This is a genomic window from Mesorhizobium sp. BR1-1-6 (assembly GCF_020165355.1).
GTDB lineage: Bacteria > Pseudomonadota > Alphaproteobacteria > Rhizobiales > Rhizobiaceae > Mesorhizobium.
In genome coordinates, this window is sequence record NZ_JAIUHZ010000002.1 from 1 (window position 1) to 57671 (window position 57671).

48 protein-coding genes and 2 pseudogenes (1 of these 50 running past the window's edge) are annotated in these 57671 nt (G+C 64.2%); 21 read left to right on the top strand and 29 right to left on the bottom strand.

Annotated features, from left to right (window positions below; all coding sequences use genetic code 11):
- Nucleotides 1–72 (top strand): annotated as a pseudogene (locus tag LB545_RS30955) (molecular chaperone); the annotation flags it as partial.
- A gap of 24 nt (nt 73–96) precedes the next feature.
- On the opposite strand, the gene LB545_RS05225 reads toward LB545_RS30955, so the two are convergent.
- Entirely contained in the window at nt 97–1149 is a 1053-nt protein-coding gene (locus tag LB545_RS05225) for a threonine aldolase family protein (protein WP_140513688.1), read from the bottom strand.
- 473 nt (nt 1150–1622) lie between these two features.
- Between LB545_RS05225 and gltB the strand changes: the two genes are divergently transcribed.
- A complete protein-coding gene (gene gltB, locus LB545_RS05230; RefSeq protein ID WP_140560303.1) occupies nt 1623–6347 on the top strand; it encodes a glutamate synthase large subunit in 4725 nt (1574 codons plus the stop codon).
- A gap of 142 nt (nt 6348–6489) precedes the next feature.
- Nucleotides 6490–7944 carry a glutamate synthase subunit beta gene (locus LB545_RS05235; RefSeq protein WP_140879568.1) on the top strand — a complete coding sequence of 485 codons (1455 nt, stop codon included), beginning with the start codon at nt 6490–6492 and terminating at the stop codon, nt 7942–7944.
- A 157-nt stretch (nt 7945–8101) separates the two neighbouring features.
- Here LB545_RS05235 and LB545_RS05240 read toward each other — a convergent pair whose 3' ends face one another.
- Both LB545_RS05240 and LB545_RS05245 read right to left on the bottom strand, forming a co-directional pair.
- The gene (locus tag LB545_RS05240) at nt 8102–9331 is read right to left on the bottom strand and encodes a DUF459 domain-containing protein (protein WP_140560304.1); all 1230 of its coding nucleotides are present in this window, start codon (nt 9329–9331) and stop codon (nt 8102–8104) included.
- Between the two features lie 27 nt (nt 9332–9358).
- A complete protein-coding gene (locus LB545_RS05245) occupies nt 9359–10582 on the bottom strand; it encodes a lytic murein transglycosylase (RefSeq protein ID WP_140496283.1) in 1224 nt (407 codons plus the stop codon).
- 201 nt (nt 10583–10783) lie between these two features.
- Here LB545_RS05245 and galU point away from each other — a divergent pair, with 201 nt between their 5' ends.
- A complete protein-coding gene (gene galU / locus LB545_RS05250) occupies nt 10784–11698 on the top strand; it encodes a UTP--glucose-1-phosphate uridylyltransferase GalU (protein ID WP_181165245.1) in 915 nt (304 codons plus the stop codon).
- 56 nt (nt 11699–11754) lie between these two features.
- Here the strand turns inward: galU and LB545_RS05255 are convergent, their stop codons facing one another.
- Nucleotides 11755–13536, bottom strand: coding sequence for an outer membrane beta-barrel protein (locus tag LB545_RS05255; protein ID WP_181165244.1), 1782 nt, complete (start codon nt 13534–13536; stop codon nt 11755–11757).
- Nucleotides 13537–13763: 227 nt separating this feature from the next.
- Here LB545_RS05255 and LB545_RS05260 point away from each other — a divergent pair, with 227 nt between their 5' ends.
- Nucleotides 13764–14765: an SIS domain-containing protein gene (locus LB545_RS05260; RefSeq protein WP_140686034.1), complete on the top strand. Its 1002-nt coding sequence runs from the start codon at nt 13764–13766 to the stop codon at nt 14763–14765.
- Between the two features lie 114 nt (nt 14766–14879).
- Here the strand turns inward: LB545_RS05260 and LB545_RS05265 are convergent, their stop codons facing one another.
- The 12 genes from LB545_RS05265 to LB545_RS05320 form a co-directional block, all read right to left on the bottom strand.
- On the bottom strand, nt 14880–15344 hold the full coding sequence (locus LB545_RS05265; RefSeq protein ID WP_140686033.1) for an NfeD family protein: 465 nt from the start codon (nt 15342–15344) through the stop codon (nt 14880–14882).
- A gap of 24 nt (nt 15345–15368) precedes the next feature.
- Nucleotides 15369–16319 carry an SPFH domain-containing protein gene (locus LB545_RS05270; protein ID WP_140624323.1) on the bottom strand — a complete coding sequence of 317 codons (951 nt, stop codon included), beginning with the start codon at nt 16317–16319 and terminating at the stop codon, nt 15369–15371.
- An 89-nt stretch (nt 16320–16408) separates the two neighbouring features.
- Entirely contained in the window at nt 16409–17653 is a 1245-nt protein-coding gene (locus tag LB545_RS05275; protein WP_140879569.1) for an NAD(P)/FAD-dependent oxidoreductase, read from the bottom strand.
- A 55-nt stretch (nt 17654–17708) separates the two neighbouring features.
- Entirely contained in the window at nt 17709–18773 is a 1065-nt protein-coding gene (gene hemH, locus LB545_RS05280) for a ferrochelatase (protein ID WP_140624318.1), read from the bottom strand.
- Between the two features lie 133 nt (nt 18774–18906).
- Entirely contained in the window at nt 18907–20925 is a 2019-nt protein-coding gene (locus tag LB545_RS05285) for a bifunctional metallophosphatase/5'-nucleotidase (protein ID WP_140761387.1), read from the bottom strand.
- A gap of 202 nt (nt 20926–21127) precedes the next feature.
- Complete coding sequence (locus LB545_RS05290; RefSeq protein WP_140560307.1) at nt 21128–21505, bottom strand: hypothetical protein; 378 nt, start codon at nt 21503–21505, stop codon at nt 21128–21130.
- Between the two features lie 186 nt (nt 21506–21691).
- Nucleotides 21692–23137 carry a homospermidine synthase gene (locus LB545_RS05295; protein WP_224704588.1) on the bottom strand — a complete coding sequence of 482 codons (1446 nt, stop codon included), beginning with the start codon at nt 23135–23137 and terminating at the stop codon, nt 21692–21694.
- Between the two features lie 109 nt (nt 23138–23246).
- Complete coding sequence (locus tag LB545_RS05300) at nt 23247–24170, bottom strand: heme-dependent oxidative N-demethylase family protein (protein ID WP_140556565.1); 924 nt, start codon at nt 24168–24170, stop codon at nt 23247–23249.
- A gap of 3 nt (nt 24171–24173) precedes the next feature.
- Nucleotides 24174–24836 carry an aminotransferase class IV family protein gene (locus tag LB545_RS05305; protein WP_140556567.1) on the bottom strand — a complete coding sequence of 221 codons (663 nt, stop codon included), beginning with the start codon at nt 24834–24836 and terminating at the stop codon, nt 24174–24176.
- Entirely contained in the window at nt 24785–25948 is a 1164-nt protein-coding gene (locus LB545_RS05310; protein ID WP_411971066.1) for an aminodeoxychorismate synthase component I, read from the bottom strand. Before LB545_RS05310 ends, LB545_RS05305 begins: the two co-directional genes overlap by 52 nt.
- Before the next feature lie 187 nt (nt 25949–26135).
- Nucleotides 26136–26861 carry a proton-conducting membrane transporter gene (locus LB545_RS05315; RefSeq protein WP_224704590.1) on the bottom strand — a complete coding sequence of 242 codons (726 nt, stop codon included), beginning with the start codon at nt 26859–26861 and terminating at the stop codon, nt 26136–26138.
- Between the two features lie 376 nt (nt 26862–27237).
- Nucleotides 27238–29076, bottom strand: a complete 1839-nt coding sequence (locus LB545_RS05320; protein ID WP_181169627.1) for a M3 family oligoendopeptidase — start codon at nt 29074–29076, stop codon at nt 27238–27240.
- 169 nt (nt 29077–29245) lie between these two features.
- Here LB545_RS05320 and LB545_RS05325 point away from each other — a divergent pair, with 169 nt between their 5' ends.
- The 3 genes from LB545_RS05325 to LB545_RS05335 all read left to right on the top strand — a co-directional run bounded on the left by LB545_RS05325 (nt 29246) and on the right by LB545_RS05335 (nt 33428).
- Nucleotides 29246–30775, top strand: coding sequence for a sigma-54-dependent transcriptional regulator (locus tag LB545_RS05325; protein ID WP_224704592.1), 1530 nt, complete (start codon nt 29246–29248; stop codon nt 30773–30775).
- Nucleotides 30776–31244: 469 nt separating this feature from the next.
- The gene (locus LB545_RS05330; RefSeq protein WP_224704594.1) at nt 31245–33056 is read left to right on the top strand and encodes a DUF882 domain-containing protein; all 1812 of its coding nucleotides are present in this window, start codon (nt 31245–31247) and stop codon (nt 33054–33056) included.
- A 195-nt stretch (nt 33057–33251) separates the two neighbouring features.
- Entirely contained in the window at nt 33252–33428 is a 177-nt protein-coding gene (locus LB545_RS05335) for a hypothetical protein (RefSeq protein ID WP_224704596.1), read from the top strand.
- A gap of 86 nt (nt 33429–33514) precedes the next feature.
- On the opposite strand, the gene LB545_RS05340 is transcribed toward LB545_RS05335, so the two are convergent.
- On the bottom strand, nt 33515–34408 hold the full coding sequence (locus LB545_RS05340; RefSeq protein ID WP_140650200.1) for an AraC family transcriptional regulator: 894 nt from the start codon (nt 34406–34408) through the stop codon (nt 33515–33517).
- 219 nt (nt 34409–34627) lie between these two features.
- Here LB545_RS05340 and LB545_RS05345 point away from each other — a divergent pair, with 219 nt between their 5' ends.
- Nucleotides 34628–35386: an SDR family NAD(P)-dependent oxidoreductase gene (locus LB545_RS05345; protein ID WP_140650202.1), complete on the top strand. Its 759-nt coding sequence runs from the start codon at nt 34628–34630 to the stop codon at nt 35384–35386.
- Nucleotides 35387–35398: 12 nt separating this feature from the next.
- Here LB545_RS05345 and LB545_RS05350 read toward each other — a convergent pair whose 3' ends face one another.
- Nucleotides 35399–36037, bottom strand: a complete 639-nt coding sequence (locus LB545_RS05350; RefSeq protein WP_140496266.1) for a 2-dehydro-3-deoxy-phosphogluconate aldolase — start codon at nt 36035–36037, stop codon at nt 35399–35401.
- A 187-nt stretch (nt 36038–36224) separates the two neighbouring features.
- On the opposite strand from LB545_RS05350, the gene LB545_RS05355 reads away from it, so the two are divergent.
- The 3 genes from LB545_RS05355 (at nt 36225) to LB545_RS05365 (ending at nt 39248) form a co-directional block, all read left to right on the top strand.
- Nucleotides 36225–37154, top strand: a complete 930-nt coding sequence (locus LB545_RS05355) for a rhodanese-related sulfurtransferase (RefSeq protein WP_140816724.1) — start codon at nt 36225–36227, stop codon at nt 37152–37154.
- 116 nt (nt 37155–37270) lie between these two features.
- Nucleotides 37271–38011 carry a tellurite resistance TerB family protein gene (locus tag LB545_RS05360; RefSeq protein ID WP_140513669.1) on the top strand — a complete coding sequence of 247 codons (741 nt, stop codon included), beginning with the start codon at nt 37271–37273 and terminating at the stop codon, nt 38009–38011.
- 484 nt (nt 38012–38495) lie between these two features.
- Nucleotides 38496–39248: an SDR family oxidoreductase gene (locus LB545_RS05365; protein ID WP_140513668.1), complete on the top strand. Its 753-nt coding sequence runs from the start codon at nt 38496–38498 to the stop codon at nt 39246–39248.
- 87 nt (nt 39249–39335) lie between these two features.
- Here the strand turns inward: LB545_RS05365 and LB545_RS05370 are convergent, their stop codons facing one another.
- Together LB545_RS05370 and LB545_RS05375 are read right to left on the bottom strand one after the other, a co-directional pair.
- Complete coding sequence (locus LB545_RS05370; RefSeq protein WP_140496262.1) at nt 39336–39710, bottom strand: YciI family protein; 375 nt, start codon at nt 39708–39710, stop codon at nt 39336–39338.
- Nucleotides 39711–39858: 148 nt separating this feature from the next.
- Nucleotides 39859–41043 (bottom strand): pyridoxal phosphate-dependent aminotransferase, encoded by a 1185-nt coding sequence (locus LB545_RS05375; RefSeq protein WP_140513667.1) that lies wholly within the window; start codon nt 41041–41043, stop codon nt 39859–39861.
- An 83-nt stretch (nt 41044–41126) separates the two neighbouring features.
- Here LB545_RS05375 and LB545_RS05380 point away from each other — a divergent pair, with 83 nt between their 5' ends.
- The 4 genes from LB545_RS05380 to denD are packed head-to-tail and all read left to right on the top strand — an operon-like array spanning nt 41127 to nt 44129.
- Entirely contained in the window at nt 41127–41813 is a 687-nt protein-coding gene (locus LB545_RS05380; RefSeq protein WP_140513666.1) for a GNAT family N-acetyltransferase, read from the top strand.
- A 27-nt stretch (nt 41814–41840) separates the two neighbouring features.
- On the top strand, nt 41841–42869 hold the full coding sequence (locus tag LB545_RS05385; protein ID WP_140556580.1) for a cation diffusion facilitator family transporter: 1029 nt from the start codon (nt 41841–41843) through the stop codon (nt 42867–42869).
- Nucleotides 42870–42929: 60 nt separating this feature from the next.
- On the top strand, nt 42930–43142 hold the full coding sequence (locus tag LB545_RS05390; protein ID WP_140513664.1) for a hypothetical protein: 213 nt from the start codon (nt 42930–42932) through the stop codon (nt 43140–43142).
- 12 nt (nt 43143–43154) lie between these two features.
- Entirely contained in the window at nt 43155–44129 is a 975-nt protein-coding gene (gene denD / locus LB545_RS05395) for a D-erythronate dehydrogenase (RefSeq protein ID WP_140513663.1), read from the top strand.
- Between the two features lie 149 nt (nt 44130–44278).
- On the opposite strand, the gene LB545_RS05400 is transcribed toward denD, so the two are convergent.
- The 3 genes from LB545_RS05400 to LB545_RS05410 all read right to left on the bottom strand — a co-directional run bounded on the left by LB545_RS05400 (nt 44279) and on the right by LB545_RS05410 (nt 47128).
- Nucleotides 44279–45475, bottom strand: a complete 1197-nt coding sequence (locus LB545_RS05400; RefSeq protein ID WP_140556582.1) for a nickel/cobalt transporter — start codon at nt 45473–45475, stop codon at nt 44279–44281.
- Nucleotides 45472–46140, bottom strand: a complete 669-nt coding sequence (locus tag LB545_RS05405) for a DUF1007 family protein (protein ID WP_140556584.1) — start codon at nt 46138–46140, stop codon at nt 45472–45474. Before LB545_RS05405 ends, LB545_RS05400 begins: the two co-directional genes overlap by 4 nt.
- 88 nt (nt 46141–46228) lie before the next feature.
- On the bottom strand, nt 46229–47128 hold the full coding sequence (locus LB545_RS05410; RefSeq protein ID WP_140496254.1) for a LysR family transcriptional regulator: 900 nt from the start codon (nt 47126–47128) through the stop codon (nt 46229–46231).
- A gap of 685 nt (nt 47129–47813) precedes the next feature.
- Here LB545_RS05410 and odc2 point away from each other — a divergent pair.
- Nucleotides 47814–48947: an ornithine/lysine decarboxylase gene (gene odc2 / locus LB545_RS05415; RefSeq protein WP_140513661.1), complete on the top strand. Its 1134-nt coding sequence runs from the start codon at nt 47814–47816 to the stop codon at nt 48945–48947.
- A 159-nt stretch (nt 48948–49106) separates the two neighbouring features.
- Nucleotides 49107–49766, top strand: a complete 660-nt coding sequence (locus LB545_RS05420) for a GNAT family N-acetyltransferase (RefSeq protein ID WP_411971067.1) — start codon at nt 49107–49109, stop codon at nt 49764–49766.
- Nucleotides 49767–49849: 83 nt separating this feature from the next.
- Here LB545_RS05420 and LB545_RS05425 read toward each other — a convergent pair whose 3' ends face one another.
- The 5 genes from LB545_RS05425 to LB545_RS05445 all read right to left on the bottom strand — a co-directional run bounded on the left by LB545_RS05425 (nt 49850) and on the right by LB545_RS05445 (nt 54107).
- Entirely contained in the window at nt 49850–50134 is a 285-nt protein-coding gene (locus LB545_RS05425) for an SCP2 sterol-binding domain-containing protein (protein ID WP_140556586.1), read from the bottom strand.
- 236 nt (nt 50135–50370) lie between these two features.
- The gene (locus LB545_RS05430) at nt 50371–50892 is read right to left on the bottom strand and encodes a hypothetical protein (RefSeq protein WP_140496251.1); all 522 of its coding nucleotides are present in this window, start codon (nt 50890–50892) and stop codon (nt 50371–50373) included.
- Nucleotides 50893–50922: 30 nt separating this feature from the next.
- The gene (locus LB545_RS05435) at nt 50923–51348 is read right to left on the bottom strand and encodes a hypothetical protein (RefSeq protein WP_140496250.1); all 426 of its coding nucleotides are present in this window, start codon (nt 51346–51348) and stop codon (nt 50923–50925) included.
- Between the two features lie 13 nt (nt 51349–51361).
- Nucleotides 51362–51922 (bottom strand): rod-binding protein, encoded by a 561-nt coding sequence (locus LB545_RS05440; RefSeq protein ID WP_224704598.1) that lies wholly within the window; start codon nt 51920–51922, stop codon nt 51362–51364.
- A gap of 211 nt (nt 51923–52133) precedes the next feature.
- On the bottom strand, nt 52134–54107 hold the full coding sequence (locus LB545_RS05445) for a BTAD domain-containing putative transcriptional regulator (RefSeq protein ID WP_224704600.1): 1974 nt from the start codon (nt 54105–54107) through the stop codon (nt 52134–52136).
- A gap of 151 nt (nt 54108–54258) precedes the next feature.
- Here LB545_RS05445 and LB545_RS05450 point away from each other — a divergent pair, with 151 nt between their 5' ends.
- From LB545_RS05450 to LB545_RS05460, 3 genes are all read left to right on the top strand, one after another.
- Complete coding sequence (locus tag LB545_RS05450; protein ID WP_140896386.1) at nt 54259–55257, top strand: DMT family transporter; 999 nt, start codon at nt 54259–54261, stop codon at nt 55255–55257.
- Between the two features lie 111 nt (nt 55258–55368).
- Nucleotides 55369–56010 carry a hypothetical protein gene (locus tag LB545_RS05455; RefSeq protein ID WP_224704602.1) on the top strand — a complete coding sequence of 214 codons (642 nt, stop codon included), beginning with the start codon at nt 55369–55371 and terminating at the stop codon, nt 56008–56010.
- A complete protein-coding gene (locus tag LB545_RS05460; RefSeq protein WP_318012525.1) occupies nt 56004–56939 on the top strand; it encodes a DUF1194 domain-containing protein in 936 nt (311 codons plus the stop codon). Before LB545_RS05455 ends, LB545_RS05460 begins: the two co-directional genes overlap by 7 nt.
- 234 nt (nt 56940–57173) lie before the next feature.
- Here the strand turns inward: LB545_RS05460 and LB545_RS05465 are convergent.
- Nucleotides 57174–57671 (bottom strand): annotated as a pseudogene (locus LB545_RS05465) (SDR family NAD(P)-dependent oxidoreductase); it runs 298 nt beyond the window's last position.

Here is a 57671-nt window from a genome sequence, read left to right on the forward strand (position 1 = left end):
GATGAGGGCACCGGCGAGGGTTCCGAACTGCTCTATCGCGGCATTGCCTCCAGGGCCTTCGAGCGCCGCTTCTTTTTTATTTGCCGAGAACAGCAATTATCCTGCGATCAACTGGCCAAAGCGGTCGACTTCCTCTGACGTCGTCGCAAAACTGGTGACGAAGCGATAGAGCAATTCGTCCTCGCCGATATGGCCTTCGAAGCCATGCGGCTTGTGCCAGTCGTAGAAAACAGCACCCGCCGCCTGCAGCCTGTCGGCTTCAGCCTTTTTCATCACCGCGAAAACCTCGTTCGCTTGCGGCAGCCAAGCCAGTTTCGCCGTCTGGGAATCCTCGATCGCCGCGGCAAGACGGGCAGCCATGGCATTGGCGTGCCTGGCGGTGTCGAGCCACAGGCCGTCGCGGAAATAAGCCTCGAACTGTGCCGCGATAAAGCGCGATTTGGAAAACAGCTGGGCTGCGCGCTTGCGCAGGAAGGCCAATTCCCGGGCACGCTCGAGATCGAACAGCACGATCGCCTCGGCGCACCAGCAGCCGTTCTTGGTGCCGCCGAAAGACAGTATGTCGACGCCACTTTTCCAGGTCATTTCGGCGGGCGTCGTGTCGAGCGCGACCAGTGCATTGGCAAAGCGGGCGCCGTCCATATGCAATGGCACGGAATGTTGCCGCGCGATGGCCGAGATCGCGGCGATGTCATGCAGGCCGTAGACCGTGCCGACCTCCGTCGACTGGGTGATCGAGACCGCCATCGGCCGGCCCCAATGGACCACCTCGCCGGCGAAACGGCCGATCGCCGTTTCCAGATTGTGCGGATCGATCCGGCCCAGCGCGCCATCGACGGCATGCAGCCGCGAGCCGCCGGAGAAATATTCCGGTGCGCCGCACTCATCTTCGATGACATGCGATTCGCGATGAGCGAAGGAAATGCCGCCGGGCTTGTTGTAGGCGGTCAGCGCCAGCGAATTGGCGGCGGTGCCGGTGGCCACGAAGAACACCGCAACCTCGCGTTCGAAGATTTCGCTGAAGCGCTGGCAGACGGCCTGGTCGAGCGCGCCATCGCCATAGGCAGTGGAAAAGCCGCCGGCGTGGGCCGAGAGACCGGAGGCGATGTTGGGGTGGGCGCCTGCCCAATTGTCGGAAGCGAAGAACATGCATCTGCCTGTGCTGGGAAAATCGCTGCAACCTTGACCGGTTTCATGGCTGGCTCGCAAGGGCCAGACGCCAGAAAACGGGTAAAGCCAGCGAACTGCCGAAAACCGGCAGGGACGGAAGCTTGCGTTTAGCGCGTATTTCACGAAACTTTGTGTCGCGGAACGCCGAAGTTTTTTGTGAATCGGTCTTGTATGCGCCCGGCTTTTCTGCCATAAAAATTTAGGACAGTAGTGCTGTCTTATTTTGTCGCGCAAAACAGGCTGGATTGGCGTATTCTAAGCCTCTCCGGCTTTTGCCGCGAGCGACAGGTGGACGGCCGTGCTCTGGCCTGTACGATACCGGATGCGAACCGCGCGGCGAGCCGCATGGTTCGGCAAGGATTTCGCAAGACGTGCCGTAAGGATGAAGGGGAAGCAATGCGCTTCCCGAGGCAAACCAGCGCCCGCAAGGACGCGGAATGGAGGACAGGACGATGACGGAATTGACGCACGCTGCGACGAACGGCAAGGCCGCGCAGACGAAAGCGGCAGCCGTCAAAACCCTGGCCAATACCCGCCGCACCGGTTTGACCGCCCAGGGCCTTTACGATCCGCGCAACGAGCACGATGCCTGCGGTGTCGGCTTCATCGTCAACATGAAGGGCGCGAAGTCGCACACGATCGTCGAGGACGGGCTTTCCATGCTCGAAAACCTGACGCATCGCGGCGCCGTCGGCGCCGATCCGCTGATGGGCGACGGCGCGGGCGTGCTGGTGCAGATACCCGACGGCTTCTTCCGCGAGGAGATGGCCGCGCAGGGCGTCGAGCTGCCGTCGGCGGGGCAGTATGGCGTCGGCCATTGGTTCATGCCGCAGGATGCCGCGCTGCGCGCCCATGTCGAGGACATCATTGCCGAATCGGCGCAGTCCGAGGGGCTGCCGCTGCTCGGCTTCCGTGACGTGCCGGTCGACAATTCGTCGCTTTCCAAGGCTCCGGATATCGTGGCATCCGAGCCGTTCCACCGGCAGGTCTTCATCGGCCGCACGGCCGACATTCCCGACGACGAGGAGTACGAGGCCAGGCTCTATCTGCTGCGCAAGGTCATATCGGGCCGCATCTACGCCGAGAACGACAACAAGGACATCGGCGCCTACTGCGTGTCGCTGTCGGCGCGCACCATCGTCTACAAGGGCATGTTCCTGGCCTATCAGGTCGGAGCCTATTACAAGGACCTGTCCGATCCGCGCTTCGAAACGGCGCTGATCCTGGTCCACCAGCGCTTCTCCACCAACACCTTCCCCTCGTGGAAGCTGGCGCATCCCTATCGCATGGTCGCGCACAATGGCGAGATCAACACCGTGCGCGGCAACAACAACTGGATGGCGGCGCGCCAGGCGTCGGTGGATTCGGAGCTGTTCGGCAACAACATCTCCAAGCTCTGGCCGATCTCCTATGAGGGCCAGTCCGACACCGCATGTTTCGACAATGCGCTCGAGTTCCTGTTCCAGGGCGGATACAGCCTCAGCCACGCCATGATGATGCTGATCCCGGAAGCCTGGGCCGGCAACAAGCTCATGGACGCCGACCGCAAGGCCTTCTACGAATACCACGCGGCGCTGATGGAGCCGTGGGACGGGCCCGCCGCGGTCGCCTTCACCGACGGGCGCCAGATCGGCGCCACGCTCGACCGCAACGGCTTGCGGCCAGCGCGCTACATCGTCACCGACGACGACCGGGTCATCATGGCGTCGGAGGCCGGCGCGCTGCCTGTGCCGGAGGAAAAGATCGTCCAGAAGTGGCGGCTGCAGCCCGGCCGCATGCTCTTGATCGATCTTGCCAAGGGCCGCATCGTTTCCGACGAGGAGATCAAGTCGGAGATCGCCACCAGGCATCCCTACAAGACCTGGCTCGCCAATACGCAGCTCATCCTGGAGGACCTGAAGCCGGTCGAGCCGCGCGCGCTGCGCAAGGATGTCAGCCTGCTCGACCGCCAGCAGGCGTTCGGCTACACCCAGGAAGACACCAAGCTCTTGATGTCGCCGATGGCCACCACAGGCCAGGAAGCCGTCGGTTCGATGGGCACCGACACGCCGATCTCGGCAATGTCGGACAGATCGAAGCTGCTCTACACCTATTTCAAGCAGAACTTCGCCCAGGTCACCAATCCGCCGATCGATCCGATCCGCGAGGAACTGGTGATGAGCCTGGTGTCCTTCATCGGCCCGCGGCCCAACATATTCGACCTGGTCGGCAGTTCGCGCCGCAAGCGGCTGGAAGTGCGCCAGCCGATCCTGACCAATGGCGATCTCGAAAAGATCCGCTCCATCGGCCACACCGAGGATCGGTTCGACACCAAGACGATCGACATCACCTATGCCTCGATCGAGGGCGCGGCCGGCATGCAGGGCGCCATCGATCGGCTGTGCGAGCGGGCGGAAGCGGCGGTCGCCGGCGGCTACAACATCATCATCCTGTCCGACCGCCAGCTCGGGCCGGACCGCATCGCCATTCCCGCGCTTCTGGCCACGGCCGCGGTGCATCATCATCTGATCCGCAAGGGGCTGCGTACTTCGGTCGGGCTCGTCGTGGAATCCGGCGAGCCGCGCGAAGTGCATCATTTCTGCTGTCTTGCCGGCTACGGCGCCGAAGCGATCAATCCCTATCTCGCCTTCGACACGCTGCTCGACATGCACAAGCGCGGCGAATTGCCGGAAGAGGTCGACGCCTACGAAGTCGTGTCGCGCTACATCAAGTCGATCGGCAAGGGCATCCTCAAGGTGATGTCGAAGATGGGCATCTCGACCTACCAGTCCTATTGTGGCGCGCAGATCTTCGACGCGATCGGGCTGAAGACCGATTTCGTGGAGAAGTATTTCACCGGCACCGCCACGCTGATCGAAGGCGTCGGGCTGGACGAGATCGCCGAGGAGACGTTCAGGCGTCATACGGATGGTTTCGGCAACGATCCGGTGCTGCGCAACAGCCTGGATGTGGGCGGCGAATATCTGTTCCGCATGCGTGGCGAGGCGCATATGTGGTCGCCCGACGCGGTCGCCACCTTGCAGCACGCCGTGCGTCAGGGGTCCTGGGAGACCTTCAAGGAGTATTCCGCGCAGATCGACAGCGAGACGGCGCGCGCGCAGACCATTCGTGGCCTGTTCAAGATCAAGCTGGCGGAAGATACCGGCCGCAAGAAGGTCCGTCTCGACGACGTCATGCCGGCGGCCGAGATAGTCAAGCGTTTCTCGACCGGCGCGATGTCGTTCGGCTCGATCTCCAGGGAAGCGCATACGACGCTGGCGCGCGCCATGAACGCCATCGGCGGCAAGTCGAACACTGGCGAGGGCGGCGAAGAGGCAGACCGCTATCTGCCGCTGCCCGGCGGCGGCAAGAACCCCGAACGTTCGGCGATCAAGCAGATCGCTTCCGGACGGTTCGGCGTGACGGCCGAATATCTCGTCAACTCCGACGTCATGCAGATCAAGGTGGCGCAAGGCGCCAAGCCCGGCGAGGGCGGCCAGTTGCCCGGCCACAAGGTCGACGCCACCATCGCCAAGGTCCGGCACTCGACGCCCGGCGTCGGCCTGATCTCGCCGCCGCCGCATCACGACATCTATTCGATCGAGGATCTGGCGCAGCTGATCTACGATCTGAAGAACGTCAACCCGGCGGCCGACATTTCGGTCAAGCTGGTGTCGGAGGTCGGGGTCGGCACGGTCGCGGCGGGCGTCGCCAAGGCGCGCGCCGACCACATCACCATCTCGGGTTACGATGGCGGCACGGGTGCCTCGCCGCTGACATCGCTCAAGCATGCCGGCAGCCCGTGGGAGATGGGCCTTGCCGAGACGCACCAGACGCTGGTGCTCAACGGTCTCAGGTCGCGCGTGGCGCTGCAGGTCGATGGCGGATTGCGCACAGGCCGCGACGTCATCATCGGCGCGCTGCTCGGCGCCGACGAGTTCGGCTTCTCGACCGCGCCGCTGATCGCGGCCGGCTGCATCATGATGCGCAAATGCCATCTCAACACCTGCCCGGTCGGCGTGGCGACGCAGGATCCGGTGCTGCGCAAGCGCTTCAAGGGCACGCCCGAGCACGTCATCAACTTCTTCTTCTATGTCGCTGAAGAGGTGCGCGGACTGCTTGCCGAAATGGGCTTCACCCATATCGACCAGATCATCGGCGACGCCGATCTCCTGGAAAAGCGCGACGTGATCCAGCATTGGAAGGCGCGCGGGCTCGACTTCTCGAGGATGTTCTACAAGCCCGATGCGCCACATGAGGCGGTGCACTGGACCGAGCGGCAGAAGCACCCGATCGACGACGTGCTCGACCGCAAGCTGATCGAGCTGGCCAAGCCGGCACTGGAGGCCAAGCAGCCGGTCAAGATCGAGGTCGACATCCGCAATGTCGATCGTTCGGCGGGCGCCATGCTGTCGGGCGAGGTGGCCAAGCGCTTCAGGCACAAGGGCCTGCGCGAGGATACGATCCAGGTGAAGCTGACCGGGACCGCCGGCCAGTCCTTCGGCGCCTTCCTGGCGCGCGGCATCTCCTTCGAGCTGGTCGGCGCCGGCAACGACTATGTCGGCAAGGGCCTGTCGGGCGGCCGCATCGTCATCCGGCCGCCGGATGAAGCCAAGATCGTCGCGGCCGAGTCCATCATCGTCGGCAACACGGTGCTCTATGGCGCTACCGAAGGCGAGGCTTATTTTGCCGGTGTCGCCGGCGAGCGCTTCGCGGTGCGCAACTCGGGCGTCGTCACCGTCGTCGAGGGCGTCGGCGACCATGGCTGCGAATACATGACCGGTGGCATCGTCGTCGTCATCGGCAAGACCGGCCGCAACTTCGCCGCCGGCATGTCGGGCGGCGTTGCCTATGTGCTGGACGAGGCGGGCGATTTCGCCGAGCGCTGCAACATGGCCATGGTCGAGCTGGAGCCGGTGCCGGAAGAAGACGACCTGATGGAAAAGCTGCTGCATCATGGCGGCGACCTCGACCACAAGGGCCGCGTCGACGTCTCGGGTGACATGACCAGCCATGACGAGGAGCGGCTCTATCAGCTGATCTCGAACCACGTGCACTATACGGGTTCGGTGCGCGGCCGCGAGATCCTCGACAATTGGGCGGCGTTCCGGCCGAAATTCCGCAAGATCATGCCGGTCGAATACCGCCGCGCGCTGATCGAGATGGAACGCATGCGCATGAGCGTGGCGGCCGAATAGATCTTCGCAAAGGCCGGGAAGCCCAGGCTTCCCGGCTCCATGTCACTGATAATTTGACCTCTCGCGGAAGGTTGCCACGGCTGCCTGAAGAGGTTAACGGGTGCGGCGAAAACCGCACCATCTGGACAGCAGGAACTGGACTATGGGCAAGGTAACAGGCTTTCTCGAGATCGACCGGCAGGTGCACAAGTACCAGCCGGCCTCCGACCGCATCCGGCATTTCCGCGAGTTTACGCTGCCGATGTCGGACAAGGAGGTCGAGAAACAGGCCGCGCGCTGCATGGACTGCGGCATCCCGTTCTGTCACGGGCCGACCGGCTGCCCGATCCACAACCAGATCCCGGACTGGAACGACCTCGTCTATAACAGGGACTGGGACAATGCGATCCGCAACCTGCATTCGACCAACAATTTCCCCGAATTCACCGGCCGCATCTGCCCCGCGCCTTGCGAGGAAGCCTGCACGCTGAACCTCGAGGACATTCCGGTGGCCATCAAGACGGTCGAGCAGGCGATCGCCGACAAGGCCTACGAGAACGGCCATATCAGGCCCTATCCGCCGGAGAGGAAGACGGGCAAGCGCGTCGCCGTCATCGGCTCCGGCCCGGCCGGCATGGCCGCCGCCCAGCAGCTCGGCCGCGCCGGCCATGATGTCCATGTCTACGAGCGCGAAAGCCGGCCAGGCGGGCTGATGCGCTACGGCATTCCGGACTTCAAGATCGAGAAGCACTATATCGATCGTCGCATCGAGCAGATGCAGGGCGAAGGCGTGACCTTCCATTGCGGCGTCAATGTCGGCATCGACAAGCCCGTGGCCGAACTGCTCGCCGAGCATGACGCGGTGCTCTATTGCGGCGGATCCGAGACCCCGCGCGCGGCCAATATCCCCGGCGACGATCTCGGCGGCGTCTATGACGCGATGCCCTATCTCGTGCAGCAGAACCGGCGTGTCGGCGGCGAGCCGATCCAGTCGGTGGCGTGGCCGTCGCACCCGATCATCGCCAGCGGCCAGCATGTCGTCGTCGTCGGCGGCGGCGATACCGCTTCCGACTGCGTCGGCACCGCCTTCCGCCAAGGCGCCGTGCGCGTCACGCAGCTCGACATCCGTCCGCAGCCGCCGGAGAAGGAAGACAAGCTCGCCGTCTGGCCCTACTGGGCGACCAAGATGCGCACCTCCTCCTCGCAGGCCGAGGGCGCCGAGCGCGAATTCCAGGTGGCGACACTCGAATTCATCGGCGAGGAAGGCCAGCTGACCGGTGTCAAATGCTGCGAGGTCGACGATAAGCGCCGACCGATCGTCGGCACCGAGTTCGTCATCCGCGCCGATCTCGCCTTCATCGCCATCGGCTTTGCCGGGCCGGCCATGGCCGGCGTGGTGTCGGAGCTCGAAGGGGATATGAAGATCGTCACCGACAGCCGACGCTCCCGCAATGTCGAGGCCAATGACCGCGACTACCGGACCAGCGTCGACAGGCTCTATGCCGCGGGTGACGTGCGCCGCGGCCAGTCGCTGGTGGTCTGGGCCATCCGCGAGGGTCGCCAGGCGGCGCGTTCGATCGACGAGGCATTGATGGGTTCGAGCGTCCTGCCCCGCTGAGACCGTTTGGAAACTCTACTCCTGCGGCCATCTGAAGGCGTTTCTGCGCTTCCGGTGCTCACGTACCCCAAAGTACGCTCCGCTCCGGTTCTCGAAAACGCCATCATATGACTCGCAGCAGCGAGTTCCGAAAACGGTTTCGGGCCCCTCCGCGTTGCTAAGGAGTGATGGCCGTCGTCGTGCCAGCCCTGGCGGCCGCGGCTGCCGGATTTGTCTTCGGCGGCCAGGCGAAATCGTCGGCGCGGCCGGGCGAAGCCACCGGCGCCTTGCCCTCGACCACCAGTTTTTCGCCGGGCAGGCCCGGGTTGGCCTTCGCGGGCGGTCCGGCGCCGAGCAGTTCCGTGCCGCCGTCGAGCGCCGGATCGCTGAGCAGCATCGGCGCGGTGCGGTCAATGACGATGGGAGCGGCGGCCGGCGCCGGCGCCTCGACCGGCGCGCCGGCAGGAGCAGCGGTCGGGGCGACGCTTCCCGGCGCGGCCAGGCCCAGGACCTTCATCAGCGGCTTTTCGGTATAGAAGGCGAGCTTGCGCTTGCCGGCCTTCGACATGTTGATGCCGTCATCGGAGCGCAGCCGCACGGGCTGGCCGTTGATGTCGGGGCCACTAGTGACGAAGGCGCCGTTCTCATCGACGAATCCATCCCAGATATCGACAAATTCGCCGCCATGGCTTTCGGCCGCCTGACGGTAGATGTCGTTGAAGGCGAGCATGTCGGATGTCATCTTCGAAACCCTGAACGCCGGCATGCCGACCCACAGGAAAGGCACCTTGGCCGTGGCGATGGCCTTGCCGAACGCTTCGGTGCGGCGCTCGTATTCCTTGGTCCAGGTCTCGGAACGGGGCTGCTCGCGCACATCCCCCACCTTCATCGGCTGGCGGTCGTTGGAACCCAGCATCACGACCACGGCGGCGGGCTTTTCGGTCTCTATCAATGATTTGATCTGTTCTGGCCAATTGTAGAAATCATCGCGCACGAAGCCCGACGAGCCATTGGAGCGAACGACGATCCTGACGCCGGTATTCTCGGCAAAGGCGGTGTCTAGACCTTCGGCGAGCCCGGCCGCCATGAAATCGCCGACCACCAGGACGACCCGGGCGTCCGGCGCCTTCTCGGCGATCGGGATTTCCGGTTCCGCGGGCGGACGCGGCGCGCGCGGCTTTTTTGCCTTGGGCCTGGGCCTTGGTTTCTGGATGTCCAGCGGCGGCTCGATCCGCTCGCTGCGGCGCGGGAACAGAAGGTCACGCAATGACCAGCCGCGGCTTTGCTGCTCCTGCGCCATGGCGGGCGCATGGAAGGCGCCTGCCATGGCGACGGCGAGCACGGCGACGGCCAGGAACAGCACCAGCATGCGGGGAATGAACGTCCCGATGCGCGCAGCCCAAGCCAATCGCTCCTCCTCAGTTCATGACAGGCCCTATTTTTGCCTGAGCCATTTGAGCACTTCCATGCTCGGATAGCCGTCCTGGGTCAAGCCGACCTTTGCCTGATAGGCCATGATGGCCGACTTCGACCCGTCGCCGATCTTGCCGTCGAATTTGCCATCATAAAGGCCGTGCTGGGAAAGCCGCTTCTGCAATTCCTGCCTTTCCTCGAACGTCAGCTTGGTGAAAGGCCGTTTCCAGTCCTGTACGAGGCCGGTGGAACCGGCGATCTCGTCGGCAAGAAGGCCAACGGCAAGCGCGTATTTGTCGGCATTGTTGTAAGCCTTGATGACCGAGAAATTCCTGATCATCAGGAAGGCGGGACCGCCGCGGCCATCCGGTACTTTCAACGTCGCCTTGTCGCTGAGGTTCCTGAACGGCTTGCCGCTCGCCCTGACCACGCCGAGCGCCTGCCATTGCGCCAGCGTCCTGGAGCCTGCAGGCAGCTTGCCGGCCGGCAAGGCCACCTCGTAGCCCCAGGTCTTGCCGGCCTGCCAGCCATTCTTCTTGAGCAGATTGGCTGATGTCGCCAAGGCATCGGGAATGGAATTCCAGATGTCGCGCTTGCCGTTGCCGTCCATGTCCACCGCATAGTGCTGGTAGCTGGTCGGGATGAACTGGGTCTGGCCCATGGCGCCCGCCCAGGAGCCCATGAGGTGGCTCTCGTCGATGTCGCCGGTCTGGAGGATCTTCAGTGCGGCGACCAGTTGCGTGCGGGCATATTTCGACCGCTTCTGATCGCCATAGGCCAGGGTCGCCAGCGAGCGGACGACATTGCGCATGATGTCGTCGCGCTTGAGGATCTCGCCATAGTTGGATTCCATCGACCAGATGGCCAGCAGGACGTTGCGGTCAACGCCGAACCTCGCCTCGATCCTGTCCAGCCACGGCTTCCATTTCCTGGCCATCTGCTGGCCGACCGCGACCGACTGGTCGTGGACGCGGTTGTCGAAATAATCCCAGGCGGGTGCGGTGAATTCCGGCTGGGTTCGGGCTTTTTCCAGCACCACCGGATCGGGTTCGTCGATGCCCCTGAAGGCGCGGTCATAGACGGCGCCGGAAACGCCCCCCTGCACCGCGGTGGCGCGGAAGCCGGCGACCCATTGCCGGAAGCCGGCATCGGCGAAGGCCGGCCCGGCAGGCATCAGCATGGCGAGCGAGAGGCTGGCGGCCGTCATGACGCTGGTGAAACGCTTTGCGGCATTGCGAACGGACATCTTTTCCTCCTTCTCCGTCTTGGGAAAGACCATTCATCGCCGAACCAGGTTAGGAATTGGTTTACCATAGGCCGCCCCTGGAACGAAAAGGCGCCTCGATGCTTCTACCGGTGCAAGTTTCCCTTCATTCGCCCGATAATCCTCAATTCCGGCGTGAAAATGTCGCGGCGCGGGATTGCGGAGCCGGCCTGCAAACGGATAATTGAAGGCATGAAGAGAGTTCGCAAGGCAGTTTTCCCGGTCGCAGGTCTCGGCACGCGGTTTCTCCCGGCCACCAAGGCCGTCCCCAAGGAAATGCTTACCGTGGTCGACCGGCCCGTCATCCAATACGTGGTGGACGAGGCGCGCGAGGCAGGCATCGAGCATTTCATCTTCGTCACCGGGCGCAACAAGGCGGTCATCGAGGATCATTTCGATATCCAGTTCGAGCTCTATGACACGCTCGCCCAGCGCGGCAAGGACGACCAGCTCGCCAGGCTGCAGCGGCTGCAGCCCGGGCCGGGACAGACCAGCTTCACTCGCCAGCAGGTGCCGCTCGGACTTGGCCATGCCGTCTGGTGCGCGCGCGAACTGGTCGGCGACGAGCCGTTCGCGCTCTTGTTGCCCGACATGATCATGCAGTCGGAAAAGAGCTGCATGAGGGACATGGTCGACCTCTATGCCGAGACCGGCAACAACATTATCGCGGTTCAGGAATGCGATCCCGCCGAGACCCATAAATACGGCATTGTCGGCCGGGGCGAAGCCACCCATCATGGCTTCCGCATCACCGAGATGGTGGAAAAGCCGAAGACCGGCACCGCGCCCTCCAATCTCTACATCAATGGCCGCTACATATTGCAGCCCGAGATTTTCAAAATCCTCGAAGGCCAGGAGAAGGGCGCCGGAAACGAGATCCAGCTCACGGACGCAATGCTGAAGCTGGAGAAGCAGCAGCCCTTCTACGGCTACCACTTTCAGGGCCGCACCTTCGATTGCGGATCGCCGGAAGGGTTCGTCGAGGCCAATGTGGCCTTCGCGCTCTGGCGCAACGACATGAACCAGAGCATGGCCGGCGTTATCCGCAGGCTTCTCGACGAGATGGCGCCTTCGGAGGACGTTGTGGCGGCGCTTTAAGGGAGGCGCTGTCTGGCCGATGTCTCGGATGCGGCACGCAGCTTAGCGGCCCGCGCTTACCGCTGCACCTTCAAGCCGAGATAGATGCTGTTGGCGGTGTAGTCGCGGCCAGGCAGGTTGCTGGTGAGCTTCTCGGTCCTGGCGCGGGTGGTGAGGCCGGCATAGCGGTTCAGCCACCATGTCAGCCCGGCTTCGGCGCTCAGCACCCTGTCATGGCCGTCTATGCCGATATAATCGCGCCAGTCCAGGCCCAGCGCGGCATTGCCGGTCAGGTTGGCGCGGATCTGGCGTTCGGCCGTGAGGCGGCCGGAATAGAGGATGTCGCCGCTTTCACCTGCGGTGGTCGTGGGCTCGACCGTGGTCCGCCCGGTCAGGCCGATCGTGGTGCCGCGTTCGGGCGACCATTTCAGGTCGGCGTCCACGGTGGCACCCGCGATCGCCCCCAGGCGGTCGTCGTCGATCGCTTCCCGCAGCCAGCCGGCCGAGAACTCGCCGGCGAGCTTCTCGCCCATGTCGAGCTCGAGGCCGGCGCGGGCACCAAGCCGCGTTGATGAACGCTCGAAGCCTTCATTGTCGAAGCGTTGATCATAGGCCCTGCGCCCGAGCTCGATTTCGGTGAAAGGCGTAAGGGCAGGGGAGATTTCGTAGCCGGTGCGCAAGGTCGCCGTATAAAGCGTGGAGTTACGATCCTTCTGCGACAGCGAGGTGTCGTCAGAAAGCTTGGCGTCGCCATAGAAGTCGTGCGAGACCGCGCCGGTCAAAGTGTATTGCGCCTTGCCGACGTCCTTTTCGATGCCGAGGCTGCCGTCGATGGTCTGGCGCAGCGGTTGCTTGCTGACGCCTGCAATGGCGTCGGGCGACGAGGCCGATTCCGGCACGGCCTCGTAACCGAGCTTGGCGACGGCGCGTTGCTCGTTGTCGAGGTCGACATTGAGCTGGCCTTCGATGCGGCCTTGCTCATTGTGAACCGGGTAGCCCGAGACGGTCTCGCGGAAGAGGCCATAACCATCAATGGTCGCGGAGTTCTCGCGCCAGTCGGAGGCGGCGGAAAAGCGCAGTGCCGTCTCGGACAGCAGCGCCGCTTTGCCGGCACTGCTGGAATCGCCGTTCGAGGTGGCGGTCAGGCCCTGCTCCAGCGTCGGCCTTATGACGAAGGAGCCCCATTTGATGCCTGGAGCGGTGAACGGATCGTCCTCGATTTTCTTCTTCTGCCCTTCGATGGAAGCGGTGCGTTCGGCGCCCGGATCGAGCTGCTGCCGGTCGACGCTGTCGATCGTGACGGCGCGGCGGTTGGCGGTCTCCTGGTCGGTGCCGGTGCCGGTGACGGTGGCGTCGGCATCGTCGGCCGTGCTGGCGGTGGTGGTCGCGTCGGTCGTCGCGGTGGTGTTCTTTTTCTTTGTCTTCGCCCTGTCGGCGGTCTTGTCCGCATTGGCCTGCCCGGTGGCCGATGGCCGGCGTGGTTTGGGCGGAGGCGGATTGTCGGCGGTCACGTCGTCACCGGCCGCCGGCGGGTCGAAGATGCTGCCAGTGGGCGAGGCGGCACCGCTATCGTCAGGAGCAGCGCCGGCGCTGGCGGGCAGATAGGTGCGCGACGGCGTGTCGTCCTGACCGGCGGCATTCGCTGGCTGCTGTTGACCCTGACCGGCTATGGCGGCCAGTCTCGCTTTGCGCTGCTGGTCGGACAGGATCGCCGATTCCGAGACCTCGCCGCGCAGCTCCGTTTCCTGGGCGAAGGACAGCGTCGGTCGCGGCAGGCCGAAGATGCTGGTCGCCAGCAGCAAGGCGCAGGCAGCCTTGCTCTTTCGCCTTCTCGTCTTTTCTGACTGGGCCCCGGACATCGCCACCACTGCTTGCGCGGCGCGAGCGCGCGCCATACTTACCGAACCGTAAATGGGGATGGTTAACGGAGGGTTGAGGCGGGGGGCGATTGCTTTTCCAAGCGCTCATTGTTCCAGGTCTCGACATTCGTGACCTTGCGCTTCGTTCATTCGAACCGCTCTCCTAGACGGTCGGGGGAGGCATTTCCGTTGGACAGGCGCGGCACAAAGCGCTAATCGCATCGGCCATGGATGCGCGATCCCTCGACAAGAAGCCGTTGGACAGACAGGCCTCTATCGCTTCGGCACTAAGAACGGTGGCGACCGAACAGGCGGGAGTGGCGGCGCTGGCCGAGGCGCTCGAAAATGGGCTGGCGAAGCCCTTTGCCGAAGCGGTCGACATGATCTCGAGGATCGAAGGCCGGGTCATCGTCACCGGCGTCGGCAAAAGCGGCCATATCGGCTCGAAGATCGCCGCGACCCTGGCCTCGACCGGAACGCCGGCTTTTTTCGTCCACCCCGCTGAAGCCAACCACGGCGATCTCGGCATGATCGCCAGGGACGATGCCATCATCGCCATGTCATGGTCGGGCGAAAGCAAGGAGATGATGGGCATCGTCGCCTATTCCAGGCGCTTCTCCATCCCGCTCATTGCAATCACGTCCGGTGAGACATCGGCGCTGGCGCGCGCCGCTGACGTCGTGCTTTTGCTGCCGCGTGCGCCGGAAGCCTGCCCGCATGGCCTGGCGCCGACGACATCGGCACTGCTGCAACTTGTGATGGGCGACGCGCTGGCGATCGCCCTGCTCGAGGCGCGGGGTTTCACGCCCGATCATTTCCGCACCTTCCATCCCGGCGGCCAGCTCGGCGCCAACCTGATGCAGATCCGCGAGATCATGCATGTCGGCGAGAGGTTGCCGCTGGTCATTTCGGGCACCGGCATGCAGGACGCGATCCTGGAGTTGTCGCGCAAGGGCTTCGGCTGCGTGGCGGTCACCGCCGCCGACGGCGCGCTGATCGGCATCGTCACCGATGGCGACATCAGGCGTCACATAGGCAGCAACCTGACGGCGATGACGGTCGATGAGGTGATGACGAGATCCCCCAAGACCGCCGCGCCGGACACGCTGGTGGCGACCGCGCTGCAGACGATCAACAATTCAGCCATCACCAGCCTGATGGTGGTGGAGGGCAACAAGCCTGTCGGGCTCGTCCACCTGCACGATCTCTTGCGCATCGGCGCCGCGTAGAGCAGTCCACCGTTTCACGGAAACGGCGAACTGCTCTATCTCTTTGTTTCTGCACAATTCCGGACGGAAAACCGTACACACTTTTCCTGGAATTGCGCTAGCGCGGAGCCGGTTTCACACCCGCTCGACGGTCAGTTCGAGATCGGTGTCGGCGGCTCCGGTGACGCGCACCTGGGTGCCGGCCGGCAGGTCAGGGCCAGAGACGCGCCACAGCGTGTCGCCGAGCTTGATGCGGCCGCGGCCGTCGCGGATCGGCTCGGACAGCGTCGCCATCCTGCCGATCATCTGCGCCCCACGGCGGTTGAGCAGCGGCTGGTCGGTCGGTTCGTCGCGTCCGCCGATGAGTTTCTTGCCGACCAATGCCGAGACCAGCGACAGCGCGAGGAAGACGAGCACCTGGACCTGCCAAGTCCAGCTGGCCGCATCCCAGACCAGCAGCGATACCGCGCCCACGATCAGCGCGGCGATGCCGGTCCACAACATGAAGATGCCCGGTGCGATGATTTCCATCGCCAAAAGCACGAAGCCCAGAACCATCCAGTTCCACGGGCCGAGTTCGGAAACGATGCGGTCGATCATGGTTTTGATCCACTCACAAAGGCATTAGTTGTCGCTCGGCCTGACGACCGGAGGTCGTGAGACCTGCCGTTGCGTGCCGGCCGGCCCGTCGCCCTTGAACACTTCCCTGGCGATCTCGCCGATGCCGCCCAGCGAGCCGATCAGCGACGACGCTTCGAAAGGCATCAGCACGATCTTGCTGTTGGTGGCCGAACCGATCTTGCCCAGCGCTTCGGTGTATTTCTGGGCGACGAAGTAGTTGAGCGCCTGCACATCTCCCTTGGAGATCGCTTCCGACACCACTTGCGTGGCGCGGGCTTCCGCTTCGGCGGAGCGCTCGCGTGCCTCGGCATCGCGGAAGGCGGCTTCCTTGCGGCCTTCGGCCTCGAGGATCTGCGACTGCTTGAGGCCTTCGGCGGCAAGGATCTGCGCGCGTTTGTTGCGTTCGGCCGTCATCTGCCGGCCCATCGATTCGATCAGGTTGGCGGGCGGATTGATATCCTTGATCTCGACGCGGGTGATCTTGATGCCCCAGGGATGGGCCGCTTCGTCGACCACGCGCAGCAGGCGCTCGTTGATCGCGTCGCGGTTCGACAGCAGCTCGTCGAGGTCCATCGAGCCCATCACGGTGCGGATGTTGGTCATGGTCAGGTTGAGGATGGCGTTCTGCAGGCCGGAAACCTGGTAGGCCGCCTGCGCCGCGTTGAGGATCTGGAAAAAGGCGATGCCGTCGACGCCGACGATGGCGTTGTCGCGGGTGATGATCTCCTGGCTCGGGACGTCGAGCACCTGCTCCATCATGTTCAACTTGGCGCCGATGCGATCGATGAACGGCACGATGAGGTTGAGGCCTGGCGACAGCGTTTTCGTGTAACGGCCAAAGCGTTCGACCGTATAATTGTAACCTTGCGGGATTGTCTTTATGCCTTTGAACAGCACCAGCACGACAAGAGCGACCAGAACAATAATCGCGATATCGAAACCACTGAAATCCATTTGGCTCTCCCTCAAGAGGCAAGCCATGGGAGCCATTCTCCCGCAGCCGGCTTCAGCAAACACTTAAGTGTGTTTCAACAACGTTACAATCAGGTGATGAGGGATTGTTTGTGTCGCTGCTGCCGGTGCCTGAAGGCGAACAGGCTTGCGTCCGTATCTTCCGATCCGGCGATGGCGGCAGAAACGATTTCGGATGCGATTTGCGAGAAGGCGATGCCGTTGCCGCCATAGCCCATCACGGCCTGGATGCGCGGATGCCCAGGGATGGCGCCGATATAGGGCAGGCCGGTGGTTGTGGTGCCGAAGGAGCCGGTCCAGGCAAAATCGGGCCTGGTGTCCAGATCCGGGAACAGGCGGCCGAGCTTCCTGGCCAGTCTCAGGCTCTTGCCGGCGATCAACGCGTCACGCCGTTCCTTGTCGATAAAATCCTCGTCTTCGCCGCCGCAGATCACCCTGCCGTCGGCTGTCGCCCTTGCATAAAGATAGGGGTCCGACGCTTCCCAGATGAGGGCCGCGTTCGGCCAAATCTTTCGCGGCTGCGGGCGTGTGGCGATGGCCCATGTCGAGATGACGCGGTGGGCGGCTGCCGGCACGATGTCGGTCAACTCGTAGCCGGTCGCGAGCAGGACGTGCTGCGCGCTGATTATGGGGCCGCCCCTGGTGGCGACGACGACCTCCTTGGCGCTGTCTTCGATCGTGGTCGCCTCGACCGGGGCGTAGAGGCGCGCCTTGCGCTCCAGCGCCTTCAGCAGCAATCCGGCGGTCAGTTTGCGCGGATCGAGCACGATGTTGCCATGGCTGAGGATGGCGCCGTCGCGCTCGATGCCGAATCGCGCAGCCAGCGGCGCAGGGGCGAGATAGGTCGCGGCGATGCCCGCCTGTCGCCGCGCCTCGGTCTCGTCACGCAACTGCGATGGGCCGAGCACGGTACCGGCCAGATAGAGGGAGGGGGCGCGGCTCAGGCGGCAGTTGATGGAGAGCTCGGCTATGCGGCCGGCAAGGTTGGAAACGGCCAGACGCGAGCGCCGCCAGGCCTGTTCCGCCGAGGCCTTGCCGATCATCCTGCCGAGTGCCGTCAGCGGCTGGTCGATCTCGAACTGCACCAGAGCGGTGGTCGCCGACGTCGACCCTCTCAGCGGGCCGCGCCGGTCGATGCAGATCACCGAACGGCCGTCCGCCGTCAGCGCTTCTGCGATCATGGCGCCGCTGATGCCCATGCCTATTACCAGCACATCGGCCTTGGCGTCACGGGTCAGAGCGCTTGTCGGGACAGCGGGTGCCCGATAGGCGGACCAGACTGGCCGCCCGCTTCTGAGGTCGAGCTTGCGGGGCATCGATGGTCTCCGGAAGGCGCGCCTCAACGCCCCGGAACGTCCATTGTTCCCGGTTTCAGATCCAGCCGGACAGTTCGCGCCGCACCATCGCCTCGATCACCGCCATGCCTTCGGGACTGTCGTTGAGGCAGGGGATGTGCGCGAATCTTCCGCCGCCGGCATGATGGAAGGTTTCCGCCGCCTCGCGGCCGATCTCGTCCAGCGTTTCGATGCAGTCGACGGAAAAGCCGGGGTTGACGATGGCGATCGATTTCACGCCGTCCTTGGCCAGTTTCTCCACCGTCTTGTCGGTGTAGGGCTGCAGCCATTCCTGTGCGCCGAAACGCGACTGGAAGGTGGTGATCAGCTTCTTCTCGTCCCAGCCGAGCCTCTCGCGCAGCAGCCGTGTCGTCTCGAGGCAATGCTCGCGGTAAGGATCGCCTTTGTCGGAATAGGGTTTCGGGATGCCGTGATAGGAGGTGATGACCACCTCCGGGTCGAAATCGAGGCTGGCCAGATGCCGTTCGATCGAATGGGCGAGCGCCTCGATATAGACCGGTTCGGCATAATAGGGCGGCACGCTGCGGACGGCAGGCGCCGCACGCATCTTCATCAGCGCCCGGAACAACTGGTCATTGGCAGTCGCCGTGGTGGTGGCCGAATATTGCGGATAGAGCGGAAAGGTCAGGATGCGGTCGCAGCCCTGCGCGACCAGGCTTTCGGCGACGCTCGCGGTCGAGGGATTGCCGTAGCGCATCGCCCAGCCGACGACCACGTCGGGCAGGTCGCGCAATGCCACGGTCAGCTTCTCGGCCTGGGCGCGGGTATAGGTGCGCAGCGGCGACTCGTTGTTCTCGCGATTCCAGATCCTGGCATAGTTGGCGCCCGACTTCTTCGGTCGCGTGGTCAGCACGAGGCCGTAGAGGATCGGATACCAGATCGCCTTGTTGAGTTCGATGACGCGTGGGTCGGACAGGAATTCGCGGAGATAGCGCCACATCGGCCTGAAATCGGTGCCGTCCGGCGTGCCGAGATTGACCAGCATGACGCCGACCTTGCCCGCCTTGGCCGGCGAATGTCCGGCCGGTCTCGGTCCCACGGTCCTCGCGGGCTTGGCGTCGACAGGGATGGAAGGCGGCATTGCGGGTCTCCGAACACGGCGCGAAAGTAGCGACGCCGCGCTGCTTTTCAATGCAGCGTCTGGCCGCACCTTACCAAAAACAGGACGCCCGCCCTGTTTCGGCGGGTGTCCCTGCGCGCAAAGGCGAAGGCGGTTACCTCGGCGGTATGGTCAAGGTGGCGCCGACCGGAAGCCGGCGCGGCTCGTAGCCCTTGTTGGCTTCGGAAATGACTTTCCACCTGGTGCCGTCGCCATAGGCCTTCTTTGCCAGGTCCCAATAGGTATCGCCGGCGACGATGACATGGCTGGTTTCGGCCGGTGCGGCCTCGGCGGGCTTTGCCGGCTCAGCCGGCGCGGGGGTTGCCGGGGCAGGGGCGGCTTCGGTAGGCTTTGCCGGTTCCGCAGGTGCTGGCGTTGCCGGAGCGGCAGGCGTTGCCGGCGCAGGCGCGGCCTCGGTCGACACGGCCGGCGGCGTGTTGGCGATATCGCCGGAGTTGGCAGGCAGGTCGGGCATTGCTTCGGCTGGCTTGGCGGGCTCCGCCGCAGGCGCGGCCGCTGTCGTCGCGGCGATCTCGGTGATGCGGCCGTCGAGCTTGGGCGTGTAGGGCCGGTGCGCGCCGAGATAGTCGGCGACCACCTGTTCGAGGCCGGGGCCGTAATCATAGGCGTTCTTGGCCTTTTCGGCGAAAACCTTGTAGCCGTCGCCGCCCTGGCGGACATAGTTGTTGGTGGCGACCAGATAGTCCTTGTCGGGATTGAGCGGCGTCCAGGCGCCGTTCTCCATCACCTCGACAGACTTGACGCGGCCGGCATTGGCCGGGGCGGATTTGTCGAAGGCGTATTTCAGGCCGGCCACCTGCGGGAAGCGGCCGGCGCCGTCCTCGACCTGGCTGAGACCGCTTTCGAGCCCGGCAACGAGGTCCTTGCCCGAGATCTGGAAGGTCGCCAGCGTGTTCTGGAAGGGCAGCACGGTCAGCACCTCGCCCATGGTGACGGTGCCCTTGTCGATCGAGGCGCGCAGGCCGCCGCCATTGGAGATGACGATCTCGACGCCCTGTCCCTTGACGCGGTCGAGGATGGCGTCGGAGACGAGATTGCCCATCGCGCATTCGCGGGCGCGGCAGCTCTCGCGGCTGCCGTCGATGACGTCGGTCGTCTCGGCCACTTCCTTGTTCTTCAGCGCTTCGATCGGCGCGCCGAGCTCCTTGATGCGGGCGAGCACCGCGGGATCGGGCGTGATCGACTTGTCGAGGAGGATCGGGTCGCCGCTCGCCGACTTGACGACGCCATTGTCGTCGAACACGACCTTGAACTCGCCGAGATATTTCGAATAGGACGCCGCCTGCACGACCGGCACCTTGTAGCCGTCCGGATTGTCGACCATGGTCGGATAGGGGCCTGCCGCCTTCGGATCGGTGTTGGACAAAAGCGTATGGCTGTGGCCGCCGACGACCACGTCGACGCCCGGGATCTTCGCTATGACATCGCGCTCCCTGTTGTAGCCGATATGGGTCACGGCAATGATCTTGTTGACGCCCTCTCCCTTCAGCTTCTCGACCTCGGCCGTGATCGACTTGACGTCGTCCTCGATGGCGATGTTGGGGCCGGGAGTGGCGAGTTCGGGCGTATCGTTGGTGACGGCGCCGATGATGCCGATCTTCTGGCCGCCGACCTCGACGACGATGGACGGCTTGACGCGGTCACCGAGCTTGGACTGCGCGTTGGCTTTCACATTGGCGCCGAGCACGGGGAACTTGATCATGTCGAGGAACGGCGCCAATGCCGTTTCGCCGTCGTCGAATTCATGGTTGCCCAGCGCCATTGCATCGAACTTCATGTCGTTGAGGAACTCGCCTTCGGCCTTGCCCTTGTAAGTCGTGTAGAACAGCGAACCCTGGAAATTGTCGCCGGCGCTGAGCAACAGCACGTTCTGGCCTTCCAGCTTCTTGCGCTCCTGCGCGATCGCCGTGACCAGCCGGCCGGCGCCGCCGACGCATTCGCCCTTTGTCTCCTCGTCGGCCGAGCAGGTGGATTCGTATTTGTTGTTGCTTTCGATGCGGCTGTGCCAATCGTTGATGTGAAGGATATTCAGCGTGTAGTCGGCAAAAGATGCGCCGGCCGACAGGCCCAGCGTCGACGCGGAAAGGGCGGCAATGGCGGCAAGCTTCTTCATCTTCGTCTCCCGGATAGGCTGATCAGAGCCGTTTAGCGCTCTTGCTTGACCGGTCTCTAACAGCCGGCTTTTTCGCTATGTTCCCATCGCGTTCCGGAGCATGCAAGGGGAAATCGGGGCAAAATCCCGTTGATCTCTGCTGGGCACAAAAAGGACGGCGGCCATTGGCCGCCGTCCTTTGGAGGTCTGAATGCCGGTCGGTTCAGGCGCGCCGGGTCAGTACGAAATTCTGGCCGGAGCCGCTGGTGCAGTTGAGCTGGCTGGTGGACACCAGCAGGCAATTGAAGCTCACCGGAGTCTGCCGGATCAGCGAGGTACCGTGGATCTCGACCGAAGTGGCGCCGGTCATCGTATAGGTGCCGTCGGACAGCTTCTGGCCGGTATCGGTCGCTACCGTGGTGAAGGTTCCGCCGGCAAAGGTCGAAAGACCGGTGCCCTTGGCGTCGATCCAGGAGCCTTCGACGCCCTTCGGCGCGACCCCTATCGACGGCTCGTCGGGACCGCTGGTTGCACAAGCGGCCAGCCCCACCATCGTGGCCGCCGCAACACTCATCGAAAGAATCTTGCGCGCAATGGTCATGTAAAAATCCTCTCCTCGCCCGTCGGCCCGAAATCGGAAAACGACTTTCGGAAAGCACGGTGCATGCATCCAAGTTTCAAGAGCGCAGTTCATGCGTCCAGATGGACGCGGCTTGCTCCCGTCCGCATCCTTCAATCGCCCGATTTCCGGGCGATTGCAAGGCAGTGAGGCATGCTTGGCGCGACGCTATCGCACCAGGATGTTGCGGAATTGCCACGGGTCGTTCCGGTCGAGGTCCTCCGGAAACAGGCCGGGCCGATTATCGAGCGGCGTCCAGTCGGTATAATAGCCCTTCACCGGTCCGAGATATTGCGACTGCACGTCCAGACAGCGCTTGTAGTTCATCTCGTCGGCCTCGACGATGCCGGCCTCGGGGTTCTCCAGCGCCCAGACCATGCCGGCCAGAACCGCCGAGGTGACCTGCATGCCGGTGGCGTTCTGGTAAGGCGCCAGCTTGCGCGCTTCGGCGAGCGACAGTTGCGAGCCGTACCAGTAGGCGTTCTTGTCATGGCCGTAGAGCAGCACGCCGAGCTCGTCGACGCCGTCGACCAGTTCGTTTTCGTCCAGCACATGGTGTACCGGTTGCGCCTTGCCGGCGGCGCCGAACATTTCATGCAGCGACAGCACCGCGTCGTTGCAGGGATGATAGGCGTAGTGGCAGGTCGGGCGGTACTGAACCTTGCCCTTTTTGGAGCGCACGGTGAAGAAGTCGGCGATCGAGATCGCCTCGTTGTGGGTCACCAGGAAGCCGTATTGCGCACCTGGCGTCGGGCACCACGAGCGCACGCGCGTGTTGGCGCCGGGCTGCTCCAGATAGATTGCAGCCTTGGAACCATGCTTGTGTTTCTTGCCGTTCTTGGGCATCCATTTCTCATGCGTGCCCCAGCCGAGTTCGGCGGGCTGCAGGCCCTCGGAGACGAAGCCCTCGACCGACCAGGTGTTCCAGAACACGTCCATCGGCTTCGGCTTCTTGGTGCGCTGGGTGTCGCGCTCGGCGATGTGGATGCCCTTGACGCCCGCCTTCCTCATGAGCTTCGCCCAGCCCTCGCGGTCTTCCTGCGCGGGTTCCGAAAACTCGAGGCCGAGATCGGTGGCCAGGTTGACCAATGCCTGCTTGACGAACCACGAGACCATGCCTGGATTGGCGCCGCAGGTGGAGACCGCGGTCGCGCCGCCGGGCTTGTCGTGCTTTTCCTTGAGCAGCGACTCGCGCAACGCATAGTTGGTGCGGCTGGCATTGTCGGCCTCGGCATCGAAATAGAAACCGAGCCATGGCTCGACGACCGTGTCGATGTAGAGCACGCCGAGCTTGCGGCAGAGTCGCATCAGATCCACCGAGCCGGTGTCGACCGACAGGTTGACGCAAAAACCCTGGCCGCCGCCATTGGTCAGAAGCGGGGTCAGGAGCTTCTTGTAATTCTTCTCGGTCACCGCATCCTGCATGAAGGTGATGCCGCGCTCGTCGAGCAGCGCGCGGTCGGTGCCGAGCGGGTCGATGACCGTCATGCGCGATTTGTCGAACTTGAAATGGCGCTCGATCAGCGGCAGCGTGCCCCGTCCGATCGAGCCGAAGCCGATCATCACCACAGGGCCGGTGATCTCACCGTAAACGGGCCAGTTTTCATTCGCCATTTTATCGAGCACTCCTTCAGACAGGTGCAAACCCGGGCATTCTCGCCCAACGGGCATGCGCTACATCACAGATCATTGTCATAAACCAGTGAAAAGCGCCAACCGCCGGTCAGGCGGCGTTCGCCATTTGGTTAAGGACGCCGACCAGCCGGTCGCGGTCGGATGTCAAGCCCTTGTAATCGAGCTGGGCGATGTCGAGCGCTTCGAGCTGGGCAGCGAAAGCCGGAGCCAGCGTTGCCCGGTCGGGGTGATGCGCCAACGCCGCCAGCGGGTCGAGATGAATGCGGATGGTGAACAGGATGTCGCCCGAGACGGGCAATTTTCGAAGCGTCTGCCGCTCGACGCGGATGAAGGCGTGGGCATTGGCGTCGCCATCGGCAAATCGCGACGGGCGGCTGGCGGCGCGCTCGATTCGCTCGACATTGGATAGCGGATGGTAGAGCGCATCGCCCGATTGAATCGACCAGTTGTAGCGCTCCACGGCCTGGCCCTGGAGGCCGTCGAACATGCGGTTGATCAGCTCGGCCGGCCGCGTGCCAGGGCCAAAACCCGGCACGGGCGCATGGATCTGCTGCAACGGCTTGCCGAATTTTTCGAGCAGCGACCATGACGAGGGAAAGCAGAGCGAGCCGGCGGCGAGCCGCCAGCCGTCGTCGCCGCGGCGCATCAGGATCAGGTCTTCCTGGACGAGCAGCGAGGCCGCGACAAGCGGCGCCTTGGCGAAGTCGCCCTCGGGATTGCCGGCGGCAGCGATCACCTCGACCCCGCCACTGGCACGCCGATGGGTTTCGGGAAATACCCGCGGCAAGTGCGCTTCGAGCAGGTCGAGCACTTCGCGCTGGGCATCGCGCGTGCCGTCTTCCTCGACGAACACCCGGCCGGGCATCTCGGCATAGAGGCGGCGCTTCTCGGCGAGGAACGGCAGGAGGTGTTCGTCGACTTCGATCCAGTCGGCCAGGGCAAGCGGCTTCAGCCCGATGGTGAACAGCTTGGACGAGCCATCATAGGGCGTGTGGGTGGGCAGCAATGTCATGCTTCAGATCAGTTTTGCCGGGATCAAGCCGCGCAGTGAATTGCCGACATAGAGCGCCCTGGCGGATTTCAAGTCATCAAAGCTGTAGATCGCTTCGCGGGCGCGGCCTTCATCCAGAAGCGCGCCGCGCAATACGCCAGGCAGCAGCCCACAATCGAGGCGGGGCGTCAAAAGCATGTCTTCGCCGAAATCGGCGAAGACATTGGTGATGGTGCCTTCGCACATCTCACCACGTTCGTTGGCCAACAGCACTTCGTCAGCCTGGGTGATGAGATATTCGGCGCGGGCATGCGTGTAGACCTGCCGGCGGCTGGTCTTGTGGCGCAGCAGCATGTCGTTCGAATCGAGCCTCGTGCGCGCCAGCCGCAGCGTCCAGACCTTATCGGCGGCGAGCGGCTCATAGGGCTGGACCGAGGCGGCCGCGTCGCCACTGCGCGCCAAAGCCAGGCGCGTGCGCAAGGCGTTGCGCGCGCCATCGACAGCCTTGCCCAACACGTCGCCGATCCTTTGCGGGTCGCAGGCAAAACCGAGTTCGGCCGCCGAACCATAGAGGCGCGCCAGATGCCGCTCGAAGCGCAGGAAGCCCATGGGCGGCTCCCAGCGCATGGTCTCGATCAATTCGAAACCGGCGGCGTTCCCGTCGCGAAGCGGGCTTTCAAGAGACACTCCTGATACTCCTCCTGCGCGGTTGAATCGAAGACGATGCCGCCGCCGACATTGTAGACGGCCTCGCCGCCGGGAAAGAGCGAGATGGTGCGGATCGCCACGGAAAAGCGCATCGTGCCGCCGGGCGCGATCCAGCCGATGGCGCCGCAATAGACATCGCGGGGCGTGCCTTCAAGGTCATGCAGGATCTCCATGGCGCGGATTTTCGGCGCGCCGGTGATGGAGCCGCAGGGAAACAGCGCGGCAAAAATCTGGCGGATCGTGAGGCCCGGCAGCAGCTTCGCCCTGACGTCGCTCACCATCTGGTGGACGGTCGGATAGGTCTCGATGCGGAACAGCTCTGGCACTTCCAGCGTACCGACCTCGCTGATCAGCGAGATGTCGTTGCGGAGCAGGTCGACGATCATCCGGTTCTCGGCCTGGTTCTTCTCATCATTGCGCAGGAAGGTTTTCTGGCGCTCGTCGTCGGCTTCCGTCGCACCACGCGGCGCCGTGCCCTTCATCGGATGCGTCTCGACCATGCCCTGCGCGTCGATCTCGAAGAACAGTTCGGGTGAGCGCGACAGCACGACCGGATCGCCAAGCGAAACCAGCGCGCCATATTTCACCGGCTGGCGTTCGGTCAGCGCGTCGAAGGCGGCGAGCGGATCGCCCGACCATTGCGCATGCACCGGAAAGGTCAGGTTGCCCTGGTAGCAGTCGCCTTGCCTGATGTGCCGGTGCAGCCGCGAGAACCGCTTCTCGTAGTCCTCGAACGACCATGTCGCCCTTGCATCGAAGATCGGGCCGTTGGTCGCCGCCGCCTTGCGGGGCGGCACCGGCTCTTGCACCGGCGCGTCAAAGACGCCCAGGCAGACCAGCGGGGCGCGGCGCCCGGCCGGCAGCAACGGAACCAGCTTCGGCTCCAGCAGGTAGCCCGCCTCGTATGAGAAATAGCCGGCAAGCCATTTGCCGGCGTCATGCGCGGCCTGGGCCGTCTGCAGCGCGGCCGAGAAATCCCGGGCCTCGTGCGCCGTGATGATGTCGTCCGGTCGATCGAAAACGAGCTGGCGCGCGCTTTCGTCATTGCGGAAAATTGCGGCGGGCAGGGGCATGGAACTCGGCGCGTGGATCGATGAAGCCAATGATGGCTCTATATGGGGGGCCAGCCGCGCGCAATCGAGGGAGCGGCACCTTGCCACTTAAAGCCGACCTCTGGCCCCACCTTTGGCCCGACCTGTGGACAGACCTGCGGCCAAAAACAAACCGGCGACGCTTCGTTCGCGCCGCCGGCTGCAATCGTCGGATCTGCCCTGTCGCTCAGGTGTTGCTGGCGGTTCCGGCCGACGGAAACTGCCTGGCGAATTCCGCCTCGTTGCCGGCGGCGAGCAGCTTGGCTTGCTCGATCCAGCGCTCGCGCGCGATACGGCCGTCGAAATTCATGACGTCCTCGATCCGCTTGATATCAGCGGCTGTCCAGGCGGCGATCTGGGCAAAGCTGGTGACGCCTTGTGCCCTGAGCAGCTTCTCGTTGACCGGGCCGATACCGATCAGCCGGCGCAGATTGTCGGGTTTGCCGGAAGCCGCCTTGGCCGGCGCGGCCTTCGCCGATGCCGCCTTCCTGAACGCCGCGCTGGCCTTGGGTGCGGCCTTGGCGGCAGCGGCCTTTGGCGCGCCAGTCTTCGCGGCGCTGGAAGCGGCCTTGGCCGCAGCCGGCTTCCTGGGCGCCGGCTTGGCCGCCGGAGCGGATTTGGCAGGGGTGGGCGTCGACATCAAGGCGGCCGGCGCCGGCGCCGCCGCCTTTGCCGGGCCGGAGCCGGTCGAGGCCTCGCGCAGCTGGCGCTCGAGATCGGCGCGGGTGCGCCCGCAGGCATCCAACTCGCCGGTCAGGCGATCGCTGTCGGCCCGCAGCCGGTCGCGCTCGCTGCGTGCGCGGTCGAGGTCGCCGCGCAAGCTGTCGAGCTCACCGCGCAGGCGTCCCCAGATGAACCAGCCAACCAGCACACCCACAAGGAACGCCAGGAGCATGTAGAAAAAAGTGCCCATTGTCTCTCTCTCCAGTCAGATCCGTCTGCCGCGGCATTGGACTTAATGACCTTCGGCGAAGGACTACTCGATGATGGTTCGGCCGCCTGCGGAACAGCCGGCCTCAGTCGAGCCGTCGGCGTCGGCTTTGCAAGCCATGGCCAATGGCCGTCGTCGCGTGCACCGGAACGCCGCGATCGGCTGAGACTTCCCCGCCCGACCCGCATGCTCCGGCTGAGCTTGGCGGGGAGGCTATCATAGAGCTTACGGAAAGCTATGGGAAAACTACGAAAGAGAGTTATTCAAGAACAGATATTTAGACCAAGAATAGTGTGGGCCCAATATGCATTCCGGCTAAACTGTTCTGAGCAGGTGGGGACGACGTACAGAAGACGCCTCAGTTGTCGAGCGCTTCCAGCTCGTCGATCAAGCCGCTGATCACGCCAAGCCCGATCTGCCAGAAGGCGGGATCGGTGGCATCGAGGCCGAAAGGCGCCAGAAGCTGCGAATGATGCTTGGTGCCGCCGGCGCGCAGCATCTCGAAATATTTGTCCTGGAAGCCGCGCTCGGCGTTCTGGTAGACCGCGTAGAGCGAGTTCACCAGACAGTCGCCGAACGCATAGGCGTAGACGTAGAAGGGCGAATGGATGAAGTGCGGGATGTAGGTCCAGAAGACTTCGTAGCCGTCGCGCAACTTTATCGCCGGGCCCAGACTTTCCGCCTGCACCTCCAGCCAGAATTGGCCGAGCCTGTCGGATGTCAGTTCGCCGTTGCGGCGCTCCGCATGCACCTTGCGCTCGAATTCGTAGAAGGCGATCTGGCGCACGACCGTGTTGATCATGTCCTCGACCTTCTGGGCGAGCATGGCCTTGCGCTCGCGCCTGTCGGTGGTCTGCTCGAGTAACGAGCGGAAGGTCAGCATCTCGCCGAAAACGGACGCCGTCTCGGCCAGCGTCAGCGGCGTCGAGGCCATCAGCGCGCCCTGGCCGCCGGCCAGCACCTGGTGCACGCCATGGCCAAGCTCATGCGCCAGCGTCATCACATCGCGCGGCTTGCCCATGTAGTTGAGCAGCACGTAGGGGTGCGCCGAAGGCACGGTCGGATGGGCGAAGGCGCCGGGGGATTTGCCTGGGCGCACCGGCGCGTCGATCCAGTTGCGGTCGAAGAAAGTCCGCGCGATCTCGGCCATCTCGGGCGAGAAGCGCTGATAGGCGGACAGCACCGTGTTCCTGGCCTCCTCCCAGCCAATCACCGCCTGCGGTGTCTCCGGCAACGGCGCGTTGCGGTCCCAGTGGTTCATCACCTCCATGCCCAGCCAGCGCGCCTTCATCCGGTAATAGCGGTGTGACAGGCGCGGATAGGCCTCGCGCACCGCCGAAGCCAGCGCATCGACCACACCGCGCTCGACGCGGTTGGCGAGATGGCGTGAATCGGCGATGTCCTCGAAACCGCGCCAGCGGTCCGAGATTTCCTTGTCCTTGGCCAGCGTGTTGGTGACCAGCGTGAAGGTGCGCAAATTCCTCCGGAAGGTCTGGGCGAGCGCCTCGGAGGCGCGGCGTCGCACCTCGCCGTCGGCATCCTGCAATCGGTTCAGGGCCGGTTCCAACGTCAGCTCCTCGCCGTCGACGTCGAAGCGCAAGTCCGTCATCGTCTCGTCGAACAGCCGGTTCCAGGCACCGCGCCCGGTGATCGACTTCTCGTGGAACAGCTGCTCGACGCGATCCTCGAGCTGATAGGGCTTGTCCAGGCGCAGATCGAGCACCCAGGGCCGGTAATGACCGAAAGCGGGGTCGGCGGCGAGCGCGCCCTCGATCGCCGCGTCGTCGATCAGGTTCAGTTCGAGCGCGAAGAACAGAAGATGCGCGCTGGCGTCGGTCATCTTCTCCTGGATGTCGCCATAGAGCTTGGCGCGCTGCGGATCGGCGGTGTTGCCGGCGTAGATGAGGCCGGCATAGGAGACGATGCGGCCGATCAGCTCTTCCAGAGCCTCATAGGCGACAAGCGCCTCGCCCAGCCTGCCTGCGCTGCCGCGCTCGGCCTCGGCGGACAGCGTGCCCTTCCAGCGGCTCTCGAAGGCGACCGCATCGGCGGCGGCTTTGGCGATGTCGCGCTTCAGCTCCGGCGCCTCCATGCCCGCATAGAGGTCGGCAAGATTCCATTCCGGCAGATCGCCAAGCTCGGCGGCGCCCTGACCGGAAGCTGGCGCCGCAGGCCGCCGATCAAACATCACGCGCATCGACAATACCTTCTTTTGAATCAAGTGGCCGGCCCAGGGCCAGAATCAAGGAGAACGGAGAAGCCGGTCAAATCCTAAGGAATTCGTTCACCGGGTTTTTTGAAACCTTATTTAGAACCCTGTGCCAAGATGGTCCATGGGGATATCAGGCGGGCGGCTCAAGACAGTCATGACAGGTTCCATACTCATAGTCGATGACGATCCCGTGCAGCGCCGGCTGCTCGAGGCGGCGGTGACGCGGTTCGGCCACACCGCAATCGTCGTCGACGGGGGCGCTGCCGGCCTCGACGCCCTCGACGGGCCCGGAGCCCGCGACGTGTCGGTGGTCATCCTCGATCTGGTCATGCCCGATCTCGATGGCATCGGCGTGCTCAAGGCGATGCGCGAGCGCGGCATCACCATCCCGGTCATCGTGCAGACCGCCCAGGGCGGCATCGAGACCGTGGTTTCGGCGATGCGCCACGGCGCCTTCGATTTCGTGGTCAAGCCGGCCTCTCCCGACAGGCTGCAGGCCTCGATCGCCAACGCGCTCAAGGTCGAGGCTGTCGAAGGCGAGGTTAAGCGCACGTCGCGCCGGCGCGGCGGGCTGCTGACCTTCAGGGACATGATCACGCACAGTCCGGCCATGGACAAGGTGATCCGCCTCGGCCAGAAAGCGGCGGCATCCAACATCCCGATCCTGATCGAGGGCGAATCCGGCGTCGGCAAGGAACTGGTGGCGCGCGCCATACAGGGCAGCGGCGACCGCCGCTCGAAACCTTTCGTCACCGTCAATTGCGGCGCCATTCCCGACAATCTGGTCGAATCGATCCTGTTCGGCCATGAGAAGGGCTCGTTCACCGGAGCCACGGAGAAGCACACCGGCAAATTCGTCGAAGCGCATTCGGGCACGCTGTTTCTGGACGAGATCGGCGACCTGCCGCTCGACGTGCAGGTCAAGCTGCTGCGCGCCGTCCAAGATGGCGAGGTCGATCCGGTCGGCGGCCGCGCCACGGTCCGGGTCGACATCAGGCTGATTTCGGCGACGCACCGCAATCTCCTGCAGCAGGTCAAGGACGGCAAGTTCCGCGAGGACCTGTTCTACCGGCTCAACGTCTACCCGATCTATGTGCCGCCATTGCGCGACCGCCGCGACGACATTCCCGATCTGGTCGCACATTTTATGGAGAAGGTGGCTCCGGCAGACCCGCGCCATCGCCTTCGGGGCATTTCGGCGGCGGCGCTCGCCGTGCTCCAGGCCTATGACTGGCCCGGCAACATCCGGCAGCTGGAAAATGCCGTCTTCCGCGCCTCGGTGCTGTGCGAAGGCGATGTGCTCGGCGTCGAGGATTTCCCGCAAATCCGCGCCCAGGTGGAGGGCACGGTCCGCCTCGATGGGGACATCGCGCCGGCCGGGCCGTCCTTGGCCGCGGAACCGCGTGACGATCGGGCCGGCGAGATCGTTCCGGCTGCCGAACCCGAATCGCCGATGCGGCTTCAGCCACGCTTCGGCACGCTGCGCGCGCTCGACGAACGCGGCAATGTGCGCGCCCTGGCGGATGTCGAACTGGAGATGATCAAGCTCGCCATCGATCACTACAACGGCCAGATGAGCGAAGTCGCCCGCCGCCTCGGCATCGGCCGCTCGACGCTTTACCGCAAGCTCAAGGAATACGGCATCGATCCGGAAACCGGCAGGCTCGACCGGCTCGCTTCCTGAGGGCGCTATCGCGCACAGCCGCCCGATGTCCGGCCTGAGAGCGGTCGGCCCGAGTGCGGTCACGCAAGGCCGGGACCAGCTTGCGCTGCCATCATGTCGCCGGTGCATTGACTGGACCGGAGTGTGGCGCGCCGATGGCGACGTCCCCGACGGTCCCGTTCACGCATTAAGGCTAACGGTAACAGATCGTGTTTCGGCCAAACGAGGAATCATGATCTAAACCAGCGGTTTACCAAGAAACCTTGTGGACAATTTTTGGCGGGATATCGCCACGGTCTTACCGCATTTCGGCTTCAATAAGCGATGATTAACCATTAGGATCGATATTCGGATGTGACAACGACACGTCCGTTTGGGCAAATCCGGGGACAAACGGCAGCCTGCAAGGCCTTTTGATTTGAACAGAATCGAACGACACACAAACGGGCGGCACTATCATTTGAGCGTCTGGCCGAAGTGGCTGGCGGCCATGATTGTCGCATTTGGTTTTCTTGCCGCTGCCGCAACCGGCGCCAGGGCCGAAGTGCGTTCGCTGAAGCTCTACCACCTCCACACGCACGAGAAGGCGGAGATCGTCTACAAGCGCAACGGCCGTTACGATCAGGCCGGGCTGAGGAAGATCAACATCATCCTGCGCGACTGGCGCCGCAACGAGCCGACCAAGATGGACCCGCGCCTGCTGGACCTGGTCTGGGAAGCCTATCGGGAAAGCGGCGCCACCGACTATATCCAGGTGGTTTGCGGCTATCGCTCGCCGTCGACGAACTCGATGCTGCGCAGTCGCAGCAAGGGTGTCGCCGAGAAGAGCCAGCACATGCTCGGCAAGGCGATGGACTTCTACATTCCGGGCGTGCCGCTGAAGAAGCTGCGCAATATCGGGCTCAAGATGCAGGGCGGCGGCGTCGGCTACTATCCGAGATCCGGTTCGCCGTTCGTCCACATGGATGTCGGCAATGTGCGCCATTGGCCCGGCATCAGCCGACAGGAACTGGTGAGCCTGTTCCCGAACGGCAAGACGCTGCACGTGCCGAGCGACGGCCGGCCGCTGCCTGGCTTTGAGCAGGCGCTTGCCTCATACAAGGCACGCAAGGGCTCCGGCGGCGCCGCCATCGAGCTGGCCAGCGCCGGCGGTGGTTCCAAAAGGTCCGGCGGACTCCTGGCTGCCTTCTTCGGCGGCGGCGACGACGAGGCCGACGACAGCGCCGATGTCGCATCGGCAGAGCCGGCGCCGAAGCCGAGAAGCGTGAAGCCGGTACCGGCGAGCACCGCCAAGAGCGGCACCCTGCCGGGGATCGCGATCGTGGCGCCCGAGAACGCCAAGCGCGCCGAGATCCCGCAGGTCGCCGAGGAGCAGGCCCCGGAGCCGGAAAAGGATACGCCCGAGACGATCATCGCGGCGTTGCCGGCACGCAGCATCCCGCTGCCCGATTTCGCGCCGCGGCCGAAAGTCGATGTCGGCGCGCAGCCGCCTGAAAATGTTCCCTTCGGCATGGCGGATGCGACGGCCAGCACCGAACAGACCGTGGCAACCGTGCAGACGCCGGCGAATATGCCTTTCGGCAAGGCTGATCCCTCGGCGGTCGCCGCCGATGCAGCGCAGGTTGCCGCCAACAACATACCTTTGCCGACATGGCGCCCCGAACACACGTTGCCGGCGGTGCTGGCGCCTGCGCCCAGCAAGGATGTGCTGATGGCGCTGGCCGAGACGGCCGAGCGTGGCAAGACCGCGACCGATGCCTTCTCGGTGCTGCCGAGCGCGCGGCCGGATATGACCAATATCGATGCGGCCAAGCCCGATGCGGTCAAGGCCGTGCTCGACGAGGCCGAGGCGCTTCCCGTGCAGGCTGACTATTATCGGGTTGCGTCGTTGTCCGAGCCTCGTTCGGCTTTCAACGACCCGTCCGGCGTCGATGCCGCATCGCCGCGCGAGGCCGTCGTCGCCCGCGCTGCCGGTTCCGATCCGGTCGCCGCGATCGGCGCCGGCGTGAAGACGACCCGCAAGGAGGCCAGAGCCACCGCCCGCGACCTCAAACCCGGTCCCAAGGCCATCGTGGTTGCCGCCGCACCGCAGGCCGCCCGCTGGGCGCTGACCAGCGGCGAGAATGTCGCGACGGTTTCGAGCGCCACGACGGCGCCGGGCTACGCCTACAACGTGGTCCACACGCCGCCGAGCGAGGTCTACACGGCCGGCTTCCAGCAGGGCGACCAGATGGCGGATGCCAACCGTTTCACCGGCAATGCCGTAAAATTCCTGTCCGTCGCGCGCTTCCAAACGAAGTAAAGACCGGGCATTCCGAAAGCCGCGCCGGGCAACCGGCGCGGCTTTTCGTTGTCAGCCGGCTGTGTGCGGGCACAACCGGCATGCATGAAGCCGGCCCCGGCCCCGCGGGATCACGGGTGCCTGAATTTCTCGTGAAAAGGTAAAAGCTGCCTGTTTCCCGGCTAGAATGGCTGCGTTCCAACCCCGGGGATATTCATGAAGAAGATCCTGTTGGCATCCGTCCTGGCGCTGGTGGCGGCATCGGCGGCTTTTGCTCTCTCGCAAGCCGAAACCGTGATCATCAAAAATGGCAAGCATCACTGCCGGACCAAGATGGTCACGCATTGGAAGCATCGCCACAAGGCGGTCGAGAAGGTCAGGGTCTGCAACTGACCGCCAAGACACCACTGACTATCATGGCACCAGACTAGCCCGATCGGCGCAAGCCGGCCGGGCTTTTTCGTGCCGCCCGGGATGGTTCAGTCGATGTCCAGCGCGGCCGCTTCGCCCGGCGCCAGAAGCCGCGCGGCATCGCGTGCAGGCGGCAACCCGAACTGACGCGCATACTCCCGGCTGAACTGCGAAGCGCTTTCATAGCCCACGGTAAAGGCAACCCGCGCGGCGTTTCCCGGCTGGGCCAGCAGCAGGTGGCGGGCCTCCAGCAGGCGGACCTGCTTCTGGTACTGGATCGGGCTCATCGCCGTCGCCGCCTTGAAGTGGCGATGAAACGCAGCGCTGCTCATATTGGCGAGCTCGGCCAACCGCCGCACCTCGATAGGCTCGTCATAGTGAGCCCGGATCCAGGCGGTCGCCCGGCGGATCTGTGACAAGCGGCTGTCGGCGCCGGCGAGCTGGCGCAACTTCGCGCCTTGCGGGCCTTGCAACAGGCGAAACAATATCTCGCGCTCGAGCAGGGGAGCGAGCACGGGAATCTCGGCGGGCCTGTCGAGCAGCCGCAGCATCCGGCGCCACGCGTCGAGCAGGTCGTCATTGGCCAGGTAGGTCATGAAATCGTCGCCACCGACGGCCGGCTCGTGCTCGATGAGCAGGGCTGCGATCGCCTTGACATCGAGGGCGAAGCCGATGGCCACATAGGGATGCGCGGTGCTCGCCTCGATCAGCTGGCTGGTGGCGGGTGTCTCGACTGCGTAGACGAAATAGCTGCCGGCTTGATAACGAAGCGTACGCTCGCCGATCAGCACCGATTTCGTGCCTTGCAGCACGAACAGCGCCGTCGGCTGACAAAGCTCGGGCATAGGCGGCGTCGGGACCTCGCTGCGGCCGATCGTAACGCGAGGGATCGCCGTCCTTGTCCGCCGCCCATGCGCATGGCGGCCGGCGATGGCGATCAATTCCAGCAGCGCCTCTCTCATCGTTTCAGCATTGCCGATCCGCGTGGGCCGCGCAACCAGGTGAGAGGATCAGGCAAGAGCAAGAGAGTTTTCGGCGCGCGAGGCGGGCCGCAATCCGCCATCTCTAAGGCGCGTCGCGTTTGGCGACGTGTTTTGGGCCTTTGTTTTATGCATGTCGTTTTCCCGGACCGGGCCACTTCCAGGCGACAGGCGTCAGGCCTCCACAAAGGAGATTTGGATATGACGACATCGAAGCGCGCACTGGTGACCGGCGCCAACAAGGGCATCGGCCTGGAGACCGCACGGCGCCTGGCGGCAACGGGATTCAAGGTCTGGCTCGGCGCCCGCGACGCCGCACGCGGCACCGCAGCGGCACAGGCGCTGCGCAGCGAAGGGCTCGACGTCGAGTGGCTCGAACTCGACGTTGTCGATGACGAAAGCGTGGCGGCCGCCGCCAGGACCGTCGCGGCGCGGGTAGCCAGCCTCGACGTGCTGGTCAACAATGCCGGCATTGCTCCTGGATATGTCGACGCGCTCGGCCCCGACGAGCGCTATGAGCTGCCGCCGAGCCGGGAGAATATCGCCGACATCAAGGCCACCTATGATGTCAACGTCTTCGGCCCGATCCGGGTCACCCAGGCATTCCTGCCGCTCTTGCTGGCATCGCCCGCCGGCCGCATCGTCATGGTGAGCAGCTATATCGGCTCGATCGCACGCGCGCAGGACGCAACAGGCGAAAACCAGTCGCCCAACATAATGGGCTATGGCAGCTCCAAGACGGCGCTCAACGCGATTACGGTGGCGTTCGCCAGGGAGCTCGCGCCGCGCGGCATCAAGGTGAATGCCGCTGCTCCCGGCTACACCGCGACCGATCTCAACGGGCACAGGGGCGGTCGCACGGTGCGGCAGGCAGCCGAGATCATCGTGCGCCTGGCGACGCTCGATGCCGATGGTCCGACTGCCGGCTATTTCGACGAGAATGGCCCGCTGCGCTGGTGAACGCGAAAGCGCTTATCCGGCGAGCTTGCTCGCGGCGCGTGCGAGAGCTTCGATTTCGTCCCACCTGCCGGCCTTGACCATGTCGTCGGGGGCGACCCAGGAGCCGCCGACGCAGATGACATTGGGCAGGCTGAGATAGTCGGCCGCGTTCTTGCCGGTGATACCGCCGGTCGGGCAGAATTTCACGTCGGCGAGCGGCGAGGCGAATGCCTTCAGCGAGGCGATGCCGCCGGACTGCTCGGCCGGGAAGAACTTCAGGAAGCGCAGCCCGGCTTCGCGCGCGGCCATGATCTCGCCGGGGGTGATGGCGCCGGGCAGCAGCGGAACCTCGCTGTCGGCGGCGCCTGCCAGAAGCTCGCGGGTTATGCCCGGGCTGACGATGAATTGCGAGCCGGCGGCGGCCGCCTCATCGAACTGGCGGGCATCCAGAATGGTGCCGGCACCGACGATGGCTTCCTCGACCTCGCCGGCCACGCGTCGGATCGCTTCCAGCGCATCCGCGGTCCTGAGCGTGATCTCGATCGCCGGCAGGCCGCCGCGTGCCAAAGCGCGGGCCAAGGGCACGGCATTGGCAACTTCAGCGATCTTCAGCACCGGGATGACCGGCTGGCCATTGAGCAGCGACAGGAGTTTTTCGGTCTTGCTAGGCATCTTCTTCTCCATATCGTTGTCAATTCAACCGATTAGCAGACTGATATTTTCCTGTCCACGCAACCGGGCGTGTCGTGATGTCACGCACGCCGGGTAGCTTACGGGCTCTTCCGGAACAGGACCATGACAGGCCGTCAAACCCGTTTCACCTTGAAACGGCTTTTACGAGCGTCTAGTTGCTCTGGCAATGACACCGTCCGCGCCATCCCAGCCTGTCCGCGTCGCCGCGCTCTACAAATTTGCCCGGCTCGACGCCTTCCAGGCGCTGCGGGCGCCACTGGCTGCCTTCTGCTGTGGGCGCGGCATCAGGGGTACGCTGCTTCTGGCGCATGAAGGCATCAACGGCACGGTCGCCGGCAGCGATGCGGCGATTGCCGAACTGATCGAACATCTCGAAACCATCGACGGGCTGTCCGGCCTCGAGGTGAAATACAGCAGCGCCGCGCAAATGCCCTTCCACCGCATGAAGGTGCGGCTGAAACGCGAGATCGTCACCATGGGTGTCGAAGACATTGACCCGGCGAAGAGTGCCGGCACCTATGTCGCGCCGGCCGACTGGAACGCGCTGATTTCCCAACCCGACACGATCGTCATCGACACGCGCAACGCCTACGAAGTGTCGATCGGCACCTTCAAGGGCGCCATCGATCCGGCGACCGCGAGCTTTCGCGAATTCCCGGCCTGGGTGGAAGAGCACCGCGCGGAACTGGAAGGCCGCAAGGTCGCCATGTTCTGCACTGGCGGCATACGCTGCGAGAAGGCGACGGCCTATGTCAGGTCGCTTGGTCTCGAGGAGGTGTTCCATCTCAAGGGCGGCATCCTGAAATACCTCGAAGAGGTGCCGGCCGAAGACAGCCTGTGGCAAGGCGAATGCTTCGTCTTCGACGAACGGGTTTCGGTGTCGCACGGCCTCGCCGAGGGCGACGCCGAGCTGTGCCGCGCCTGCCGGCATCCACTGACCTTGGACGAGCTGACATCGCCGAAATTTGCCGCCGGCGTCTCCTGCCCGCATTGTTTCGACGCTCGGTCGGACGACGACCGCCAGCGCTATGCCGAGCGCCAGCGGCAGGTCGAGCTGGCGCAGGCGCGGGGCAGGGGACCGCATATCGGGTCCTGATCAAGGCGCCTGGGCCGGGGCAAAGCGGCCGCCCGTCATTGCAATGTCAGGTTTCGGGACCTACGTCTTCGGCGTTCGAAACCTGCCCGTTCGGCCGGGCAATCCTGGAGGCATTGATGTTCGATCCCAAGAAGCTTCTCGACGATCTGCTCGGCTCGCAAATTCCCGGCACCGGCGGCACGGTCCGCGACAAGGCCGGACAGGCGGTGCAGATGGCCAAGGACAATCCTCTTGCGGCGGGCGCGCTGGCCGCGGTGCTGCTTGGAACCGGCGCCGGGCGCCAGGTCACCGGTGCCGCCGTCAAGCTCGGCGGGTTGGCAGCGATCGGTGGCCTCGCCTACAAGGCCTACCAGAACTACAAGGCCGGCAATGCACCCGAGCAGGCGCCGGCGGCCGGCGAACCGGAATTGCTGCCGCCGCCGAAGGACACTGCGTTCCACCCGTCGCAAGCGCCGCAGGGCGAGGACGAATTCACGCTGACCCTGGTGCGGGCGATGATCTCGGCGGCCAAGGCCGACGGCCATGTCGACGATGAGGAGCGCAAGAAGATCGCCGGCAAGCTGAGCCTCGCGGGGATCGGTTCCGATGCGGAAAAATTCCTGATGGCGGAGCTGGAGAACCCGCTCGACCTCGACACGCTGGTGGCCGGCGCCAAGACCGACGCGCAGAAGCTTGAGCTCTACACCGCGTCGCGCCTTACAATCGATCCCGACACACGCGCCGAGCGCGGCTATCTCGATCTGCTCGCGGGCCGGCTCGGCCTGCCGGATGCGCTGATCGACCATGTCGAGGCAACGGTTTCGGCGGTCAAAGTGCCGGCTGCCAAGGCCGGGACCTCACCCAATCCACGCTGGTAGGCCAAAACGGAACAGGCGGGCCTTCGTGGCGTTAACCTCTCGTTAACCCAGGAAGCGCATGATTCTAGACAGTCGGATCGGCTTTCCTCCTCCCAAGTCCGGTCCAGATCAGGGCGGTCGCCAATGACCGCCCTTTTTTTGTCGGCCCTCCGTGCTTCTCCCAAAAACGAATTGCGCTTTTCGGTACCCGGCCAGGCTCCGAACCCTTGATAGGAATTTTTTCCTTGACGGGGTGACGGCAACTATGGTAGATATTTGGTTATGGTGCTGAGTTGCGCCAGGGACTCGCCGCAGGCGGGTTTTCCGTTCAATGCTCCCTCGACAGCGCGCGGTCGAAGGCCGGACGAAACCTGTCAGCTTGGATTCGTTGCCCTGGACACCAGCGTCCCGCTTGCCATCGCCGCCGTCATTTGCGATGCCTTTTGCCCCTGGACCACCTGAAAATCAGTCGAGCCAAATGCGGCGCAGCCGGAGGATATCTGCCATGACCGAAAAAACCGCCATCGTCACCGGCGCCGGCACGGGCATCGGCAAGAGCGTCGCCACCGCGCTGCTCAAAGCCGGCTGGAACACCGTGTTCTGCGGACGCCGGAAGGCGCTGCTGGACGAGGCGATCGCCGCGGCCGAGCAGACGGATGCCAAGGCACTGGCTGTCGCCTGCGACATCAGCAAGCCCGGCGAGGTCGATGATTTGTTCGAGACGGTGGCGGAGGCGTTCGGCCGCGTCGACCTGCTCTTCAACAATGCCGGCATGGGCTACAAGTCGGCGCCGATCGACGAGATCCCGGTCGAGGTGTGGAACGATATTGTGGGCGTAAACCTCACCGGTTCGTTCCTGTGCGCCCGCGCGGCCTTCCGCGCCATGCGCAAGCAGAAACCGATGGGCGGCCGCATCATCAACAACGGCTCCATCTCGGCCTACGCGCCGCGCCCGGGATCGGTGCCCTATACCGCGACCAAGCATGCCATCACTGGGCTGACCAAGACGCTGGCGCTCGACGGCCGCCCCTACGACATTGCCTGCGGCCAGATCGACATCGGCAATGCGCTGACCGACATGGCGCAACCGATGACGGTCGGCGTGCCACAGGCCAACGGCTCCATTGCCGCCGAAGCGGTGATGGACGTCCAGCACGTGGCCGACGCCGTCGTCCACATGGCCAGCCTGCCGCTCGAGGCCAATGTGCTGTTCATGACCGTGATGGCGACCAAGATGCCGTTCGTGGGCAGAGGCTGACGAAGCCTTTATTTTTGCGCAATTCCCAAGGGAAAGCGCTACGCGCTTTTCCCGGGAAAACCTCTACGCACTTTTTCTGGAGTTGCCTTAGGCCCCCGCCAGCGCCACGCCCGGCAGATAGAGCGCGATCGGGCGGATCTCGTAGACGGCGGTCGGGTTGACGCGGCGCAGATCGCGCGCGATGGCGATCGCGTCATCGCGCTTGGCGCAATCGACGACATAGAGGCCGAGAAGCTGTTCCTTGGTCTCGGCGAAGGGGCCGTCGATGACGATCCCGTCGCCGGGTCCGCGCAAGGTGCAGGCCGACTGGGTCGCTCCAAGCCGCGCCGAGGGGCCGAGGCTGCCGTTCGCATAGAGCCCGTCGTGGATCTTGAGCAGGTCGGTCATCAGTGCCGCATCTTCCTGCGGCGTCAGTGCCTTGATCGCGTCTTCCACGTGATAGGCAAGAATTGCATAAAACATCGAGGCACCCCATTTCGATCCTGATCCAACGATCGTAGCGGCTCCCCGCACGCAGGCACAGTCTTTGGCCTTGCGCCTCCCGACGCATCATGACATTGCCATGCCGCCAGCGGCAATCGATGCGGACTCGCGGCGAACGCCGGAGGCCTCACTTGGCCAGGAACGCTCCGATCCTGTCCAGCGCGCGCAAAATGTTCTCCTCGGAATTGGCGTAGGAGAGCCTGACATAGCCCTCGCCGAGAATGCCGAAATCGGGGCCGCCGATCAGTGCCACGCCGGCGTCGTCGAGCAGGGCGGAGGCCAGTTGCTTCGCCTTCCAGCCGGTCTTCGACACGTTGGGGAAGGCATAGAAGGCGCCCTTGGGCGTGATGCAGGATATGTTTGGCAGGGCGTTCAGTCCCTCGACCACGATCTTCCTGCGGCGATCGAAGGCGCGCATCATCTTTTCGACGTCGTCCTGCGGGCCGTCTATGGCGGCGATGCCGGCGAATTGGCTGGGCGCGTTAACGCAGGACCAGCAATTGACCGCCAGCTTGCGCACCTTGTCGTAGAGATGGGCGCCCTTGTCGCCGTTCGGCCAGATCGACCAGCCCATGCGCCAGCCGGTCATCGCCCAGGTCTTCGACCAGCCGTTGAGCACGATCAGCCGGTCGCGGATTTCGGGAAACTCGAGCAGCGAGCAGTGTTTTTCGCCATCATAGGTCATCACGTCATAGATTTCGTCGGAGAGGATGGCCACTTGCGGATGTGCCTCCAGTCCCTTGACCAGCTTCTCGATCTCGGCCCGCGGCGTGACGCCGCCGGTCGGGTTGGCCGGCGAATTGAGGATCAGGAGCCGCGTCTTCGAGGTGATCAGCGCCAGCGTCTCATCGGCCGAGAAGGCAAAGCCGTTCTCCTCGCGCATCGGCACGGGGATGGGTGCCGCACCGGTGAACTCGATCATCGAGCGGTAGATGGGAAAACCGGGATCGGGATAGAGGATCTCGGCGCCAGGTTCGCCGAACATCAGGATGGCGGCGAACATGGTCGGCTTGCCGCCGGGCAGGATCATCACCGCCTCGGGCGATACCTCGACCCCGGTCGTGGTCAGCGTGCGGCGCACCACCGCCTCGCGCGTCGCCAACAGGCCGTTCGCCGGCGTGTAGCCGTGGTGGCCGTCGCGCAGCGCCTTGATCGCCGCCTCGACAATGTGCTGCGGCGTCTTGAAGTCGGGCTGGCCGATGCCGAGATTGACGATGTCGCGGCCTTGTTGGGCGAGTGCCGTGGCCCTCGCGAGCACGGCGAAGGCGTTTTCCTCGCCGAGACGATCGAAGGCCGAAATCGTGTGGAGCATTTTTCCCGTCCGTGTGGTTCTTGCTATGCGGTTGCGTTTTTGTGAGCTTCGGCCCGCAAAAGTCAAACGGATTGGAGCTTTCGGTGTCGGAAAATCTCAAGGACTGGCAACCGCGTCCGCGCCCGGAGCGCAAGGTGCTGGAGGGCCGCTATGTCAGGCTTGAGCCGCTGAGCGCCGCGAAGCATGGCGATGGCCTCTATGAAGCGTCTTCCGTGGCCGACGTCGATGGCCGCTTCGCCTGGCTGCCCGACTATCCGCCGGAAACCCGCGCCGCCTTCCAGCCTTGGCTGGACAAGGTGGAGGCGAGCGAGGATCCGCTGTTCTTCGCCGTCATCGACAAACCGAGCGGCAAGGTCGCCGGGCGCCAGACGTTGATGCGCATCGATCCGGCCTATGGCGTCATCGAGATCGGCAACATCTATTGGGGGCCGCTCATCGCGCGCAAGCCGGCGGCGACCGAGGCGCAATTCCTGTTCATGAAATACATTTTCGACGAGCTCGGCTATCGCCGCTACGAATGGAAATGCAACAACCGCAACGAGCCGTCGAAGCGCGCAGCGGAACGGTTCGGCTTCAAGTTCGAGGGCATTTTCCGCCAGCACCTGATCGTCAAGGGTGAAAACCGCGACACCGCATGGTATTCGATCATCGACAAGGAATGGCCGGCCTTGCGCAAAGCCTACGAGGCGTGGCTCGATCCGGCCAATTTCGACGGTGCCGGCCAGCAGAAACGACGGCTCGAGGATTTTCGCGCGGAATTCGGCGCTTGAGCTGAATCCGGGCATGGGAGTTTGCCATTGGCGCACAGTGACGACGACAGCCGGCACGACGGCAGCCGGCACGACCACAGCGGGCACGGCTACAGCGGGCACGGCCACAGCGCGCATAGTCATGGCTCGACCGACAAGAAGCGCGTTTTGATCGCGGCCTGCCTGACGGCGGGCTTCATGGTGGCGGAGGCGCTTGGCGGTCTTTTCACCGGCTCGCTGGCGCTGCTGGCCGATGCCGGCCACATGCTTGCCGACGCCATTGCGCTCGGCCTTGCCTGGTACGCGTTTCATCTTGCGGACCGGCCGGCGACCGTCCGCCTGACCTATGGCTTCGGCCGGGTCAAGACGCTGGTGGCCTACACCAACGGCATCGCCATCTTCGTCATCGCGCTGTGGATCGTCTACGAGGCGTGGGAGCGCCTGCAGACGCCGGCGCCGGTGCTGGGCGGGCCGATGCTGGTGGTGGCGATCCTCGGCCTGCTGGTCAACATCGGCTCCTTCCTGGTGCTGCATGGCGGCGACCGTGAGAGCCTCAACATGCGCGGCGCCATACTGCATGTGCTCGGCGACCTGCTCGGCTCGGCCGCGGCAATCGTGGCGGCGATCGTCATTCTGGCGACCGGCTGGACCCCGATCGATCCGATCCTGTCGGTGCTGGTCTCGCTGCTGATCCTGTCCACGGCATGGTCGCTGATGCGCGCGGCCGCCCACGTCCTGCTCGAAGGGGTGCCGCCGAGCCTCGACCGGGACCTGATCGCCAGCGACATCGCGACGACGGTCCAGGGGGTGCGCGAGGTGCACCACATGCATATCTGGTCGATCGACGGCACCAGCAGCATGGCGACGCTGCATGCCTGCCTCAACGAGGGCGTGGACGCGCACAAGGCGGTCAGCGCGATCAAGAAGCGGCTTGCGTCGGAGCATGGCATCAGCCATGCCACGGTGGAACCTGAATTCGGCCAGTGCGCCGACGACGGCGACGAGCACGACCATGGTCATGACCATGATCACCACCAGGGGCATGACGCGGCTTTGCATCATGGCCACCATCACTGACGCAGGGAACCCAAGCGCCTTGAATCCGAGCTCGACGACCCCTGGCCACGCCGGGACAGCATAATGGATCGCGATACCAAGAACGCCGCCATCGCCGCGCTGTCGATCATGCTGCTGTTCGGCATTGCCGTTTATTTCCTGCCAAACATCATGCTGGCCCTCGGCGGCCTTTCGACCGTGCTCGCCGGCATCTTCGGCACCGCGTTCGTGCTGGCGTTTTTCTTGGTGTTCTGGCTGCGCGCGCGCAGCCAACGCAAAAATCAGAGCAAATAAGGGAAGTTCGACATGCGCATTCTGATCACGGGCGCCGCCGGCATGGTCGGCCGCAAGCTCATTGCACGGCTGGCAAAGGACGGCAGGCTGCGCGGCCAGAAGATCTCCGCGCTCGACCTGCACGACATCGTACCGCCACAGGCGCCGGCCATCGATGGCGTCAGCATCCACAGCCATACCGGCGATCTCGCCGAGGCGGGCGCCGCCGAGAGGCTGGTCGCGTCGCGGCCCGACGTCGTGTTCCATCTCGCCGGCATCGTATCGGGCGAGGCGGAAGCCAATTTCGATCTCGGCTACCGCGTCAATCTCGACGGCACGCGCGCCTTGTTCGATGCCGTCCGCCTGGCTGGGTTTGCGCCGCGCGTCGTGTTCACCTCGTCGATCGCGGTGTTCGGCGCGCCGTTCCCGGACGTCATTCCCGATGAATTCCACACTACGCCGCTGACCTCCTACGGCACGCAGAAGCAGATGAGCGAGGCGCTGCTGGCCGACTATTCCAGGCGCGGCTTCTTCGACGGCATCGGCATCCGGCTGCCGACCATCTGCGTGCGGCCGGGCAAGCCGAACAAGGCGGCCTCCGGCTTCTTCTCCGGCATCATCCGCGAGCCGCTGAACGGTCAGGAGGCGATCCTGCCGGTGCCGCGCACCGTCGTCCATACCCACGCCAGCCCACGCTCGGCGGTGAATTTCCTGATCCATGCGGCCGGGATCGACGGCGCCGCCGTCGGGCCGCGCCGCAACCTGACGATGCCAGGCGTCGCCGTCACCGTCGGCGAGCAGATCGAGGCGCTGGAACGCATCGCCGGGCCGAAGGCGGTGAGCCTGATCCGCGAGGAGCCGGACGAGACGATCTGGGCGATCGTCAAGGGCTGGCCGACGCGGTTCGAGGCGCGGCGGTCAAGGGAACTCGGCTTCAGTGCCGAGAAGAGCTTTGACGAGATTATCCGCGCTCATATCGAGGATGAACTCGGCGGCAAGGTGTATTGATATTCAGGTGATGCCGGCCTGCGAACGGCTGATACCTGCGCTTCCGGTGCTCACGTACTTTAAGTACGCTCCGCTCCGGTTCTCGATATCAACCGTTCTCGGCACGGCCTGACCTGAATCTCAACACACCTTGGGGCGCTACTTCCGGGTCAAACGCCACCCGTCAGGCTCGCCGACAGCAGCAGCAGTCCGAACAGGAACACGAAGGCGGCGCCGCCGATCTCGACGATCGAATGGATGCGGTTGCCCATGCGGCCGTCGCCGGCGAAATACACCGCCCAGTTCTTTGCGGTCACCGCGATCGTGGCCAGCGCCGAGACGGTTATGGCGGTGCCGATCGACATCGCCAGCACCGACAGCAGGCCGCCGAGCCACAGGCCATTGAGCAGGGCGAAGCTGAGCACGATCAGCGCGCCGGAGCAGGGGCGGATACCGACCGCGGCCACCGCCGTCCAGGCGGTGCGCCAGTCGAAGCGGTCGCCGGACAGCAGCGCCGGATCTGGCGCATGCGAGTGGCCGCAGGTCTCGCAGACCTCGCCCGCCGCGTGCGCGTGATCGTGCGCGCCATGATCGTGGTGATGGTCATGCGCGCCGTGGTCATGGTGATCGTGCGAATGGTCATCCCCATGGTCGTGATGTTCATGCCCATGCAGCGCGTTCGCCGAATGGCTGTGAGCGGCATGCGAATGGCCCGTGTGACCTGTATGACCGGCATGCGAATGGCCCGCATGGGAATGCCCCGCGTGAGCCGCCGACAGGCTGTAGGCGGGACCTCTGCCGAACAGGCGCAGGACGGAGGGGCCGAGCTTGCGCCACAGCAGCCAGGCGCCGAACAGGGTGACGAAGACGAAGCTCATGATCTCCATGAACCAGGCCGCGTCGGTCATCGAGACGGCGGTGCCGCGCAGGACGAAATAGGCGACTGCCATGACCGCGACCGCGGTCAGGCCCTGCAGCAGGGCCGAGACGAACGACAACAGGATGCCACGCCGCAGCGCCACTTCGTTGGCGACCATGTAGGACGAGATCACCGCCTTGCCGTGGCCGGGGCCGGCGGCGTGGAAAATGCCGTAGGCGAAGGACAGGCCGATGAGCACCCAGAGCTTGCTGTTGTCCTGGCGCATCGCCTTCATCGCCGTGGCGAGCGCGCGATAGAATTCCTGCTGCCGCAGATTGATCCACATCAGGATGTGGGCGAACGGGCCGGTGGTCGGCGCCATGCCATCGTTGACGCCGATGCCGAGCGAGCTCTGGGCATGAGCCGAGCCGGCGAAATGCACCATCGCGAAGCTGATGGCCAACAGGCCGAATGCCAAACGCAGGGATGGTCTCATCACCGGGTTCATCCTTCTGGCTGACAGGTCAGTTCGAGCTTGGTGGCAAAGATCTTGCTCATGTCGGTGCCTGTCGGGTCGTTGAAGAAGGCGTCCGTCAGGGTCTTCTGGTTTTCCTTGATGGCCTCATCCGGGTCGGGGCGGACCACCTTGTCGGTGCAGTTCGGGGGCAGGCCCTCGACCGTGATGTTGGCGTCCTCGGTGAAGTCGATCGCCGTGTAGAAGGTCGGATCGTAGACGCCGATATCGATCTTGCCGGTGAGCTTGATCGGCGCCTTTGGTTCGGACTCGAACAGGATGATCAGCTGGTCGTTGTCGAAATTGGCCATCAGATGCGGCGGCGGCGTCATCGGCACGTCCTTGCCGTCCTGGGTGACGAGCTGGAAGTAGTTGAATTCGGCCAGCGAGGCGTGGACCGTGTCCGCGACCTCCTTCAACTCCTTGTCGTCAAGCTTCAGGTCGGAATTCTTGTCAAACTCCATCATGACAGTGCTGGAAAACAGATCATCGAAGCGCCAGAGATGGCGCAGCGCTTTCACGCTTTGGTGATCCGGGGAGAGGATCACGTCGAGGCGGGCCTCGGCGAAAACGTGCGGATGCACCTCGGCCGGTCCAACGGCGGCCAATGTCGCCGCCAGGGCCGAAGCCAGCATGATTGCGTGCCGTTTCAGATGCATTCGCGGTCGCGATTCCCTTGGCTTCGGAGAGAAGTGGACAGTTACCAGAAAGGGGGCGAAAATGGGACCGCGCCGCAATTGAAGGCGGTCATGCGGTTTCGCGCGTCCTGAACCACTGGACCAGGAAATCGACGAAGACACGCACCTTGGCGGGCAAATAGCGCCGGTGCGGATAGACGGCGAAAATGCCGGCACCCGACAGGGTGCGGTCATCCAGCACCGTCACCAGCCGGCCGCTCGCAATATCCGGCACGGCGATGAAATCCGGCAGGATGGCAAATCCCAACCCCGACAGGGCAGCAGCCCGTGCCGCCATCGGGCTGTTGACTTCGATCGGGCCGGAGACCGAGACGCTCACCGTATCCTCGCCGTCTCCCTTGAATTGCCAGTTGTTCAAGCCGCGGCCATTGGTGTCGACGATGCAGGGCATGCGGCCGAGATCCTGCGCCCGTACCGGCATGCCATGTTTTGCGATGAGTTCGGGAGATGCGCACAGCCGCGTCGAGAACGGCGCCAGACGCCTGGCGATCAGCGACGAGTTCTCCAGGCGCGAGATGCGCACCGCGAGATCGAAGCCTTCCTCGACGAGGTCGACGAAGCGGTCGTCCAGCTGGATGTCGAGCACGATGTCGGGATATTGCTTGGCGAAGTCGATCAGCGACTGGCCGATCGGCGCGTCGGCGAAGGTGCGCGGCGCAGACAGCTTGATCCTGCCGCGCACATCGCCGGAGGATTCGCGCACGGCGTCGGCAAGACTGTCGACCTCGCGCACGATCTCGGAGGCGCGGCGATAATAGGTGTGGCCGGCCTCGGTCATCGAGAACTGGCGGGTGGTGCGGTTGAGCAGCAGCGCGCCGAGCTCGTCCTCCAGCTCGCGCACATATTTCGACAGCAGCGCCTTGGAGCGGCCGATCTTGCGCGCCGCCGCCGAAAAGCCCTCGGCCTCGACCACGTCGATGAAGGCGCGCATGCGGGTCAGTGTGTCCATGAATCAGGCCTTTCGTGCGGCATCGAGATTTCGGCCGAGCCGTATCAGGGCAATGTCGCCGCCGGAAGGGCCAGCGACAGGCCCGACCACCGATAGCTTGCGAGGGTGCCGAAGGGCGTCGAGAGGGGCGTGCGTGCCTGTCATCGTTCGATATCCGGATACGGTGAAACCAACATTGTTCGATGCCGGAATTTTTACAACCTGCGATACGATTTTTATTGATTGTGAATCTCTCTGCCCCTATATCGCGCTTGCCCAAAGTCGCACGTGCCTGTGGGTGTCCGCCGACCCTCTGAATGGTGAGGGAAATCGGTAAGGTAACTGGAGCCAACCCCTCCAGTCGGTTTAGCGGCCAACCGCCAGACCGAGGACACCTTGAAGCAACGACGGTGCGGGCCTTTCTGGTTCTCTGCCGGTTGTCCAAAGACCGGGGTTACTGAAGAGGCACACCATCATTGCCGGCAGTGCGGAACGGGGTTCTCCCAGTCCAAGCCAAGGCAGACAAAGCGAACCGAAGCCGGGCAAGGCCAAGGTTCATCGCCGCGAGACGGCGTTTCATGGTTCCGGGGTCTCCACCGGCTGGTTCCATGGATTTCCGTCCCGCCTTTGTCCACCGCGTGTTCGCGAGGCCGACAGCCCGCGTCCGCACCCTTGTGCGCGCCGAAAGGCGTGATGGAGAAACCCGATGGCCACGCAGCGCATCCTCGACTTCCTCGCCACCCGACGTCCGACCGGTCCTTGCCTCGTCGTCGACCTTGATGTCGTGCGCGACAATTTCCGCGCCTTCGAGAAGGCGCTGCCCGATTCCAGGATCTACTATGCGGTGAAAGCAAACCCGGCGCCGGAAATCCTGCGCCTCCTTGCTGCGATGGGCTCGTCCTTCGACACCGCTTCCGTTGCCGAAGTCGAGATGGCGATGGACGCCGGTGCGCCGGCGGACCGCATCTCCTTCGGCAACACCATCAAGAAGGAGCGCGACATCGCGCGCGCCTACCAGCTCGGTATCAAGCTGTTCGCCGTCGATTGCGTCGAGGAGGTCGAGAAGATCGCCCGCGCCGCTCCAGGCGCCCGCGTGTTCTGCCGCGTGCTGACCGATGGCGAGGGCGCCGAATGGCCGCTGTCGCGCAAGTTCGGCTGCGTGCCTGCGATGGCTGTCGACGTGCTGCGCCATGCCAAGGCGCTCGGGCTCGACGCCTATGGCGTGTCGTTCCATGTCGGCTCGCAGCAGACCGACCTGACGGCCTGGGATCGCGCGCTGGCCGACGCCAAGACCGTGTTTTCGACGCTCGCCGAGGAAGGCATCGTCTTGAAGATGGTCAATATGGGCGGCGGCTTCCCGACGCGCTACCTGCGCGACGTGCCGGCGGCCCAGGCTTACGGCCAGGCCATCTTCTCGGCGCTGCGCAAGCATTTCGGCAACGCCATTCCCGAGACCATCATCGAGCCGGGCCGCGGCATGGTCGGCAATGCCGGCGTCATCAAGTCGGAAGTCGTGCTGATCTCGAAGAAGGCGGACAACGACAATGTGCGCTGGGTGTTCCTCGACATCGGCAAATTCGGCGGCCTGGCCGAGACGATGGACGAGGCGATCCGCTATCCCCTAGTGACCGCGCATGACGGCACGGAAACCGCGCCTTGCGTGCTCGCCGGCCCGACCTGCGATTCGGCGGACGTGATGTATGAGAAGACGCCCTATCCGCTGCCTCTGTCGCTGACCATCGGCGACGAGGTGCTGATCGAAGGCACCGGGGCCTACACGACCACCTATTCGGCGGTCGCCTTCAACGGCTTCGAGCCTCTCCGATCCTACGTGATCTGACGGTTCGAAAGAACCGTCGGATCATCCCAGGTGGGCGTTTGTCGCCCATCCGGGCTCGCCTGTGGAACAGTCTCCGCTCGTGAATGGATCGCGGAAATGGACATTGCAAATTTCGTTGTCGAAGGCGCTGCGCGCGACATCTCCCCTTCAGAGGTGGAGATGGTCACGAACTGGCCGGAGGGGTTTGTCTCAGCCGCCTCGACGTCTCTTGGACCGCATGGGGCTAGCGCTTCACGCGCGGCGAACCCCTCTGTCGCCTTCGGCGACATCTCCCCCTCGAGGGGGGAGAGTGCCCGTGCTTTCGCCATCGTTGCCGAAACGCCTGATGACATCGCGGCGCGCGAGGCGTTGCTCGATGCCGCCATGGGGCCGAAGCGCAAGACGAAGTCGTCGGAGAAGCTGCGGCGGGGCCGGCGGCCCTCGGAAGGCCTGGCTTTCGTCGCGCGCGACGCATCGGGCGCCGTGATGGGCACGGTGCGGCTCTGGGACGTCACGCTGGGCGAGGGCGGTCCGGCAGCACTGTTGCTTGGGCCCCTGGCGGTCGCTCCTTCGCTCAAGAGTGCCGGCATCGGCTCGGCGCTGATGCGCCATGCGGTCGCCGAAGCCGCGCGTCTCGGCCACGCGGCGATCCTGCTGGTCGGCGACGCGCCCTATTACGGCCGCTTCGGCTTCTCAGCCGCAAAGACCGGTTCGCTGGCCATGCCCGGCCCGTATGAGCGGCATCGGCTGCTGGCGGTGGAACTGGTGGAGGGCGCGCTCGACGGCGTCCATGGCACGCTGAAGGCCGCGGGGCGCAAGCTGAAGACGCTGGCGGCCTGAGGCGCTGAGCCCCAAACGAACGAAAAACGCCGCCCGAAACGGCGGCGTTTTCGTCCCGAGAACAGTCTCGGCGGTCTTCTGTCTCAGCCGATCAACTGGCTGAGCGCCATGGCGACAGACATGTCGCCTTCGACCTTTATCTTGCCGGTCATGAACGCCATGGTCGGGTTGAGATCGCCCGATATCAGCGAGTCCAGATCGTCGAGCGAGAGCTTGATGGTACAGTCGGCGGGGCCGTCGGCGGTCGAGACATCGGCGCCGTCGATGACGATGACGCCATCGCCGCCGGTGTCGAATTTCACGGAACGATCGAACCCGCTGCTGGCCACGCGCGACCTGATCTTGTCGGCAATCTCCTGAACGCTCACGCTGTTCTCCTGTCTGGTTGCATCTGCCTGTTCGGTTGCATCTGCTTATCTGGTTGCATCTGTCGCGCCACGACACATCGATCCGCCCGAGGGCCATGCATCTTCGCGGCCACGGTCGCTGCCGCATATAGCTTTGGATTGACGTTTACGTCAACGCGGATTGCAGGGCCTGGTTCCTATCGCCGCAGCCGGGCGAGGAACCGATCACCGTCCCTGGCCAGTGGTATCCCGATGGCTCAATGCGACTTGAACGCCTTGGTCATCTCGGACGCAGTGGCGCCGGCTTCCTGCCGGCGGCGCAACCAGTTGTCGCGTATCTCATCCTTGCTCAGGAAATTGACCTGATCGACCAGAACCTCATGCACCAGTGTGGCGCCGACGCGTGTGTTGACGGTATCGCGGATCGCGGCGCGGAAGGCGTCGAGGTCGATCGTCTCCTTCTTGGTGAAGTCGATCTGCGGATTGGAATAGAGGTAGGAATAGACCTGGTCGGTGATCAGCGCCTCGGCCGGGATCGACAGTTTCTTGATCTGCTCGGGTTCGACCGTGTAGACCAACTTGGTCAGGAAATAACCGTCGATCCTGGCGTTGCGGATCAGCGGCACCGAGATGACCTCGGTCTTGACGTAGTCCAGCCCGCCCAGCATCGGCTTCGGCTTTTCGCCGACGCCGCGTTCGCCGGCGGCCTGGAACGAATAGAACACCGCGCCGAGGGTGGCGACGCAGATCCAGACCGCGATGGCGATGACCTTGACCATTCAGGCACCCGAGCCGGCGACCACCGCGCGCTAACCGCGCGCCCGGCCGAACTCGCCGGCGGAATAAGTGCCGTCGGTTTCGGCGCGCTGGATGGCGGTGCGCAACAGGCCAGCGACCTCGTTGACGGCGCTCAGATGCGCCAGGATCGCTGCCTCGTTCTTCGCAAGCTTCTGGCGAAGCCGGACAAGGCCTTCGCGGTGCTGTTCGAGGAACTCGGCTTCGCTGCCGCCGCGCATGGCACGGGTCAGTTCATAGAGATAGCGGCTCTTGCGCGCGTTCGATGCCTTGAGGTCGTAGCCGGTGTCGCTGCGCAGCCCGGCCGTTTCTTGCTCGACGACTTCCTCGATGCGGCCGATGATGGCGGCAAGGTTTCCGGGCCGCGCGAGTGCGACCGGGGCTTCCGATGTGGCCGTGCGCGCCGGCAGGTTGGCGGTGAATTCCGAAAAGTCGGCCATGGCGTTTCCCAGTCTAGATCTTGATGTCTGTCTTTGTGGTCGTTTCATCGCCGGTCATGGACCTGGCGGCCTTGCGCTGCAGCTCCTGGACGAGCGAGGTGGACAGACGGCTCTGCCGGTCGATCTCGGTCTTTTCAGGCCCGCCGGAGACCGGGCCGATCGGCACCTTGCGCTTGCCTTCGAGATAATGGTCGGCGAGCAGCGATTTGGCGATGCCGATGCCGCCGCGCTCGGCCATGACGTCGGCGACGCGCTCGGCGAGCTGCGATTTCCACATGTCGCCGGCCAGGCCCTTGCCGTACACGCCCTCGGTGTCCTTGGGCATCATGTTCTGGATGAAGGTCTGGAGCACCATGGCTTCGAATTTCTTGAACTTCCTGGATGGATCGGCCGCCACGGTCTGGTCGGCGGTGGCGCGCGACAGCATCGTCCCGGCCGAAGCGGCATCGACCGAAAAGCTGCCGGCAACGCCGCCCGCATGCCTGGTCAGCGCGGCGCGCGCGGCCGCGAGATCCGCCGGCTCGGCTGCTCGGGCAACATCCATCACGATGTCGCTGGGGGGAGAGATCGCCAAGAAGTCCGCCTTTTATCGGTTTTCCTTGGCCAGACCATGCCTCAACAAGCTTGTGGCAGGCTTGCGGGGGGAGGGAGCAGGATCAGGGTTCTCTGCATCCAGCCGCGTAGCCAGATTTCAACAACGCATGTCGCGTAAAAAGTGGCTTCCGGTTTTGCGAGAACGACCTGCAGAAAGCGTTTCGCCCGAATCCGTTCGAACGTGACGCGCTTCAGGACGGGGGAAGACCGGCCCTCGACAGCATTTCAAGGAACCGGGAATGGTGATGATCCTTCACATAGCGCGGCACAAAGCCAGGGCAGACATTGCTCAGATTGAGATGCGGAAGTTGTGACAGGCAATGATGGATGGCCCGCGACGCTTCATCGCGATTGCCGGTTGCGGCCGCGGCCGCGGCCCAATAAAGCGCGCCACGAACGAAGCCCGGCTTTGTCCTGACCACCTTGCGCGCGACCTCGAGCGCCCGTTGATCGTCTCCGCCGGCAAACAACGCCATAACGAGCCCGTGGTGACGCCAGTAGTCGATGACGTCATGGGTCCCCAGCCGGATCGCCTCGTTCGCCTCGCGCACGGCTTCGCTGACCTGTCCGCGCAGCGCGAAGAGCATCGCAATATCGCCGTGGCCGCTCGGATAATTTGGGTTGAGGCTGATGGCGTGCCGGCATTCGACGATCGCCTCGTCGATACGACCGCAACTTTCGAGAGCGAATGACAAGATGCACCGGGCAATTTCATCGTCCGGCACCGCCCGCACCGCGGCCTCGGCAAGCGCCAGCGTATACTCGATATTGCCCTGCTCGCGGGGCAGCGCGCCAAACGCGATGCCCATGGAAATCATGATCGAGAGCGTCCGCTTCGCACGGGCGTTGTCGGGCCCTGTCGAGAGCGCCTTCGTCGCAAGTTCCATCCCGACCAGCAGCGAGTCGTGGGTCATCTCAAAATATTTCATGAGCGCCTCGTTCACCAACCTGCGCACTTCAGGGGGACCAGGCGGACTCTTGTCGCGGACCTTCCAGTTGGTCAGTTGAAGTTCGAGGATCACCGCCAGAACGACGGACTGGGCGATCCTGTCCTGGAATTCGAGCGCATTCTCGGAGTGGCCGTCGAACTTCTGGGCCCAGACATGATGACCGCCGACGGCATCGACAAGCTGGATGTTCACCCTCAGCCCATTGCCGGATCTCTGGATGCTGCCGCTGAGCACATATTGTGCCCGCAGCGCTCCCGGCGCTTTACCTTCCTGGCGCGGGCCGAGCTTATCTGTCGGGGGAACCGCGGAGAGCACGACATAGTCGGCCACCTCGGAAAGAGCTGTCGTGATGTCCTGGACCAGTCCCTTGGAGAAAAAATTGTCGCCTTGTTTTCCGGTCAGATTGGTGAAGTCGGCAACGCCAATGGAAGGGTGTCCGAGGCGATGGCTGGCCGCAACACCACTTGCCGACGGCGCGTGTGACGCCGTGTCGGAAGCAAGCAGCAGGGACTGCCATAGTGCCCGCGTCTCTGGGCCGGCTTCGACGCCGAACTCCTTCTTCAGCATGCTTCTGCAGGCCTCGTATGTCCTGAGCGCCTTGTCGCGTTGACCACAAGCAAGGAGCAATTCCATCTTGAGCCGATAGGATTCTTCCCGCGCCGGATCCATGGCCAGGACGCGATCGGCCAGGACGAGGCCCGCTTCAGCGTCGACGAGGCGAGCCAGTTTCTCGAATGATTCAAGCGCACGACCGAGCAACCTGTCGCGTTCCGACGCGACCCAGTCGTCGAAGCCATTGCTTCCCACATGGAGACCGTCGAGAAACGGGCCAGTGTAGTTCGCCAGAGCCTTTTCGAGTTCCTGCGCGGAGCGGGCCGATAAACCCGTCTCGAACTCCTCCACATCGACCCGAAACGCCTCTGGCCTGAGGTGGATCAACTCTCCGGTGGAATGGATAAGATCGACACCCGAGAGATCGCGGCGCAGGACGCTGAGGGTTTGGCGAAGACTGTTGCGCGAATGCCCGCCATCGCTGTCGCCCCATAGCAGGTCAGCCAGTTTTTCCCGCGTCGCTGCCATGCCCGGACATCGGGCCAGATAAGCAACGATTGCCGGGCCGCGTTTCCCGACCAGTCGAAGCGGGCCAGTTGTTTCAATACGGAAGCCGCCGAAGAGTGAGATTCTATTTGCAGCGCCGCCGTCGTCACTTTGCATCTGCTGCCTCAGCCTGACGAAATTCTAACGCAAATCTAACGTTCCGCAATCGTCCGTCACCGCGCTTCAAACGCCCCCGTGACGGCAGGTCATTTAGACTTCGCTAAATTAGGCGGCCAAGTCAACGCAATGCTTGGTTCAAGGGGGGCGCGTGTCCAGAACAAGAGCCAATTTGCTGCTGCTCCTTGCAGCCGCATTGTGGGGCTTCGGCAACGTCTCGCAAAAGACGGTGCTGGTCCATCTCGACGCCATGAGCGCGGTAAGTCTGCGTTGCCTGATCGGCGGGCTGCTGGTGCTGCCCTTCGTCTTGACCGAAAGGCGAGTGGCGATCGGGGCGGGCTATTTTCCGAGCCTGGCCAGGGTGGGCGTGCTGTTCGCCATCTCCATCACGCTTCAGCAGCTTTGCTATGTCGGAGCCTCGGTCACCAATGCAAGCTTTCTGGTGAGCACGGCAACCGTAATGACACCTCTGGCCGCCTGGTTGCTCGTCGGCGAGCGTCCGACAGCGGGCCTCACGATCGCTGCCGGGCTGACCCTGGTCGGAGCCCTGCTTTTGTCGGATGGGATCGGCGGCCTCGGCAGCGGCGATCTCACCGCCATCCTGTCGGCTGCCTGCTATGCGCTCTGGGCGGTCGAGCTCGGCCGGCACATGCAGGCCCATGCGCGGCCGTTCACCGCCGCCGCCGCACAATTCCTCGGCGCCGCAGTCTTCGCCCTGCCGCTTGGGGCAATGCAAGGCAACCTGTCGCTGGCCGCCGCATTCGCAGCCGGTCCGGAATTGGCGATACTCGGCGTCTTCTCCACCGCGATAGCCTTCGGCATACAGACGGTTGCCCTGCGCTTCACGCCGGCCAGCCACGCCGCCGTGATCGTCAGTGCCGAAAGCGTTTTCGGGGCGCTGGGCGCGGCGATCTTTCTGGGCGAGCGGAGTTCGTGGCCGGGCGCCTTGGGAGCGGCGATCATTCTCGGTGCGATCCTTTCGGTAGCACGATCGAACCGAACGCCGCAGGCACGTGAGTCCTTGCGGACCGCTTCGAACCAACTCTTCGACATTGCCCCTGCCTTTGCAACAGCGCCGGCAAGCGGGGCAGGCGAACGCCGCGTCAACAGTTCAGGTCCGGTGGAGGAATGCGATGACCACTGCCGCTGATGCGAACGTCGCCGTGTCGAGCGCGGCCGGACAGGCCGCGGGGGCGCTGCGATGAACGCGTGGACAGTCCTTCTTCCGCTCGCACATTTGAGATCGGCCCTTGGTGCCCGCATGAACGGACCCGGCGGCTATTACAACAGTGGCAACGCGCTTGGCCTCATCGCAGGTCTTGCAACCCAAATTGCGGCCGCGCCAGTCGGCCCGCATGAGGAAAGCGCTGTCATCGCGGCGGTGATGGACTATTTCGCGGGCAGCCATGGCACTGTTGCGCTCACCTTGGCTACCCTCGTCTTTTTCTGCGGCGGCGAAGCCTACCACCGGGCTTGGGCAAAGCCGGATGTCCCCGATCCCACCCTCAATCGTCTGGGCGACTTCCTCTCGGGATTAGGCGCAATCGGGCTCGGCATCGCGCTCTTGCTGCTCGGCGACCCGCTGCTTGCGGCGACGTCCGGCCTGCTGCATGCGCTCGGCAAGTTCGGCAGCACCTTTCACAGGCCGGGCAGGCCGGTTCCGGTGTGGCCGACCGCCTGGCCCGATCCGTTCCGCAGTGCGGTGCTCGCCAGCAGGTTGCCGGCAGTGGTGGCGACAACCGTCGCCCTCGGCCAGGCTTTGCCGGTGGTCTGGTCGGGCGAGTCCTTCGCGGCACTCATCATGCCGCTGACGTTACTCGGCTGTTATCTTTTGTGGACCAAGGCCGATCTGCTGCTGTTCGGCGTTGGGTCCAAGGTCCCTCGTCAAATTTCCACATGTTGAAAATGGGCGGCTTTGACAACGATCGGTTGTCGAGATGGAGAATGGGCATGTTTACAGATATGTATCAGGACGCCGGTCCCTCTTCTGGAGCGGTCTCCTTTCGCGGGCGGGTGCAGTCGATAGGCGGGGCCAATCTTTTTTCGCCGACAAAGACATCGGGAAGTGGGCTGGCAAAGCGAGCCAATTCACTCCTGAGACTGGCGGGGATACTTGCAGCTTCTGCGTTCTGGAATCTCCCGGCGCATGCAGCGAATGTCGACGTCGCCATCGTGTTCGCGGTCGACTTCTCGGCATCGATTGATCCAAAGATCGCCGATCTGCAACGCGAGGGACATGCCGCGGCACTCACTTCGCCCGAGATCATCGCCGCCATCGGCCGGAATTACGTCGGCTGCATCGGCGTGGCCTACTTTGAATGGTCGAGCCCCGGACACGCACGCACCGTACTGCCGTGGACAAGCATTTGCGGACTGGAAGATGCAAGAGCGGCGGCGGCGGAGATCAGCAGGAAAGGGGATACCGGCGTCATCCGCCGAGGGCGAGCCGGAACATCGGTTTCCTCGGCTATCGACATTGGCAGTCTTCTGCTGGACCAGTTTCCTGGAAATGCCGCCAAGAAGGTCATCGATATCTCTTCCAATGGTGAGAACAACGACGGACTTCCTGTTCAGCCGAGCAGGCTGAACGCCATTGCCAAGGGATATACGATCAACGCCATCGCCATTCCCACCGAAGACGACGATCCCGGCAATCCGCTGGCATCCTATTTTGCCAAATCGGTCATTGGCGGCTCTCAGGCCTTCGTCATGACGCCGAAAGGGCCAAACGACTACAGCACGGCGCTTCGCCGCAAGCTGGTCACGGAAGTAAGCATGAACAACGAAGGGCAATTCCCGCAACCGGCGGACGGGCGCTCTTCTCAACCGTAATTCCGGACAGTGGCGCATTGCTGCACGTCCGCGTAGGGGCCGAGAGCAGACGGCGGCTCCTGGCATCTATCCACGGCCGCTCGTCGATCTTGACCTCGGCCCGGTCGATCGGGGCACCCCAGGCGGCTCCGACGATCCGACAATCGCCGCCGATATGAGTCACCCGAGCCGGCGCCGATTTGAGGCCGGCTCAGCCGCGGCGACCCTCATGCCACCGCGGCGGTGGGACGCGGCTCATCCGATCGAGCGGAGCACACCACCGTCGACGCGCAACGCGGCGCCGGTGGTCGCCGAGGCCTGCTCGGAGCAGGTGTAGACGACCATGTTCGCGACTTCCTCGGTTGTCGCGAACCGGTTGATGAGCGTGGTCGGACGCAGCGATTTCAGGAAATCATGCTCGGCGTCCGTTTGCGTGATGCCCTGCTCCTTCGCGGTGGCCTTCATCCAGTCGCCAAGAATCTCGGAGTCGGTCGGCCCCGGCAGGACAGCGTTGACCGTGACGCCGGTGCCACCGACAAGTTCGGCCAGCCCGCGCGACACGGCCAGCAACGCGGTCTTGGTCATGCCGTAGTCGATCATCTCCTTGGGGAATGGCGAGCGCGGACTCGCTGCTCATGAAGACGACCCGTCCCCACCCGCGCTCGACCATACCCGGCATATAGTGGCGCGCGGCGCGCACGCCGCTCATCACGTTGAGCTGGAAGAGGTCGAGCCATGCGGCGTCGTCCTGCT

Coding starts and splice junctions, on each gene's coding strand:
- LB545_RS05430 (WP_140496251.1), bottom strand. CDS start 50,892: ATGGTCAAGGTCATCGCCATCGCGGTCTGGATCTGCGTCGCCACCCTC.
- LB545_RS05410 (WP_140496254.1), bottom strand. CDS start 47,128: ATGGACACACTGACCCGCATGCGCGCCTTCATCGACGTGGTCGAGGCC.
- LB545_RS05340 (WP_140650200.1), bottom strand. CDS start 34,408: ATGAGAGAGGCGCTGCTGGAATTGATCGCCATCGCCGGCCGCCATGCG.
- LB545_RS05325 (WP_224704592.1), top strand. CDS start 29,246: ATGACAGGTTCCATACTCATAGTCGATGACGATCCCGTGCAGCGCCGG.
- LB545_RS05295 (WP_224704588.1), bottom strand. CDS start 23,137: ATGGCGAATGAAAACTGGCCCGTTTACGGTGAGATCACCGGCCCTGTG.
- LB545_RS05370 (WP_140496262.1), bottom strand. CDS start 39,710: ATGTTTTATGCAATTCTTGCCTATCACGTGGAAGACGCGATCAAGGCA.
- hemH (WP_140624318.1), bottom strand. CDS start 18,773: ATGCCGCCTTCCATCCCTGTCGACGCCAAGCCCGCGAGGACCGTGGGA.
- LB545_RS05350 (WP_140496266.1), bottom strand. CDS start 36,037: ATGCCTAGCAAGACCGAAAAACTCCTGTCGCTGCTCAATGGCCAGCCG.
- LB545_RS05445 (WP_224704600.1), bottom strand. CDS start 54,107: ATGCAAAGTGACGACGGCGGCGCTGCAAATAGAATCTCACTCTTCGGC.
- odc2 (WP_140513661.1), top strand. CDS start 47,814: ATGGCCACGCAGCGCATCCTCGACTTCCTCGCCACCCGACGTCCGACC.
- LB545_RS05265 (WP_140686033.1), bottom strand. CDS start 15,344: ATGATCGACCGCATCGTTTCCGAACTCGGCCCGTGGAACTGGATGGTT.
- LB545_RS05225 (WP_140513688.1), bottom strand. CDS start 1,149: ATGTTCTTCGCTTCCGACAATTGGGCAGGCGCCCACCCCAACATCGCC.
- LB545_RS05455 (WP_224704602.1), top strand. CDS start 55,369: ATGAACGGACCCGGCGGCTATTACAACAGTGGCAACGCGCTTGGCCTC.
- LB545_RS05290 (WP_140560307.1), bottom strand. CDS start 21,505: ATGACCATTGCGCGCAAGATTCTTTCGATGAGTGTTGCGGCGGCCACG.
- LB545_RS05400 (WP_140556582.1), bottom strand. CDS start 45,475: ATGAACCCGGTGATGAGACCATCCCTGCGTTTGGCATTCGGCCTGTTG.
- LB545_RS05460 (WP_318012525.1), top strand. CDS start 56,004: ATGTTGAAAATGGGCGGCTTTGACAACGATCGGTTGTCGAGATGGAGA.
- LB545_RS05375 (WP_140513667.1), bottom strand. CDS start 41,043: ATGCTCCACACGATTTCGGCCTTCGATCGTCTCGGCGAGGAAAACGCC.
- LB545_RS05420 (WP_411971067.1), top strand. CDS start 49,107: ATGGTCACGAACTGGCCGGAGGGGTTTGTCTCAGCCGCCTCGACGTCT.
- LB545_RS05260 (WP_140686034.1), top strand. CDS start 13,764: ATGGATGCGCGATCCCTCGACAAGAAGCCGTTGGACAGACAGGCCTCT.
- gltB (WP_140560303.1), top strand. CDS start 1,623: ATGACGGAATTGACGCACGCTGCGACGAACGGCAAGGCCGCGCAGACG.
- LB545_RS05365 (WP_140513668.1), top strand. CDS start 38,496: ATGACCGAAAAAACCGCCATCGTCACCGGCGCCGGCACGGGCATCGGC.
- LB545_RS05345 (WP_140650202.1), top strand. CDS start 34,628: ATGACGACATCGAAGCGCGCACTGGTGACCGGCGCCAACAAGGGCATC.
- LB545_RS05330 (WP_224704594.1), top strand. CDS start 31,245: ATGATTGTCGCATTTGGTTTTCTTGCCGCTGCCGCAACCGGCGCCAGG.
- denD (WP_140513663.1), top strand. CDS start 43,155: ATGCGCATTCTGATCACGGGCGCCGCCGGCATGGTCGGCCGCAAGCTC.
- LB545_RS05360 (WP_140513669.1), top strand. CDS start 37,271: ATGTTCGATCCCAAGAAGCTTCTCGACGATCTGCTCGGCTCGCAAATT.
- LB545_RS05405 (WP_140556584.1), bottom strand. CDS start 46,140: ATGCATCTGAAACGGCACGCAATCATGCTGGCTTCGGCCCTGGCGGCG.
- LB545_RS05315 (WP_224704590.1), bottom strand. CDS start 26,861: ATGGGCACTTTTTTCTACATGCTCCTGGCGTTCCTTGTGGGTGTGCTG.
- LB545_RS05300 (WP_140556565.1), bottom strand. CDS start 24,170: ATGACATTGCTGCCCACCCACACGCCCTATGATGGCTCGTCCAAGCTG.
- LB545_RS05285 (WP_140761387.1), bottom strand. CDS start 20,925: ATGAAGAAGCTTGCCGCCATTGCCGCCCTTTCCGCGTCGACGCTGGGC.
- LB545_RS05245 (WP_140496283.1), bottom strand. CDS start 10,582: ATGTCCGTTCGCAATGCCGCAAAGCGTTTCACCAGCGTCATGACGGCC.
- LB545_RS05270 (WP_140624323.1), bottom strand. CDS start 16,319: ATGGATTTCAGTGGTTTCGATATCGCGATTATTGTTCTGGTCGCTCTT.
- LB545_RS05435 (WP_140496250.1), bottom strand. CDS start 51,348: ATGGCCGACTTTTCGGAATTCACCGCCAACCTGCCGGCGCGCACGGCC.
- LB545_RS05320 (WP_181169627.1), bottom strand. CDS start 29,076: ATGCGCGTGATGTTTGATCGGCGGCCTGCGGCGCCAGCTTCCGGTCAG.
- LB545_RS05335 (WP_224704596.1), top strand. CDS start 33,252: ATGAAGAAGATCCTGTTGGCATCCGTCCTGGCGCTGGTGGCGGCATCG.
- LB545_RS05275 (WP_140879569.1), bottom strand. CDS start 17,653: ATGCCCCGCAAGCTCGACCTCAGAAGCGGGCGGCCAGTCTGGTCCGCC.
- LB545_RS05255 (WP_181165244.1), bottom strand. CDS start 13,536: ATGTCCGGGGCCCAGTCAGAAAAGACGAGAAGGCGAAAGAGCAAGGCT.
- LB545_RS05355 (WP_140816724.1), top strand. CDS start 36,225: ATGACACCGTCCGCGCCATCCCAGCCTGTCCGCGTCGCCGCGCTCTAC.
- LB545_RS05235 (WP_140879568.1), top strand. CDS start 6,490: ATGGGCAAGGTAACAGGCTTTCTCGAGATCGACCGGCAGGTGCACAAG.